The organism is Emticicia sp. C21, assembly GCF_003418935.1.
Lineage (GTDB): Bacteria > Bacteroidota > Bacteroidia > Cytophagales > Spirosomataceae > Emticicia.
In genome coordinates, this window is the sequence record NZ_QVMT01000008.1 from 230,686 (window position 1) to 272,579 (window position 41,894).

Annotated in this window: 42 protein-coding genes (1 of these 42 running past the window's edge); 15 read left to right on the top strand and 27 right to left on the bottom strand. The window is 37.7% G+C overall.

Features of this window, described 5'->3' with window-relative positions; translation table 11 throughout:
• The 3 genes in view from D0T08_RS18630 to D0T08_RS18640 are tightly spaced (each overlapping or abutting the next) and all read right to left on the bottom strand, a layout consistent with a single transcriptional unit that may run on beyond the window.
• Nucleotides 1-1,098 carry the 5' portion of an ABC transporter permease gene (locus D0T08_RS18630; protein ID WP_310586269.1) on the bottom strand. Its footprint begins 1,410 nt before the window's first position, so only the first 1,098 of its 2,508 coding nucleotides appear in the window; it begins with the start codon at nucleotides 1,096-1,098; its stop codon lies beyond the left edge, outside the window.
• Nucleotides 1,083-1,283 (bottom strand): permease prefix domain 2-containing transporter, encoded by a 201-nt coding sequence (locus D0T08_RS18635; RefSeq protein ID WP_116984190.1) that lies wholly within the window; start codon nucleotides 1,281-1,283, stop codon nucleotides 1,083-1,085. Before D0T08_RS18635 ends, D0T08_RS18630 begins: the two co-directional genes overlap by 16 nt.
• Nucleotides 1,280-1,618, bottom strand: a complete 339-nt coding sequence (locus D0T08_RS18640) for a PadR family transcriptional regulator (RefSeq protein WP_116984191.1) — start codon at nucleotides 1,616-1,618, stop codon at nucleotides 1,280-1,282. Before D0T08_RS18640 ends, D0T08_RS18635 begins: the two co-directional genes overlap by 4 nt.
• Before the next feature lie 257 nt (nucleotides 1,619-1,875).
• On the opposite strand from D0T08_RS18640, the gene D0T08_RS18645 reads away from it, so the two are divergent.
• A complete protein-coding gene (locus D0T08_RS18645; RefSeq protein ID WP_116984192.1) occupies nucleotides 1,876-2,358 on the top strand; it encodes a GyrI-like domain-containing protein in 483 nt (160 codons plus the stop codon).
• Between the two features lie 25 nt (nucleotides 2,359-2,383).
• Here the strand turns inward: D0T08_RS18645 and D0T08_RS18650 are convergent, their stop codons facing one another.
• From D0T08_RS18650 to D0T08_RS18670, 5 genes are all read right to left on the bottom strand, one after another.
• Nucleotides 2,384-2,734 (bottom strand): hypothetical protein, encoded by a 351-nt coding sequence (locus D0T08_RS18650; RefSeq protein ID WP_116984193.1) that lies wholly within the window; start codon nucleotides 2,732-2,734, stop codon nucleotides 2,384-2,386.
• Nucleotides 2,735-2,830: 96 nt separating this feature from the next.
• Nucleotides 2,831-3,763, bottom strand: a complete 933-nt coding sequence (locus tag D0T08_RS18655; protein WP_116984194.1) for an AraC family transcriptional regulator — start codon at nucleotides 3,761-3,763, stop codon at nucleotides 2,831-2,833.
• A 73-nt stretch (nucleotides 3,764-3,836) separates the two neighbouring features.
• Complete coding sequence (locus D0T08_RS18660) at nucleotides 3,837-4,601, bottom strand: methyltransferase domain-containing protein (protein ID WP_116984195.1); 765 nt, start codon at nucleotides 4,599-4,601, stop codon at nucleotides 3,837-3,839.
• A gap of 152 nt (nucleotides 4,602-4,753) precedes the next feature.
• Entirely contained in the window at nucleotides 4,754-5,182 is a 429-nt protein-coding gene (locus D0T08_RS18665) for a hypothetical protein (protein WP_116984196.1), read from the bottom strand.
• Nucleotides 5,183-5,327: 145 nt separating this feature from the next.
• Entirely contained in the window at nucleotides 5,328-6,023 is a 696-nt protein-coding gene (locus D0T08_RS18670) for a LytTR family DNA-binding domain-containing protein (protein WP_116984197.1), read from the bottom strand.
• A gap of 379 nt (nucleotides 6,024-6,402) precedes the next feature.
• Between D0T08_RS18670 and D0T08_RS18675 the strand changes: the two genes are divergently transcribed.
• Together D0T08_RS18675 and D0T08_RS18680 are read left to right on the top strand one after the other, a co-directional pair.
• Nucleotides 6,403-10,155, top strand: a complete 3,753-nt coding sequence (locus D0T08_RS18675; RefSeq protein ID WP_116984198.1) for a CheR family methyltransferase — start codon at nucleotides 6,403-6,405, stop codon at nucleotides 10,153-10,155.
• 26 nt (nucleotides 10,156-10,181) lie between these two features.
• Nucleotides 10,182-10,574, top strand: coding sequence for a hypothetical protein (locus tag D0T08_RS18680; protein WP_116984199.1), 393 nt, complete (start codon nucleotides 10,182-10,184; stop codon nucleotides 10,572-10,574).
• Between the two features lie 7 nt (nucleotides 10,575-10,581).
• Here the strand turns inward: D0T08_RS18680 and D0T08_RS18685 are convergent, their stop codons facing one another.
• Together D0T08_RS18685 and D0T08_RS18690 are read right to left on the bottom strand one after the other, a co-directional pair.
• Entirely contained in the window at nucleotides 10,582-10,866 is a 285-nt protein-coding gene (locus D0T08_RS18685; protein ID WP_116984200.1) for an osmoprotectant transporter permease, read from the bottom strand.
• 222 nt (nucleotides 10,867-11,088) lie between these two features.
• The gene (locus tag D0T08_RS18690) at nucleotides 11,089-12,207 is read right to left on the bottom strand and encodes a hypothetical protein (RefSeq protein WP_116984201.1); all 1,119 of its coding nucleotides are present in this window, start codon (nucleotides 12,205-12,207) and stop codon (nucleotides 11,089-11,091) included.
• Between the two features lie 272 nt (nucleotides 12,208-12,479).
• Here D0T08_RS18690 and D0T08_RS18695 point away from each other — a divergent pair, with 272 nt between their 5' ends.
• Complete coding sequence (locus tag D0T08_RS18695) at nucleotides 12,480-12,878, top strand: hypothetical protein (protein WP_116984202.1); 399 nt, start codon at nucleotides 12,480-12,482, stop codon at nucleotides 12,876-12,878.
• Between the two features lie 83 nt (nucleotides 12,879-12,961).
• On the opposite strand, the gene D0T08_RS18700 is transcribed toward D0T08_RS18695, so the two are convergent.
• The 10 genes from D0T08_RS18700 to D0T08_RS18745 all read right to left on the bottom strand — a co-directional run bounded on the left by D0T08_RS18700 (nucleotide 12,962) and on the right by D0T08_RS18745 (nucleotide 22,522).
• Nucleotides 12,962-13,489, bottom strand: coding sequence for a ferritin-like domain-containing protein (locus D0T08_RS18700; protein ID WP_116984203.1), 528 nt, complete (start codon nucleotides 13,487-13,489; stop codon nucleotides 12,962-12,964).
• A gap of 104 nt (nucleotides 13,490-13,593) precedes the next feature.
• Complete coding sequence (locus D0T08_RS18705) at nucleotides 13,594-14,235, bottom strand: hypothetical protein (protein ID WP_158561305.1); 642 nt, start codon at nucleotides 14,233-14,235, stop codon at nucleotides 13,594-13,596.
• 128 nt (nucleotides 14,236-14,363) lie between these two features.
• The gene (locus D0T08_RS18710; RefSeq protein ID WP_116984205.1) at nucleotides 14,364-15,500 is read right to left on the bottom strand and encodes a DUF4932 domain-containing protein; all 1,137 of its coding nucleotides are present in this window, start codon (nucleotides 15,498-15,500) and stop codon (nucleotides 14,364-14,366) included.
• A 358-nt stretch (nucleotides 15,501-15,858) separates the two neighbouring features.
• Nucleotides 15,859-18,219 (bottom strand): TonB-dependent receptor, encoded by a 2,361-nt coding sequence (locus D0T08_RS18715; protein WP_116984206.1) that lies wholly within the window; start codon nucleotides 18,217-18,219, stop codon nucleotides 15,859-15,861.
• Nucleotides 18,220-18,578: 359 nt separating this feature from the next.
• Nucleotides 18,579-18,944 carry a hypothetical protein gene (locus tag D0T08_RS18720; RefSeq protein ID WP_147322813.1) on the bottom strand — a complete coding sequence of 122 codons (366 nt, stop codon included), beginning with the start codon at nucleotides 18,942-18,944 and terminating at the stop codon, nucleotides 18,579-18,581.
• Nucleotides 18,945-19,560: 616 nt separating this feature from the next.
• Nucleotides 19,561-19,776: a hypothetical protein gene (locus D0T08_RS18725; RefSeq protein ID WP_147322814.1), complete on the bottom strand. Its 216-nt coding sequence runs from the start codon at nucleotides 19,774-19,776 to the stop codon at nucleotides 19,561-19,563.
• 91 nt (nucleotides 19,777-19,867) lie between these two features.
• A complete protein-coding gene (locus tag D0T08_RS18730; RefSeq protein ID WP_116984209.1) occupies nucleotides 19,868-20,722 on the bottom strand; it encodes an isocitrate lyase/phosphoenolpyruvate mutase family protein in 855 nt (284 codons plus the stop codon).
• Nucleotides 20,723-20,725: 3 nt separating this feature from the next.
• Nucleotides 20,726-21,103 carry a nuclear transport factor 2 family protein gene (locus D0T08_RS18735; RefSeq protein WP_116984210.1) on the bottom strand — a complete coding sequence of 126 codons (378 nt, stop codon included), beginning with the start codon at nucleotides 21,101-21,103 and terminating at the stop codon, nucleotides 20,726-20,728.
• Between the two features lie 82 nt (nucleotides 21,104-21,185).
• Nucleotides 21,186-21,635 carry a GNAT family N-acetyltransferase gene (locus D0T08_RS18740; protein WP_116984211.1) on the bottom strand — a complete coding sequence of 150 codons (450 nt, stop codon included), beginning with the start codon at nucleotides 21,633-21,635 and terminating at the stop codon, nucleotides 21,186-21,188.
• A complete protein-coding gene (locus D0T08_RS18745; RefSeq protein ID WP_116984212.1) occupies nucleotides 21,620-22,522 on the bottom strand; it encodes a LysR family transcriptional regulator in 903 nt (300 codons plus the stop codon). The genes D0T08_RS18740 and D0T08_RS18745 overlap by 16 nt, the downstream gene beginning before the upstream one ends.
• Nucleotides 22,523-22,674: 152 nt before the next feature.
• Here D0T08_RS18745 and D0T08_RS18750 point away from each other — a divergent pair, with 152 nt between their 5' ends.
• Nucleotides 22,675-23,070 carry a rhodanese-like domain-containing protein gene (locus D0T08_RS18750; RefSeq protein WP_116984213.1) on the top strand — a complete coding sequence of 132 codons (396 nt, stop codon included), beginning with the start codon at nucleotides 22,675-22,677 and terminating at the stop codon, nucleotides 23,068-23,070.
• Nucleotides 23,071-23,110: 40 nt separating this feature from the next.
• On the opposite strand, the gene D0T08_RS18755 is transcribed toward D0T08_RS18750, so the two are convergent.
• The gene (locus tag D0T08_RS18755; RefSeq protein ID WP_116984214.1) at nucleotides 23,111-23,953 is read right to left on the bottom strand and encodes a methyltransferase domain-containing protein; all 843 of its coding nucleotides are present in this window, start codon (nucleotides 23,951-23,953) and stop codon (nucleotides 23,111-23,113) included.
• Nucleotides 23,954-24,146: 193 nt separating this feature from the next.
• Nucleotides 24,147-26,228: a helix-hairpin-helix domain-containing protein gene (locus D0T08_RS18760; RefSeq protein WP_158561306.1), complete on the bottom strand. Its 2,082-nt coding sequence runs from the start codon at nucleotides 26,226-26,228 to the stop codon at nucleotides 24,147-24,149.
• A 184-nt stretch (nucleotides 26,229-26,412) separates the two neighbouring features.
• Here D0T08_RS18760 and D0T08_RS18765 point away from each other — a divergent pair, with 184 nt between their 5' ends.
• From D0T08_RS18765 to D0T08_RS18780, 4 genes are all read left to right on the top strand, one after another.
• Nucleotides 26,413-28,215 carry an alpha-amylase family glycosyl hydrolase gene (locus tag D0T08_RS18765; protein ID WP_116984216.1) on the top strand — a complete coding sequence of 601 codons (1,803 nt, stop codon included), beginning with the start codon at nucleotides 26,413-26,415 and terminating at the stop codon, nucleotides 28,213-28,215.
• Nucleotides 28,216-28,273: 58 nt separating this feature from the next.
• Nucleotides 28,274-29,989: a hypothetical protein gene (locus D0T08_RS18770; protein ID WP_116984217.1), complete on the top strand. Its 1,716-nt coding sequence runs from the start codon at nucleotides 28,274-28,276 to the stop codon at nucleotides 29,987-29,989.
• Nucleotides 29,990-30,099: 110 nt separating this feature from the next.
• Nucleotides 30,100-30,684, top strand: coding sequence for a Crp/Fnr family transcriptional regulator (locus tag D0T08_RS18775; protein ID WP_158561307.1), 585 nt, complete (start codon nucleotides 30,100-30,102; stop codon nucleotides 30,682-30,684).
• A 61-nt stretch (nucleotides 30,685-30,745) separates the two neighbouring features.
• The gene (locus D0T08_RS18780) at nucleotides 30,746-31,261 is read left to right on the top strand and encodes a DinB family protein (protein ID WP_116984219.1); all 516 of its coding nucleotides are present in this window, start codon (nucleotides 30,746-30,748) and stop codon (nucleotides 31,259-31,261) included.
• A 14-nt stretch (nucleotides 31,262-31,275) separates the two neighbouring features.
• Here the strand turns inward: D0T08_RS18780 and D0T08_RS18785 are convergent, their stop codons facing one another.
• Nucleotides 31,276-32,355 (bottom strand): hypothetical protein, encoded by a 1,080-nt coding sequence (locus D0T08_RS18785; protein ID WP_116984220.1) that lies wholly within the window; start codon nucleotides 32,353-32,355, stop codon nucleotides 31,276-31,278.
• 304 nt (nucleotides 32,356-32,659) lie between these two features.
• On the opposite strand from D0T08_RS18785, the gene D0T08_RS18790 reads away from it, so the two are divergent.
• Together D0T08_RS18790 and D0T08_RS18795 are read left to right on the top strand one after the other, a co-directional pair.
• Nucleotides 32,660-33,289, top strand: a complete 630-nt coding sequence (locus D0T08_RS18790; protein ID WP_147322815.1) for a hypothetical protein — start codon at nucleotides 32,660-32,662, stop codon at nucleotides 33,287-33,289.
• Nucleotides 33,290-33,375: 86 nt separating this feature from the next.
• Entirely contained in the window at nucleotides 33,376-33,894 is a 519-nt protein-coding gene (locus D0T08_RS18795) for a DUF4385 domain-containing protein (RefSeq protein WP_116984222.1), read from the top strand.
• Nucleotides 33,895-33,966: 72 nt separating this feature from the next.
• Here D0T08_RS18795 and D0T08_RS18800 read toward each other — a convergent pair whose 3' ends face one another.
• The 3 genes from D0T08_RS18800 to D0T08_RS18810 all read right to left on the bottom strand — a co-directional run bounded on the left by D0T08_RS18800 (nucleotide 33,967) and on the right by D0T08_RS18810 (nucleotide 38,356).
• Complete coding sequence (locus D0T08_RS18800) at nucleotides 33,967-36,438, bottom strand: ribonucleoside-diphosphate reductase subunit alpha (protein WP_116984223.1); 2,472 nt, start codon at nucleotides 36,436-36,438, stop codon at nucleotides 33,967-33,969.
• A gap of 514 nt (nucleotides 36,439-36,952) precedes the next feature.
• Complete coding sequence (locus tag D0T08_RS18805) at nucleotides 36,953-37,624, bottom strand: thiamine diphosphokinase (RefSeq protein ID WP_116984224.1); 672 nt, start codon at nucleotides 37,622-37,624, stop codon at nucleotides 36,953-36,955.
• A 132-nt stretch (nucleotides 37,625-37,756) separates the two neighbouring features.
• Nucleotides 37,757-38,356, bottom strand: a complete 600-nt coding sequence (locus D0T08_RS18810) for a transposase (RefSeq protein ID WP_116984225.1) — start codon at nucleotides 38,354-38,356, stop codon at nucleotides 37,757-37,759.
• Nucleotides 38,357-38,476: 120 nt separating this feature from the next.
• Here D0T08_RS18810 and ispE point away from each other — a divergent pair, with 120 nt between their 5' ends.
• From ispE to recO, 3 genes are read left to right on the top strand one after another with little or no spacing between them, the layout of a single operon-like run.
• Nucleotides 38,477-39,295, top strand: coding sequence for a 4-(cytidine 5'-diphospho)-2-C-methyl-D-erythritol kinase (ispE, locus tag D0T08_RS18815; protein WP_116984226.1), 819 nt, complete (start codon nucleotides 38,477-38,479; stop codon nucleotides 39,293-39,295).
• An 18-nt stretch (nucleotides 39,296-39,313) separates the two neighbouring features.
• Nucleotides 39,314-39,922 carry a cytochrome c oxidase subunit 3 gene (locus tag D0T08_RS18820; RefSeq protein WP_116984227.1) on the top strand — a complete coding sequence of 203 codons (609 nt, stop codon included), beginning with the start codon at nucleotides 39,314-39,316 and terminating at the stop codon, nucleotides 39,920-39,922.
• Nucleotides 39,891-40,580 (top strand): DNA repair protein RecO, encoded by a 690-nt coding sequence (recO, locus tag D0T08_RS18825; RefSeq protein WP_116984228.1) that lies wholly within the window; start codon nucleotides 39,891-39,893, stop codon nucleotides 40,578-40,580. The genes D0T08_RS18820 and recO overlap by 32 nt, the downstream gene beginning before the upstream one ends.
• Before the next feature lie 280 nt (nucleotides 40,581-40,860).
• On the opposite strand, the gene D0T08_RS18830 is transcribed toward recO, so the two are convergent.
• The gene (locus D0T08_RS18830) at nucleotides 40,861-41,163 is read right to left on the bottom strand and encodes a hypothetical protein (protein WP_116984229.1); all 303 of its coding nucleotides are present in this window, start codon (nucleotides 41,161-41,163) and stop codon (nucleotides 40,861-40,863) included.
• A 378-nt stretch (nucleotides 41,164-41,541) separates the two neighbouring features.
• Here D0T08_RS18830 and D0T08_RS18835 point away from each other — a divergent pair, with 378 nt between their 5' ends.
• Nucleotides 41,542-41,772 (top strand): hypothetical protein, encoded by a 231-nt coding sequence (locus D0T08_RS18835; RefSeq protein ID WP_116984230.1) that lies wholly within the window; start codon nucleotides 41,542-41,544, stop codon nucleotides 41,770-41,772.
• Nucleotides 41,773-41,894 lie beyond the last annotated feature (122 nt).

Consider the following 41,894-nt stretch of genomic DNA (forward strand, 5'->3'; position numbering starts at 1 on the left):
ACCAATTTCTTTCGCTCTTTTAAGCGAACGGGCCACGGTAAGGTTAACAAAGTTGATGCAGGCAATCAGAAGTATAAAAATGGCTATTCCGGATAATATATAAGAAAACATCGGGTTACTCCCATCTACCAGCCCATTTTCGGGAGGTAGTTCTTCATCCAGATGCATAGCTGTATAAGGCTGAAGTTTGTATACATTTTTACTGTGATAATCATACTTCTGCTCCATATCAGTGATAATGTCCTTAGCATCGGCCATATATACCCGATTCATTTTGTTTTCAACGGTTCTGATACTGGTATTTGGCTTAATCAGCACAAATGTGTTGAGCGAAGAACTAAACCATTTTTGCTTATTCTGCATTACTTCATTTTCTACCACCATAGGCACCAGAGCATCGAACTTGATACTAGAGTTCTCAGGGCATTTTTTTGTAACCCCTGTAACTATATAAGGCGTAAACTGGCTACTTTTACCATATGTATCTTTCAGAAAAATAACTCTTCCTAAAGCATTGGTGGTATTAAACTGTCGTTCGGCCATCTCTTCTGAAATAACAATCGATTGCGGATTTATTAAAGCTGTTTTAGGCTCACCGCCTATCATGGGAAATGAAAAGATCGAAAAGAAATCGCGGTCTACTTTGTATACTCCCAGGCTCTTTATATTGTCTTTTTCTTTAATATCATTCTGGTTATATTGAAACCGAGCAAAATGCTGAATTTCCGGCACACCCTCTGCAAATTTTGGCCCTTGCAAATACCCGGTATTACTTTGTTTACCAACCGTTTCGCCATTGGGATGATGAATGTCTATCACAATCCTATATATATTCGGATTATTAGTATGAAACCGGTCGTAGCTTACTTCGTCTTTGGTATAAAGCATAATCAGCATGGCAGCGGCTAAACCCATACTTAAACCTAATATGTTGATACCTGAATATACCTTATTGTGAGCAATGGTTCTAAAAGCAATTTTGAAATAGTTTTGTAGCATAGCTGAACTTAAGATTGAGGGTTTATAATAGCTTTCTTTTCTTTGTCTTTTACGTACAAAGGGTGGTAAAACCGATAATACATTTAACAGGTATAGCATGCCCGGAATTTGCCCGAGCGTTGATAACGATAAGCATGCAACTCTTCCAGATCACCTGTTACTTCTTCTAATGTCTCTTCAGGATGAAACCACAATAACAGGCGGTATATCCATTGGGGTGGTGAGCTACCTCTTTGGATATCAGGTTTCATAGGGTCTATATTGTCCGATTCTGGCTTTTTCATAATCCACTTAAACGAAGAGTATGAGGTGGTATCATTTGCCAGAGCCCCTGACGTAATTCGTTCACTTCCTGCAAGGTTCTGCTACCCAAGGCTGTAACTTTAAACAGTCGTTTTCGACGCCCTCCTCTTTCGTTCGTAGCACCACCTAGCTCTGAACTTACAAAGCCCTTTTCCTCTAATCTTATTAGGGTATTGTGTACCGTACCAAAGGCCACTACCCGCCCAGTATGTTCTTCAAGGGCCTGGTTGACCGATACCCCATAAGCTTCTTTATCTAAAATGGCTACCATGAGTAAAACCATTTCTTCAAATTCGCCCAGATTTGCTCTATGCATAGGTTTAAATGATTAGTTTCTATTTTGTCGTACAAATATAATGCCACTAGATAAAAACGGCCTTTCAGGCCATTCTGAGGCATATTTGATTAAAAGTGTCCGTCCGCAAGCGGACAAATTCTGTCCGCTTGCGGACGGACAAGCTTAAGTTTTCTATAAAAGAAAATAATGTTATTTCCTTAATGAATGTAGTTTTTAATGGTTTTTACATTTAAGAGAAAATGGCTTAATTTGTTTAATAAATTCAATGAATTTTTATGCTACAACCAAGAATAGAAACACTACAAGAAAAGAAACTGATAGGCAGGCACCTGACCATGTCTTTTAACGACAATAAAACTGGTGAATTATGGCGAAGTTTTATGCCACATCGTAGCGCCATAACCAATGCTGTCAGCACTGACCTTTATTCCATGCAACTATATACATCGGATTTCTTTAAGCAGTTTAATCCACATACAACTTTCGAAAAATGGGCAGCTGTTGAGGTAGAAGGTTTTGATAGCATTCAAGAGGGAATGGAACCATTTACACTCACAGGTGGCTTATATGCAGTTTTCCTGCATAGGGGCTCAAGTACTGATAACAGCACATTTCAATATATTTTCAGCACATGGCTACCCAATTCTGAATATCTGCTTGACGACCGCCCACATTTTGAATTGTTAGGAGCAAAATATAAAAATTCCGACACAGATTCGGAAGAAGAGATATGGATACCAATACGATTGAAGGATTAAATCATTGTTCTGATATCCCGAAAGTTTACTTCTTCAAAGGATAACCCAGATAAATCATCACCAAAGGCATTAATAAGAAAGGAATTTCTATCAGAGCCGTTTTAAGATTACCTGTTTTTAGCGATAAAGCCATAATTAAAACAATCAGCATGGCATTCAAAACATTACCAATAAAAAAGGTTTGAGGGAATAATACCAAAGCACCAACTGCCAGACTGAGGATGCTGATAGTTAGAATAACAGGTTTACTGATGCCGAGGGCAGCGACCATTTCGTTGGTTTCAGATTTCATTGAGAGTCCATCCCAACCGTGTTTGAAACTCAGGAAGGCTGTTATCAGAATAAGTATGCCGCTAATGATTTTTAAGAGAGTCATGTTGCAAGAGTTTATTAAAGTTTCTATTAAACAAAGGTCATACAGAAAACCATCTCATTGCTTACAAACATCAATCCATTATTTGCAAGAATCAAATCATGCACGAAAGCCCAGGGGTGTAACAGAGGTTTGTTTTTTGAAAAAGTTAGAAAAATGGGCTACTTCTTCAAAGCCTAGCGAATAGGCAATCTCTGATATATTCCAGTCAGTTTGCTTTAATAATATCTTAGCTTCTCTAATAATCCTACCACTAATCAGGTCGGTTGTGGTTTTACCTGTATTTTCCTTTAATACCTTATTTAGATGATTTACATGTACAGCCAGCCTGTCAGCATAATCCTTAGCAGTCCTGAGGCTTAGTTTTTGTTGCGGCGATTCTATCGGAAACTGGCGTTCCAGTAATTCGATAAATAAAGAGGAAACACGAGCAGCAGCATTATGACTGGTATAAAGCGCCGAGAGAGGTTGTAATTTTTGCCCGTAATGAATTAATTCCAACACATAATTCCGTATTAAATCATATTTATAGACATAGTCAGACGATAATTCTTTGTGCATTTTTTTGAAGATATAATTAATATCTTCAACCTCATCTTCCGATAACTGAAAGACCGGATAGCCGCCTGATTTAAAAATAGGCAGGTCGTCTAATACTACCCCGCTTTTATTCTTAATTAAAAACTCATCGGTAAACACACAAAAATGGCCCGATTGATTCGTATCTTTCGGCACATAATGGTAAGGTATTTTGGGTGAAGCAAATAATAGGGCATTCTTTTCAATATCTATCACTTTATCGGCATACTCGGCCTTGTTTCTGCCTCTGATTAAGCTTATTTTATAATAGGCTCGTCGGTTATAAGGCATTACCGGTTTTTCCCTGATTTGCTTGGTGATTTCTTCAATGTTGAATACATTAAAATGCCCGATTTCACGGCTATAATCTTTGGGCAAAAGCGAAATCACGTCACCATCATCATTCTTATAGCTCGTTTGTTTATAAAACTCTTCTATTGAAACGGTCTCCATACGCTTGTTGTAAAATTCAAATATATTTTCAACAAAGATACAATACCAATCTATAAAAGCTTACTGCTAGAGGTTAAAATTTCGCCTCCATAATGATTCTCTTAAATGGATAAAATGCAGGAGATTTAGGGAATCTGTTTTTCAGACGTTCTTTATAAACAGCAATGAATTGTTCTTTCGTTTCTCCACTCAGTCTTTCGGTATAAGGAATCAAAGCCGTTCCAGAAACCCAATCGTATAGTGCATCAGAATCTTTTAGCACCAACGGGTAAATCTTCTCAAAAATAGTCATTTGCTGGCTACCGTTCTCAAAAAGTATCTGGGCATATCTCTCCATATCCAATACAGGTGTGTTTCGATTCCAGTTTTGCAAAGCCGAAGCGAAAGGTTCTTCTGTAGCCAGTTTGTCTAGGATAAGATTTGATAAATTCTGTTTCTGGTCGGGGAGTTGAATCACCAGTTGGCCACCGGGTTTTACCATAGCAATAATCTTCGGCAATAGTTCTTCATGATTATATACCCATTGAATAGCGGCATTCGAAAAAACCAAATCGTATTTAGTGATCTCATTTACCTGATCCTCAATACTTCTCAATTCAAATTGTATCTGTTCGTTTTCGAAAGCCTTAGAATCATTGAGCATTTCCTTTGAGGAATCAATTCCTAGTACTCTTGATTCCGGCAATGCATCTGCCAGTTTTCTGGTTAATTCCCCTGTTCCACAGCCTAAATCGATCACATTAATTCCCTGTCTGATTGTAATCAGATTCAGACAATCATAAAATGGAGCAAATCTTTCTGATTTGAATTTATTGTAGGTGTCAGGATTCCATGACATATTTTTGAAGTTTAATAAGGTTGCTAATTATACTACAAATTAAAACCCGAAAAGATTTATTATTTCTTCTGTTTAACAGATGGTGAACACAAAATAAGAGCCATGAAAATTTTCACGGCTCTTATACACCAGAATTCACTATATGAATAATCCTATTGTCCCGAATTTGCGGGAGAAATAGGCATAGTTACAGAACAGGTCTGCCCGCCAAAGTTAATCAGGAAGGATGCATTACGCACGGTATCTGCCGTACTAGGAGTACCCGTAACTGCATAAGTTAAATTCCCACCCCCTGACATCAAACTACCTGAATTTAAGGTCGCTGTTAAACCGGTTGTTCCGGTTGAAGAAATACCGGTACCGGTTGTGTAGGCCATTCCGTTACCTCCGGTATAAGGTACTGTAAAAGTACCTGTGTAAGCAGTTCCTCTTACGGCATTAGTTGAAAAAACAGCACTTGGGCAAGTAAGACCTGAAATTGTCGGGTTCATTATAGCTGGCTCATTGTCATCTTCACAAGCTTGAAATGCTAAGCCAAAAATCATGGCTAAACCCAAAATAAATAATCGATTCGTTTTCATGATAAAAAGAGGATTTTAATTGTATGGTTAATCTTTTCCGTTGAGGTATATTTACCTTTCTGGTATTATAGCTTAAAGAGGGATACCAAAAGACCATAGAACTGGTCAAATTGTGGCGAATATCGGATTTGTTGTGGCGAGTAACTTATGATATACCAAAAAGCTGAAAAAAAGCATTTTCGTACCTATTACCAATAGGTACCTCCTGTTCCCCAATATTGATGACTTTGTTTCTCACCGAATCGATTTTCCTGACAGGTATAATGAAAGAACGATGTACCTGAACAAATTCATCAGCCGGAAGTTTAGCTAAGATGGCTTTCATCGTTGAGCGCACTATCAGAGGCTTCTGGTTATCCAGGTATATTTTCAGATAATTGTCTAAACCCTCTATCAGCAGTATATCCTCAATGGCTACTTTTACCAAACTGTAATCTATCCGAAAGCACAGTTGTGACTGCCCGGTATTTTGAGTAGCATGCTGCCCCTTCATCAGGTCTTTTACTTTTTTTAACGCCAGTTGAAAGCGTTGAAAGCTAAAGGGTTTGAGCAGGTAATCTATCGCATTAAGTTCATAACTTTCTGCTGCAAATTCATTAGAGCTGCTAATAAATACTACCCTGCAAGGCTGTGCAAGAGATTGAAAGAACTCAATTCCATTTATTTCAGGCAAGGTAAAATCTGAAAACAGTAAGTCAACAGGATATTTCTCTAAATAAACTCTGGCCTCTTCAACGCTCGAAAAAACTTTCTTTAAATCAATAAATTCTATTGCTTTGCAAAATTCAGCTATGCGTTCTAAAGAAGAAAAATCATTATCTAATGCTATGGCTCGAATCATAACAAAGTCCTTTTTTAGTTGTATTTTTCAGCATAAGGCGTAGTGTATTTGGAGATAAGGTGAAAACGTTACTTTTAAAAAACGTAAAAATCGGCTCAATGATTTTATATAAACTGAAAAATTCAGGCCCTGACCATTTGCTAAAACCGTGAGGAATAAACTCTATAGGGTTATACACCAGATGCTCTCATTTATATGAAATAAGTCATATAAAATTGACAGTTTAATTAAAAAAGCAATAGTTTATCAATTCGAGACGGTAATTTTAAACATAATTAAAAAAAAAACTATAACTTTGGTTTCTCCTAAACATGAAAGTTTTACTGACACTATTCAGCATATAACCTTACCCACTTGACTTGACTAACCCTTGTCCATCATGAGTAAAAAACGTTCTGCACCTTCCACAAAAGTCCCACAAGATTTCACAATAGTTGGTTTGGGGGCTTCTGCCGGAGGAGTTGAAGCTTTTCAAAAATTTGTTACTGCAATACCTAAAAATTCTGGCATGGCGTATGTCATGGTTTTGCATTTACACCCTGACCATGAGAGTCTTCTGCCAGAAATCTTATCTAAATCTACCGAGTTACCTGTATTGGAAATCAGTGACGAAGTAAATATTAAACCTGATCACATCTACACTATTCCTCAGAATAAGATACTGATTACTGTGGATGGTATATTGAGGTTATTACCAAGAGAAGGTGATGCTCCCTTTGTTTATTCAATTGATATCTTCTTCCGTTCACTGGGAGAAATCCATCAGAACAATGCCGTTGGTATCATACTTTCGGGTACAGGTAAAGATGGTACCTTGGGTCTGCAGGCCATTAAAAAAAATGGAGGTATCACTTTCGCCCAGGAGCCTGATACAGCTAGTTTCCCTGATATGCCGAAAAATGCTATTGAAGCCGGAATAGTAGATTTTTTGTTGCCTGTAGAAAATATGCCGGAACAATTGATGAAACTCCAGCAGTTAGTAGATAAGAACTATCCTGATGAAGATGATAAGGAAATTCCAAGGAGCTATGAAGAAGTGTTGAAACAAATCATCTTCTTTATCCGCCAACATAAGGGCATTGATTTCAGCTATTATAAAGAATCTACGCTACGCAGACGTATTGCCCGACGTATGGGTTTATGCCGCTGTGAGGATGTAACAGAATATTATGAGTTGCTGAAAAACAACAAAGAAGAACTGGAGCAACTCTTAAAGGATTTCCTGATACCAGTTACCTCTTTCTTCCGTGACCCGAAAACTTTTCAGTCTTTAACAGAGAGGGTCTTTCCTCATTTACTTGAAAACAAATTAAGTCAGAGTACTGTACGGGTATGGGTGGCAGGATGTTCATCGGGTGAAGAAGCTTATTCAATTGCTATCAGTCTGCATGAGTTTCTTTCACATAGAGCGCCTGACATCAGAATTCAGGTTTTTGCCACAGATATCTCAGAAAGTAATATTGCTAAAGCCCGCTCGGGTGTCTATAATGTTCTGGACGTGCAGGCTATTCCGCCTCATTTATTAGAGACATATTTTGTTAAAATTGATAATAACACCTATCAGATCAATAAGTCTATCAGAAATAGTTGTGTTTTTGCCGTGCATAACTTCCTGAAAGACCCTCCGTTTTCAAAAATAGATCTGGTTTCATGTAGGAATGTGCTCATTTATATGACTACATTTTTACAGAAAAAAGCCCTTACCACTTTTCATTATGCACTTAAGGAAAAAGGGGTATTGTGGTTGGGCAAGTCTGAAACAGCCAATGTCGTGTCAGATTTGTTTACACTCATCAGCAATCATGATAAGTTCTTTAGCAGAAAATATACAACCAGTCACTTTACACAAGATTCTCATGATAGTATGGAAGAAACCAGAAATTACAAAACCGATACTATCCATACACCCATGATAAGTCAAACTGATTTTCAGAAAAATGCTGATGAGATATTATTAAATCATTATACACCGCCATGTGTGATTGTCAGCGACCAGAATGATATTATTCATTTCAGGGGTGACACCTCTTTGTTTTTCATGCCATCGCCCGGTAAGGCGAGCCTGAATGTGCTGAAAATGGTACGTAAGGAGCTGGCTTTTGATTTACGCAATCTCTTGCACAAGGCACATATAGAAAAAGAGACTGTTATCAAAGAAAATATACTCGTCAAGCAAGGAGGCGAATCTTATCTGGTTTCTATAGAGGTTATTCCCTTGATGCAATCGGTAGCATTACATTTTCTGATTGTGTTTAATAAACGAGCTATATTACCTGTAGAGCCAGAAACTTATAAACGAGGCCCAAGCAAAGCGAAAAAGAGTCTAGCAGAATTGCACATTGAGCAACTTGAAAAAGAATTGGCGCAGATACGTCAGGATATTCTGAATATAACTGAAAGTCAGGAAGCTGCCAATGAAGAGTTACAAAATGCCAATGAGGAGCTATTAAGTAGTAGTGAAGAATTACAAACGCTGAATGAAGAGTTAGAAACCTCTAAAGAGGAGTTACAGTCAGGTAATGAAGAACTGATTAGTATGAATCAGGAATTGATTAACCGTCAGGAGCACCTGAGCCGCACGCAGGCACAACTGGAGGATCTGAATAAAAAACTGATTATTCAGAACAGAGCCTTTGAGGGAGCACAGGTAAGCTCTAAAATGGGAAGTATGACCTGGAATCTGCAAACGGATGAGTTTACGTATTCTGATAACCTCTTCCGTATTTTTGGGTATAAGCCTAAGGAGTTTGCTCCTACTATGAAAAAACTGAAAGGTTTTGTCCATCCAGACGACCTGCCGGATTTAGAGAAAATTAGCAAGAAACTTTTAGTAAAGAAAAAAATCAGCGAATTGTCGTTCCGGGCTTATGCCAAAGACGGCTCACTTAAATATATTAAGGGTACAGGTAGTATTCTGAGTTTAGGCTCAGAGAATATGCTGGTAGCCAGTTTGCAGGATGTAACAGAAGATGTTTTATTAAACAGAAATCTTCAACTGCGTGAGGCACAATTGTCAGAGTCGCAGCGAATAGGTAAAATTGGAAGCTGGGAGATTGATTTTACGACAAATACCGTTCAATGGTCTGATGAAACCTATCGCTTGTACGGCTATAAGCCGAAAGAAATTGTGATAACTTATGATACTTTGGGAAATGTTCACCCCGATGATATTGAAAAACTAAAAAATACCATTGAACAATCAAGGAAAACCGGAGAGTCATTTGAAACTGAATACCGCCGTTACGACAAGCAGGGCGATTTACGCTATATTTACTCTAAGGGTAATGTAAGGAAAGATAGAAAAGGGACTATAACAGGTATGTTCTGTATAAGTATTGATTTAACAGAACTCAGAGTAAAAGAAGAGAAACTGCGTGAGACCTTTCAACAACTCGAAAGCAAGAATTTGGAATTAGAGCACAGTAATGCCGAACTGGCTTCGTTCAGCTATATAGCTTCGCACGATTTAGGTGACCCGCTTTATAAGATTGAGGCATTTACCGAGCGCATTTTATTGAAAGAAGAGTTGTCTGATACGGCCAAAGATTATTTCTCACGGATCATCAGGTCAACGCAGCGTATGAAAAGCTTGCTGGCTGATTTGTTGAATTTTTCAAGGATGACAACTGATGAGGCTATCTTTGCCAAAACAGATTTGAATACGCTATTGGAGGATGCCAAGCAAAGCCTGAGTGAACGAATTGAAGAGAAGAATGCGGTTATACAATCAGATAATTTACCAACGTTAACCATTATTCCAACACAATTTTATCAGTTATTCAGTAACATTATTTCTAATTCAATTAAATACAGTAAGAAAGATGTAGCCCCGATTATCACGATTAAAGCCACGTTGATGCCTGGTGAAGACATCAATGACCCGAGGGCTATGAATAACAAAAAATACTGGAAACTGAGTTTTACTGATAATGGAATAGGCTTTGAACAACAATATGAGCATAAGATATTTGAACTTTTCCAACGATTGCATGGCAAGACAGAGTATTCTGGAACAGGAATCGGTCTGACTATTTGTCGGAAGGTGGTTCAGAATCATGAGGGGCTCATTGAGGTTTTTGGTAGACCAAATATTGGTGCTACTTTTCATGTGTATATACCGGAAAGAGAGTAAGACCTAAGTAGATAAAGGACTTAGCCATGTATAAAAACTATCTGTATGCCATAGTAGCCGGTATAGCTATCGGGCTATTCACTATTTACGTGTTACCGCCTGAATTTGAGCTTTTTCTTTGGCCTATGATGATTGTAGCCATTGGGTATTTTGGAGCAAAAGTCAATACTAAAAGTTATTTCTGGACAGGATTCTGGTATGCCCTTACCGTTGGCATAAGCATTACATTAACCCATCTTTCTTTAACCTCTGATTACCTTTCGAGCCACCCGGCAGAAAAGCACCAGATTACGAATTATGACCCCGGCTTAGCACCACAGTTGGTCTTGCTTATGGCCGCACCGATTTACTGGCTTATTCTGGGTGGTTTGTCAGGGCTTATGACTATTCTATGGACGAAAGTAAATAAAGCTAATTAAGCGGCGCTCAATTCCATTTTTCGCCGGAGGCTATCACAACGACAAAGAAAAGCAAAAACAACAAAGCAGGCACAGCCAAAGCTCCCGACAGAATTTTTGCTACATTCAGGTTACCGGCTGCCTTTAGGGCAAGCGAGCCAAATAGCACTCCTGCCAATACTATTAGTAATACAAGCCATAGACCCATATTAAAAGAAGAAACAGAACCATCAGCTAATCCTACAAAAAAGAAATAGAGGGCTATCAACGCTACTATAGCATCTATGCCCCAGAAAACCCAGAATAATATCATTTCAGTTAGTTATTTAAGCGCATAAAGAAATTTTTAGAGCAAATATGGCAGTAACAGACCTTAATCAATAATTTAACTAAGCCAATAGCAGGATATTTCTATTGGATGGCACAAAGAAAACCCTGAAATGTTCTCGACAAAGCATTTCAGGGACTCTAAATCTTAAGACACTTGTTTCATTTGATATTTTTGTAGCACGTAAGTATATACGTTTCAATAAACCTACTCTTTACAATTTCCAATTTCTTTGAGTTTTACTACAACCCGGTTAAAAGTTACTTTTACCCGGGTGCGGGTTCCGGCTTCATCTCCGTCGGTATCACCTACAAAAGCAAACCTTTTAATGAGTTCCCCACTTCCTTTTTCAAAGAAATCTTCCGCGTGACCGCTGTCTATATAGCTGGCGCTTGTTTCTTTATCACTTACTATACCAATAATTCTTCTGTTTGATGGGGCCGTATAAATATTAAAAATACCTGAGCCCTCGGCAGTAGTCCAATCGCTTTTGGTTTCCCGGGCACGCATCTGAACCCTGGCTTTTATGGTATTACCCTCTACAAAGATATTCACCCTTGCGCTCACATTCGGGCCATTAGCATTATATTCTCTATCGCCCCGGGTACGTGGTGGCGTATAGGTAATTATATCAGGAGCAAAAGACCTTTCTTCTTCCTTACAATCGGGTACAACAGGTTGGGTAACAGCAATAGAAGACATCTGTCCATCTTTATATTCCAGTACAAGCCGGCTGCTGTTTTCATTAAGCATCACTCCATTGCTTCCTAAATTCAATACCATATGATAGTGCGATAGTCGGTTAATGGCATTAGTTACCTCAATTTTCTGATTACTATTGGTTATAAGAAATAACTTTAAAGGCTGATTATCAAAATCATAGCCTGAAATATCAACCTTGTTTCTTCGGTTAGGCGTCAGGTTCATATCTATGGCCGTTGGTACTACCTGACAGATGGCAGGTGTGCGCTCAGGTATAGGTTGCTTCAATAACTCTGCTTTTATACGTTGCAGCGCTTGTATGACTCTTGCACCCAAAAAATCAACATTACACCGAATCTCAGAGCCCGCAGCGGCAATGGTTCTATTAGCCAGATTCTGCACTTCTGTGCGTATGGTACTCTGGGCTTCGTCTGTCAATTTATCACTTAATTCCTGCAGGGTAGACTGCCATGATTCTGACTGATGGCTGATTTCGCTTATAGCATCGTCTATCATGGCAGCTGTATTATTAGTAAGGTCCTGGGCTGTATCCTGAATGGTACGTTTCAGCCCACAACCTACTATGAAGCATACGAGAACTGAGGCAACTACTATCTTTTTCATGGCTATCCGGTTTAAGTTTCATGGATTCAGTAGCAGTTTGAGTTACAAAAATAAAGTAAACCACTTGATGGTAATAGAGGGAAAACCCGCATTTTCTAAGGGGGAAACACGGTATTTTTAGCATTTGAAGAATAATTACCTGATAAAAAGGACTTTCCGAATAATCGCAAAAGCCAAAAAGCCATATAAATGTCCGTTTTGTAGAAATAATTCCCCAAAAAATCATGGAATATGCTTTTCGGTAGACAGAAGTATCTTAAACCTCTCATTCTATGGCACTTTACACACAAATCATCTGGCTTTTTGTATTGGCAATTCCTATCTCCTGTGTTGCATGGACAGTTACCCACGAAGAGATTTTCAGAGAACCGAGAGAATACTGCCAAAAGCAAAGTCAAAAAGCCAAAAGAATTTTTCAACGGAAATTCTTCTACGTTTTCACGTGCGAATACTGTTTTAGTTTTTATGTGAGCATTCTTTTCATTATCATCACTGATTATCAGTTATTGTTTACTGATTGGCGAGGTTATGTTATCGCCGTTTTTTCATTGGTTTGGGTAGCCAATATCTATATGAGTCTCTTTTTTAATATCAGAATCGGCATTAAAAAAGAGGGATTGGAAGCTAAAGTAAAAGAGAAAGAATTGGACGAAATCAATAAAGGGGAATGATTTTTAGCAAAAAAAGACATAAAAAAAGAAAGACCTTGCTCATGAGCAAGGTCTTTCTTTTTCAGCTTAATTTCAATTCTATTTTATTCAAGCACTACCTCCATATTGATATAGGCATCGGCTAAATCTGTCAGTTTATTATCTGCCTGGATCTCTTCATTTAAAGTTATTTGCAGCAACTCTGCCGCCTGATTATACTTTAAAATACTGGCAATTGTTTTTAGTGTACCGTAAGAAGCAATCTCATAATGCTCAACTTTCTGTGTGGCAAAAATGAGCCCGCAATCTCTTACAACACTGTTTTCTTCTGTTGATTTGATGATTTCGTTACATTCATCTAATAAGCCCACCATAGCCGGGCTTTTCTTCGTTTTTGCTGGTTCATGTATAATACTGAATACTTTTTCAAGGCGGTTTACATGTTCTTGTGTTTCAGTATAGTGAGTTTCAAAAGCTACTTGTAGGTCTTCTGATGTAGCGGCTATGGCAAATTTGGGTAAAGATTGTATGAGTTTTTTTTCGGCCCAATAAATATCTCTAAGACCATCTACAAATAGTTTCCTCAGTTTCTCTCCAGTACGTTTAACAATTTGTGTGATGTGGTTTTTCATGGCAACTTATATTAAAGTTTAATGGATGTAATAATCCCCATAAAAAACCTATACCAGTATATGGCATGCAAGGTGTCTCTTAAAATAATGCATTTAGTGATTTTTTAGAAATAGGGAGACACTACTTTCCCGAGCAATGATTTTATCACTTTATCATTAAAAGCAGCTCCATTTATATTTCTGCTTTTATAATAGTCTATCTTTCTTTCATCCTTGTTTAACACTATACAATAAAGAGAAGTATTTGCCTTGACGGCATAAGTAGAAGGAACACCACCTAATATAATGGTAGGTATGGGTCCTCTCATAAGCACACTTGCCACTGTGCTCACTGTTTTTTCACCTGGCGTTAAAGTTTGTATGCCATTTTTCTGACCTACTCCCAACGTGACTATAATATTCTTACGACCCAATCTATCCAAGAATAGAGAAACTGTATCGCTTAAACCTTTTTTCCCAATCCTACCCTCGTTTTCAAATTGATTAATAAGCCTGACAAGGTGTTTATTAACAGATTTTCTGTCCAAAATTGTAGAGTCTTCTATTCTAATCAGTACTATATTTTCAGGTATTACAGAATGAATATTTTCATCTAACAATTTTCTGGAATGCTGGCTCAAACTTAAATCTAATGTTCTTTCGCTGGAATTAGTAAAAATCTGGTGTGGCAAGTTGTAATAATAAAGCGTATCTTTCTTTTGTGAAAATGCTTGATAAAAACTTAGAATAATAATAATTGAAAGCATTTTTTTAGTCATGAATCATAGTCACTTAATGAATAAATTGAATGAGTTCCAAAAATATTCAAACCCTTTCTGATTATCAATTTTTTTATTATTTAAAATTAGAAGAAATATTTTCAATAATAGTTTGCCTATTCGTTCTTCTCAATCTCTTTCATAGCTGCCAACACGGCTTCATCATAAGTTTTGTACTGACCGCTATCATATTTACTTAATTCAATAAGAATAGTAGGTATATACTTAAATTGCCTTTCCTGCAGGTAGTAACTCAGTAGCTTTTTAGCTCCTGGGGCGTCTCCTATTTTCTCGGCAATCATGATTTCACCTGCCCTCGTAAAATGCTCATACAAAGATGCCCGCCAGGTATTGTATCCCTGATTTGACATAGCTAATCTCATGGGTTCTAACAGGTGTTGCGTATCTGTTATCAATTTTTCAGGCAATTTATCTATACTAGGGTTTACAAACGAATGGCCGAATTCGTGTACACTTAATTCCCGCAGACGCTGTTTATCAGTAAAACCCATTTGCAAATCATTGGTATTTAAGAAACTCTGGAAATCAAGCGCGCCAAATACATTAAAGATGCGTGTCTTTTCACCAGAGGAATATCGCACGCCGAAGCCCATACCTTTGGGAATAGTGAGGCTTGGCACTAAAGTATAGCTATCAAAGCCATATTTGTAGAAATTCTCCATCGCACTAATAAAGTCAGTTTCCGGTAGCCCTTGCGTTACTTCTTCAATGGCTTTATCGTAATACTTTTTTGAATCAATCAGATATTGGTTGAAGTCTATTTGTGTATAAAAGGTATTTAGTCCATCCAGAAAAATTTTGGCATTCTCTTTTGCCTCTTTGAGGTTTTTGGTTTTTGAGAAATTGATAAAATAAGATTCAGGAATGGCATCGGTGAGTTTTGCATTCGGAAAATCTTCTATCTGTACCAGAAGAGCAATCAGGTAATCTAACCATAGGTGGTCGGCTACTGTAAAGCCCGCGAGTAAGCTTTCATTAGCAGCAAACTTCTTATATTTTTCATAGATGAAGTATCCGTAATTATGCCAGTCTTTTTTAGCCATTTTCCTACCCCTCACATCTATTGTTTTGTTTTCAATATCTACTCCCTCAAACCCGATAAAGTAGGCTAATCCTAATAGTTCAACATTCTTATTTATCTGAATTTTTAGTTTTTTATTGGGTGGAGGGTTAAGGGCAAAGAGACTATTTGCTAAAAGAGTAAGGAGAATGATTGTAATAGATTTTTTCATAATCAGATTTGGTTATTATATGTTGGAAGTTAATATATAAAACAGTGAAATGGCAATATGATTGTGTTATGCTATTATGGAGATACAAAATTCCTGTATTTTTCAAATCAGATAACAACCATGACTTGCACATCCCTATTAAAGACATTTATAAAGGACTTTTCCCTTATGTATGTTTTGCTGTTACTGATATTTTTTATTCTCGTTCTTAACTGCTACTATCAGTATATTCTATAAAACTTCTCCATAGTTAAAAAGTTATGGGGTTTTAGTTCATAAAAAAGCAGAAAATACTGAGCAAGCTACTCAATATCTTCTGCTTTAAAGTTATTCAAGAATTAATGCCTTTTTTAGCAATCTAGAATTTGATCAATGTCTGTAATCTGAAATTGCGAGGTACTCCGGCATCAAACATCCATTCTTTAAATTCAGGATACCACCAGCCATTAGCCGCATATCTGGTATTACTAAGGTTATATACATTAAGACCTATACTGAATTTCTCGGTCTGATAAGAAATAGCAGCATCATAGAGCGTGTAAGCAGGTAAAAACTTGTTACCCTCCATGGCGTTCCAACCGGGTTGCACACCACTTCGCTGACCTGTGTGTTGTAAACCACCTCCAAACGAAAGGCCCTTTAAAGTACCCTCTGTAAACTGATATTTCAACCATACATTTGCCAGATTTCTGGCAGTGCCACCATTATATAAACCAATAACTGTAGAATCAGCATCTTTCGTGATACGGGCATCGCAATAAGAATAATTAGCAGTTATGCTGATATTTTTATTGAGTTTACCCATCACATCAAAGTCAAAACCTCTGCTGCGTATCTGTCCTGTTTTTATATAAAATCCGTCATGCAAAAGGTCGGCGGTGCCTACATTATTCTTTTTGATGTCGTAACGTGATGCGTTAATAATCAATTGATTGTCAAACAATGAAATCTTTGCGCCAATTTCATTATTCGAACCAGTAAGAGCCGGTAATCGGCCGCCACCAAAAATAGCACCTCGCTGACTAACAAAGCTTTCGTCGTGCAAAGCATAGAAAGATACATTTTTATTCAGAAGATACGTGATACCTAAACGAGGAGTGAACTTCTTGTCAACCACTTCATAAGCAGGATCATTAGCGCTATTCCAATCCTGACCTGTGGTCAGGTCAGTAAATCTTCCAGCAAGCGTCAGGATTAATTTATCGAATAATTTTAGATGATCCTGCACATATACAGCCATCCAGCGGTTAGTAGCACGCCATACGTAAGGATCGGTGAGATAGCTCAAGCTATCTTTACTCAGGTAATACGTGGGATTATTAATAACTAAAGGGAATCTTGTAAGGTCGCCCCAGGTACCTCCCGAAGTACTACCCTCGCTGCCATCACCGAAATCAAGGCCTGCTAATATACTATGTTCTGCTTTTGCGCCTGTATTAAACTTACCGTCCAGAAACAACTGCATATTGGTTAATTGCCCAAACCAGTTACTCATCGAATTGGCGCGGTATAAGGTATCTTTGGTAGGCGAAATTCCCGCCAGATTTAAAGTAGTACCATCCCAGTTAGTAGTCATATAGGCTGCTTGCGCATTGAGCGTCCATTTTGGGGCTAGTTTATGCACCAAATGCACTCTTGTATAAACATCTTCTCCCCAGAATTTATCATGGTTAGGGTCATTAATAGCCAGATTCTGCGGTAAAGCCCACATATCGCCATTGATTGAGATAGATGAATGGGTATTTTCCTGTGCCTGTGCTTTTACATAATTGTGTTCGAGTGTAATACTGGTTTTATCGTTCAATTCATATTTTAAAACAGGTGCAATAAATTGACGTTTGAAAGCACCAAACTGATAAAATTCATTGTTTTGCTGTATACCTGCATTAAATCTGCAACTCAGTTTACCATCACGAGAGAGGTCGCCTCCTAAATCTACATTCGTGCGCATCAGATTATAGCTACCCATACCAAAACCTACCTGAACTATTCTTTCGTGCGTGGCTTGTTTCGTAACAGTATTTACCAGACCACCAGGTTCTGAGTTTGCCAACATAAATCCTGCGGGTCCTTTCACAAATTCTATTTTCTCAATCATAGCGGCATCTTCCTGGGCATTCCACCAGATAGGCCCGCCTACACCGTTTCTATAAGTGCCATAGGTAGCATTTGTTCCTCTGATTTGCAACGTCATGTCCAGATTTCCGCCATAACTTTTGGTAATACCGCTTGATATACGAGCAATTTCCCCCTTGGAAAGCATGCCCATATCTAATAGGGTCTGTTTAGTAGCAATATTGATGCTTTGCGGAATTTCTCTTAAATCGGCTTTTAACCTTAAAGATTCTGAGGGTTTTGATACTACATATTTATCAGCCCTATCAGCAGTTACAGCTACTTCATCTAATAGCTTATTGTTTTCTTCTACTGTGATATCTCCCAGTTCAAGTATCTGGTTGGCAAGGATTTCAACCTGTTTTTCTACCTGATTATAGGCACTGCCTCTTATAATTAAAGTGTATTTCCCTGGCTTAGTAGATAAGGTAAAATGCCCTGATTCATCAGTAGCATTGCCGACCCTTGTATTTTTCAATAAAACAGAGATAAAGGGTACGGCTTCGCCTTTATTTGATAAGATTTTTCCGCTAATTGTTCCCTTTTGTCCCAAGGCAATTAAAGAAAATAATAAGCAGAGAGTAGTTAGATAGAGGTATTTCATTTATTATTTTTATTTAGACTAATTATAAATAATGCAAAGCAAATACCTAAATTATTCCTATACAAGCATTTAGCATATTTTTAACAAATTATTTGCTCCGATTTTATAAGTTTTATACTTATGGAAGATTTTATAGGAGATTATTTATAATAAAAAAAGCCAATAGCTGGTTAGAACTATTGGCTTCTATCATACTTTATAGTTGTAAATAACAATTATTGAAGATACCTTGAATTAATAAGACTAAAAAGCACTTATAATAACCTGATATTTATTATATACTCATTATCCTAAACAACCGTAACATAACCAAATCTATCGTATATTTAAACTTTGTCTTTTTCATAGCTAAAATCACATTATCTAGCCCTCATGGCATCAGTATCAGTAAATACATATTCTACGCCTCCGCAACTTTTATTGAGTAAACTACTCTGGTATCTTGAATAAGCCTTTGGATTAAAGAAACTGCGGGAATCCTGTTTGCAATTAATATCCCCATTCAGAATCTCACATTGTTTTACATCTATAATTCTCTTGCCATTTGATAGTAAAACAACAATAGAATCACCGTCCTGTGGAAAACTTCCCAACGGAAGTTCGTCTGTCCAGAAACTAAAATCAACGCTATTCTCACCTTTTACCTCTACCATTTTTACCTTACCTGCGGCGCGCTTACCCCAACCAAACTGAACAGGTTCGCTCGATTTATTAGTAAAGCTCACATAATACAAGCACGTTTTTGGACCCATGCAGGCGTTTAAGATAAAAGCACTACTTATTAAAAAAATTACAGCCTTCGTTTTCATATTAGCACCGTTAAGTAATTCTAACTATTAAACTATACCAGATACCATTTGTTCTTAAAAACAGGTAATCATTTTAAGATTCTACTGAATATTTATTATATTTATTGTAAAAACATACCTGGTAGAAAATTACCAGAAAAGAGGGTCAATTTGTAGCAGAATGTCAACAGCCAACAGGTTTGCGGGGAAGAACAAACACACGTATACTAGTAATTTTTGATAAGCAAAAGATATTGGGGAAAAGATAGGTCATTCACATTTCTTCCTGGAAAAAACTTATACTAAGTCATATCTTAGAGGTTTTGGTATAATTTTTTATAAGCTATATATGAGCGTATTTATTTATTCCTATATAGGTTCAATAAAAACAAAAACGCGATAAAGATTATCGCGTAATTAAACTAAAAAAATCATGGAGCCAATCTTAGAAAATAATATCAAACATAGATTTTATATCCTACGTACCGAAGACCACGTATTTTATTATTCAATGATGATAAGTACCGAATCGCGTTTTTGTTGGTATCAATTACTAAAGCCTGTTGTCTGAGCCACTGCCTGTGGTTCCGGCGTCAGTATCTGATTTTAAACCTCTTAAACGGCGTACACTACCAGGATCATTTATACTAGATTCAGACTTGCGGTTACCTGCATACTCTTTACTTTGTGTTCCCGAAAAATCATCATTTGTGGCATTAGAATACTTATCCTTAGTATCCTTTTTCGTTTTCTTTTGTGTAGTTTCCATAACTTTAATCAATTGTGTTGATAAATATTGTTCTGGTTTATAGCTAAAAAACTCTATGCCACGCACCAAAGCAAACAATCGATAAAAACTACTAATCAAGACGTTTATTTACTAATCCTTTCACATAATCGCTTGTTACATCGTTATTGACAATCTCGTCAAGGCCCTCGTAATCTTTCAATTTCAAAGCCATATCTTTCATGGTTTTAAGAGCTAATTTTAAATAATTTGGCCCTAGGCTTACTCTGGCTATGCCGATTTCTTCAAGGGTTTTCAGCGATGGAATACCAGGGAATGTCAACACATTAATCGGGAAATCAATAGCAGCCACTAATCGCTTTAAATCTTCCTCTTTTTTCATCAGAATCGGGTAAAAACAATCAGCACCGGCCTCCTTATATGCTAAACCTCTTTTAATTATCTCTTCAAACTTTGCCTCTTCATTCGGAAAAAGGTTTCCATGAATTATCACATCGGTTCGGGCATTCACAAAAAGCGGAATATCTCTTTCTTGGCCTACTTGTTTAATGATTCTGATTCTATTGCATTGTTCTTCAATCGAATTAAGTCCATGAGAACTAATATTTGTATCTTCAATATTGATACCTACTATTCCGGTATCTACTAATAGCCCTATATTCTCACGTAATTGCTGGTCTGTGGCGGCATAGGCACATTCCACATCAGCAGTTACCGGAATGTCTACGTTACTGGCTATCTGTTTCAAACGTATTAGTACTTCACTAAATGGTATCTGCTCTCCATCATTATATCCATTAGAAAATGCCACAGAGGCACTAGCGGTGGCTATGGCAGGGAATTGCAGACTTTCTAATAGCAATGCTCCCAAAGTATCCCAGATATTTGGTAAAATCAATAGTTTACCTGTATGGTGCAGGGCATAGAGTTTCAATGCCTTTTCTTTTTGTGTAGGTTTTGTTGTCATGGTTTAGCTTATATCAGTAATTGCAATGATTTTTAAGTTATTAAAAGTAAAAACAGATTTTCCTTTCAGATCGAGGGCATCGCCTTTTTTTAGTCCATTAGGTAAGTCAATGGCTAGAATGACATGATAATCAATCTCAATTTCTGTCTGATTATGTTTATGCTGAAAGCTTTTAATCAATTGTTGTCTATCTGAGAAAAAGGCTTTGGCTTTTTCTGCCTGGTCTCTGAATGCCGATAGGCCCTGAATGCTCATATTTACTTCGCCACCAGAGATATTTTCAAACTGAACGTTTTCATCTAAATCTCTTAACATGCCCTCAACATCAAAGTTGTTATAAGATTTAATATAATGTTGTATGAGCTGCTCTTGTTGCTGCATTTTATAGTTTTCTAATTATTGGTGGTTTTGCACAAGTAATGCTTAAAGATAAAAAAATTGCCATAGACAAAGCTTAATTTTTTCATAAATCCCAAGTAAACCGAACCTTATTCTTTCCAACTCCACCCATACGCTCATAAAACCTGATAGCCCTTGTATTAAAATCAGGGGTTTGCCATTGGATATTCACACAGTTGTTTTGTTGGGCAATTACTTTGAGTTTTTGCATAATTTCTTCACCAATACCCAAGCCTCTGCACCCGGGTTCTAAATAAAGGCAGTCAAGATACAAAAAAGTACCTACGTCCCAGGTCGAATAATCGAAAGTATAAGAGGCATACCCTACCAATTGCTGATTACTTTCTACTACCCAGCAAAATAGCTTTGGGGTTTCTGCGAAAAGGACTTTGCTCAGTTGCTCCTCTTTGCCGATTGGGTTATAGTCAGCGTGTTCATATTCAGCATGTTTGTGGCATAATTCTACTAAGGCTGGCAGGTCTTGCGCTTGTATGGCTCTTATCTGGTATTCCATTGGAGATTAATTTCGGTCTGCAAAAACTCTATAAAATGATGGAAATATTGGGGGTAGGTTCTGTTATTCATAATAGCTACGTAATGTTTCCGTTTCAAGCCATGCTTCCCGATCTTAATCGCTTTCAAACCCGTATCTTTCAGATAAGGTCTCAATGCCCAGTTAGCCATTGACATCACTCCCATATCAGCCTTTACCATTTCTATAGAAGCTTCTGTGAGTGGCAATGGCGTAATTTTCTTCGGACTTATATTGGCAGGTGCTAACAAAAATTGATGTACTGTAACAGTTTCTAATGGTAATGAATGGATAAGCAGGTGTTCATTTGTAAAGTCTTCGGCTACTACAAATTTCTTATTAGCCCAGGCATGGTTTTCAGAAACTACCATCATCATTTCGTCCTGAAAAAGCTCCAGATATTTAATAGTATTATCTTTAATTCGGTCGCTTACAATAGCAATATCCAGTACGTTGGCTAATAGTTTTTGCAGTGGATAATGCGTAGCTTCCATCACAATTTTTAAATCAATATTGGGGTAAAGTTTCTGGAACTGTTTTATTACGGAGGGCAACCAGTGATAGCCCGAATAGCATTCAGTACTGATTCTGATTTCACCTATTTCGCCAAATACCAGTTGTTTGATTTCTTTTTCAGTATCCGACAATTTATTAATGATTTCTTTGGCAGTCTGGTAGAGTTTTTCTCCGGCTTGCGTCAGAACCAGTTTTTTGTTGGTACGCAAAAAAATCTTTGTGCCTAACTGATATTCAGCCTCTTTAAGTTGATGGCTCAATGCCGATTGGGTCAGATGGAGTTTATCTATAGCCCTGGTAATGCTACCCTCCTCTACAATGGCTTTAATAAGCCGTAAATGTCTGATTTCCATAACCTGATTGATCAATAGAGCAAATTAACACAATTTGTCCATTAGATTTATATGAAAAGAATTGATGATTTGCATCAATTCTTTTCATTTTTCTTGCTTTAGGCTGTATCGTAGTTTTGCTACAATCAATCAAGAAAACAAAACATAACAAAATGAATGCACAAATCAAACATTACGAAGATAAACTAGCGTACGAAATGGACCCGTCAGATTTATTTGACGCCCTGAATAAAGGAGAAAAAGTAATAGCACTGGATACCCGAAAACCCTTTGGTTATGAAGCCGAGCATATACCAACAGCCATCAACATTCCTCATAGGGAAATGAACGAAACCACCACTCAACACCTGGATCGTGACGTTATTTATGTGACCTATTGCGACGGCATCGGCTGCAATGCTTCTACCAAAGGCGCATTGAATATGGCTCGTCTAGGCTTCAATGTAAGAGAACTCATGGGTGGTATTGAATGGTGGAAATTTGATGGGTATGCGACTGAGGGCACTAAAGCCCATACAACAGGACAAAAGGTTGAATGTGCTTGTTGATGAGTGTAGCTGCACATTTTGGCGTGCAGCTACAAATGCCTCATTTTGGTTGTCCTACCAATATCTGTAAATCAATGTTGATATTGTCCATTTGTCTGATGTTCTCTACTGTCAATTGATTTCCCCAGGCTAAGGGTGTCATTTGCAATACTTCTGCTCTTTCTTCATCAATCAAATGTTTTTTGTCAGACACTTGCATTTGTTTACACAACATCATATGCTCTTCAAAAAGGTTAATGACTTTTGTATCAGAATAAGGTTGTTTATTCTGCAATGTGCCTAATTCTTCCAGATAACGCGCATTCGGTATGGTCTTAATAATCATGCCATCAGGTTTCAATACCCTTTTGAATTCATGATAATTAGCGGGGGAAAGCGTATTCAGAATTATATCTATAGACTGGTCTTTGAAAGGCAGGTGAGTCAGATCATTTACTAGCCACGTTGTTTGGCTGTCTTGTTTACTGGCATAGTGGATACCCTCTTTGGTAATATCAATCCCGAAGCTGTTGACCTGCCTTTTATCCCACCTCAGCGAAAGGAGTATATTGGTAAATAAAGCCCCGTCGCCACAACCCACATCAAGAATCGTTAACGAAGTTTTGCGTTCTAATTCTTCCATTAATAGTCTTACAATTACTGACTCCAAGGCCTGAAAAAAGCCATTTTCTATCAGATGGCTACGTGCCTGAAACAGGTTTTTATGATAGTGACTCTTAACTGCTTTATGAAAAAGGTTAATATAATTATGACGGTCTACATCAAATGTATGTTTGTTTTTGCATACCAGTTGTGTAGTATGCCCTTCAAAATCCTTATTACAAATGGGGCACTGTAACAAAGACGTGTTGCTATCTACAACACTCAGAATATGTTGATTCATTGTTTTTCTTCAAATAAAAAATTCAGACAATAGAAAGGGAGCGTTCGCTTATAAGCGAGCGTAAGAAGCTTGAAGAAGCCTGACTCTTACGAGTAGATTTGAAGAAGATTGGTGGACATATTCCGCCGTATTGAGATGTTTACTATGAGTTTTGACGCAAATTAAGTAAAATTCTTTTATGATGCATTAAATCTTAAAACTTATACCTCACCTGCATGTCAATATCCGACTTATGATTGCCCTCAATCAGGTCATTCCCGCTACCAATACTATCCTGATTTTTCATTTGGGTACGGGCGTAGCGTAGCCATAAATCCAGATGTTTATTAAGTGCATATCTGCCAATCAGATATACCCTTGTGCCTTTGCCATAATAGGCAGGAAAAGAGACGGCATAAAGCACAGTATTCTCAAAGGCATAAATCCGGGAATCATAATCATCAGTAGAAAAATAAGCAATCCGGCCTTTTAGATAAAGCTTTCTAATAGAGCCCTCCACATCCTGCATAATTGCATAGCCAACTGATTTGGTTCGTCCTTCGTATTGAAAGGTATTTACCTGAATCCGGCTTTGCAGTTTAAAGGTACGATTGACAGTATAATCAAAATTAGCCAGAGTATTTTCCCGAAGAGTAGTTACCACTGTACTGGTCGGATTGGTATTATCAGGCAGGTTTTTACCTTTATGTTCAGCATGATATTGGGCATATAATAAGGCTTTCTTATTAATCTGATAAGAGGCTCTTAATAAGTAATCAAATCCACGGGATGGAGCATCGACCAGATATTTGAGCCAGGGGAAACTGAATCTATCATAAAAGCCGCTGAAAGTAAGGTTTTTGTTAGGCGAATATTTCAAGCCCCAATAAATGCCCTGTTCATTAATATTTCTGCTTCCCTCAGCCAGAGCATTGCCATAGAAGCTATGAAAATTCTTATCATAATGTCGCAAGTGCATCGCCCATTCTATTTGTTTAGTTAGGGCAGCTACCCAACCAGCTGTCAACCCTACCCCACCGCTACTGCTTCGGGCAGCTTCGCCAAAGAAATTGAAGTTCTGCCAGGTATAGCTAAAATTAGTACCGGCTACTGTATTCTGCTTACCAGTAAATTCAAATTTATTGTACAATCTGGGTCTTCGCATCAGTATCGCATCAAATTGAGTATGTAATATTGTAGCTCCAACATACCCATTATTGAAGTGGAAGGTGGCATTACCACCTATATTCTGTTCTGTCAACTGGTTTTTACGGGCCAATTCCATTTCAGTTCTATGATAGCCAGAGTTCAGAATAGAACTGAAATATTCTTCCTGCTCACTATCTGCTTCATCAATACTCGCATCTCGTTTAGTATAAGAATAAAAGGCTGTGAAATCAATTTTCTTAAGTTGATACGTAGCTGCAGCACCTCTGAAATACCCTCCCTCTAATAGTGAACTATAAGGCCGGATACCCATATTGCTCCGTCTGATAGTGGTAACGGCCTCGCTGCCCTTACCTAAAAAGAATCCCGCACCTAAAACCAAGCCCTGTCCGAATTGTACCTGATAATCTCCTAACACAAGGTTTTTCAGATTACTCTTATTCTGTAATTGCAGGTGAAAGCTATAAAAATCAAGATAATTTTTCTCACCTGCATCTTTTTCGGCTGTTAAGCCTATCTGGAAATTTCTTGCGCTACTCAATCGATAACGCGCATATAATTGTTGTGGAGACCCAAGATATTTATTCTCTATATAACCTTTGCTTTTTTCTAAGGTCTGACTACTCCTTAAAATCAGATAATGGTCGCTGGCATTAGCTATATTATTAGCAAATGTCTTCGTACTAAACTTTTGCCTGACCTCAACAAAGGGTAATAATTGATGAATTGTAGGCAAATCGAAGCCAGCTACAGCCTGCAACTCATAAATACTCAGCAAATCGCCATACTGCGCCCGATGAGCTAGCAGGTTTTTAATCTGTGAAACCGAAAGGACGTATAAAGCAGAGAGTTCTTCGTAAGTAGCTGTATTTAGATCAATTGGATTCTGATATAGCTGATAGAGATTTTCGTATAGGTCTTCGTAATTGATGTTTTCCTGCTGCAAAGGGAAAATTCTTTGAATAAACTCATCCAGATTGATTTCGGGTCTTGGTCGGGTTTGAGCAAAACTCAGATACGTTAGAAAAAACAGCCCGCTTACTAAGAAAAAAACTCTTCCTTTCGGTCTTATGAAAGAGAATAGCCATTTATAAAAATCAAAAGCGGAAAAGGGCTCTTTTTTAGTCACGTTTGATATGCCAGGTTACTTAGTTGTTTAATAAATGGGGAATATTTCATACATCCAAAATTAATGAATTCTTAAAAATAAGCAATGATTGAGCGGATTCATGTAGACTTTTTTTCCCAGGAATCCTGATTCGCTGATGGCATAGATTTTTAATATAAAGATAGACATAAACATCTGCTATAATATGAGAAATGTAGAAAAACAGACCGAAATTTACATCAATGGCATGGGAGCTACCCCCCATCAACACGGAGTTTTTTTTAGAGTATGGGCACCACATGCAGACTATGTATCGGTAGTTGGTGACTTTAATGACTGGAATGAGGGCGCGAACCCATTGATTGCCAGCGAGGGTGGTTGTTGGGGTGTAAATATTGAAAATGCTAAAGAGGGCGACCAATACAAATTTTTTATTAAAAATGGTGATTTAAATCTTTACAAAAATGATCCCTACGCCCGACAAGTAACCAATTCGGTTGGTAACTCTGTCGTATATAATCCCAAAGCCTATGATTGGGAAAATGTTACTTTTCAGATGCCATCGTGGAATGAACTGGTAATATATGAAATGCATATAGGCACTTTTAATCGTTCTAAACCTGATGAGGTAGGGACTTTTCATGATGCTATCAAGAAATTGCCTTACTTAAAAGGTTTAGGTATTAATGCAGTCGAAATTATGCCTCCATTTGAATTTGCGGGAGGTCTTTCGTGGGGTTATAACCCTGCTCACCCGTATGCGATTGAAAGCGGATACGGTGGCCCGGTGGCATTCAAAGATTTTATTAAAGCTGCTCATAAATTAGGTATAGCCGTTATATTAGACGTAGTTTATAACCATTTTGGCCCATCTGATCTTGATTTGTGGCAGTTTGACGGCTGGAGCGAAAACGGCAAAGGAGGTATATATTTTTATAACGACTGGCGCTCAACAACGCCTTGGGGAGATACCCGCCCTGACTATGAACGTCCGGAAGTAGGTCGCTACATTAAAGACAATGCCATGATGTGGCTGGAAGACTATAAGGTAGACGGTCTGCGCATGGATATGGTGCCATACATCAGAAATGTACATGCCGACGGTAACCCTGCCAATGATTTGCAGGAGGGTTTAAATATGATTCGATGGATCAATGGCGAAATCAAAGAACGTTTCCCAAATGCTTTGGTGGTGGCAGAAGATATGCACGGTCATAACTTCATTACCGACAGTGTACAGGGTGGTGGGCTTGGCTACGGCTCTCAATGGGATGCCGATTTTGTACATCCACTTCGTAACGTACTTACACAGGCCTCTGACGAATACGTAGATATGAATCTGATTTCTGGAGCCTTATTTAAACGATACAGCGACGATGCCATGCGTCGTGTGGTATTCACCGAATCTCACGATGAAGTAGCTAATGGCAAAGCAAGAGTAGCCGAAGAAGTAGAACCGGGTAATGCCACAGGCTGGTATGCACGCAAAAAAGCCACTTTAGGGGCTGTTATGGTGCTAACTTCACCGGGAATACCTATGATTTTCCAGGGCCAGACCATTCAGGAAGATAGCTGGTTTCAGGACACTGATCCGCTGGACTGGGGGCGTTTGAAAAAACTTTCAGGTATCTCAAATATGTATAAAGACATGATTCATCTGCGCAGAAATCTGACAGGTGTTTCAGCCGGACTGATGGGTCAACATACTGAATTGCTGGCACTTGACCATGAAAGGAAACTGATTGCTTTCCAAAGATGGCATCAGGGAGGGCCTAAAGATACAACTGTAGTGATAATGAATTTCTCGCATGAAGCCATTCTCAACTATCCTGTCAGATTCCCATCTGAGGGCAAATGGTTGGTGCGCTTTAACGGAGATGCTAAAATATACGAAAAAGACTTTACCCATACCGAATGTGCAGAAGTTGATACAATCACTGACAACGAAACAATTATGGGCGAAATATCTGTAGGGCCCTACAGCGCTCTGGTACTTTCACAAGACTAAAAAATTCGTGTGCCATACCTGTTGGGTATGGCACATTTCTATAAACTGCACAACCACCATGAAAATCAGACATCGATGGCAAAAAATTACAATCGGTATAATAAGCAGTATCTTAATTCTTCTTATTATACTGACCATCGTTGGTTTCTTCTTTCTAAAACCCATTGTAACCAGCCGTATCGAAAAAGGTGTGCAAAAAGCCACCAATCACTTATATCGTATTTCTTTTTCAGATATTACTTATAATCCAACCTTAGGCAATATTGTCATTTCTGATGTCAATTTCCTGCCAGATACACTTATTTACCAAAGATTACATGATGTAAAAAAAGCTCCTGACGATTTACTCAAAATTCATGTACCCACTGTAAAGTTTACTGGTGTGTATCCATTATCTGTTATTTTTACCAAGATTCTGGATATGGGTACAGTAAACATTGATAAGCCTACAATTACTGTTTTGCATAAAAGTCAGCCTTATAACAAGACCATCGATTCAGTTGAAAGAAAGACTCCTTACCAACTTATTTCAAAGTTTGTTAAATCATTGCAGATTGATCGGGTTTTATTAAATGATGTTGATTTTACTTACGAAAACCTGGAGTTTAAGAAGCCCAAAAAGAATGTTATTCAGAATCTGAATATTGAAATTACCAATGTATTACTTGACTCATTGTCTGATAAATCGAAGCAGAAAATCTATTATGCCGATGACTATACTTTCATGATTAAAAATATTGCCTTGCCAGACAAGAATCAGCTGAATGATAATCTTTTCAGAAATATCGTTTTCTCGTTGAGAAACAGACAGTTAAAAGTAGATGAATACCATCTTAAGCCACGAGCCGATGTGATGAATTTTGCCAAAATGTCTGGTGGACGAGACAGGGCAGAAGTATTATTTCAGAATATTATCATCAAAGACATTCAACCTGAAATGCTCTTCCCTGATAATAAACTTTATGCCCATACAATGAATGTTGGCGGAGGCTTCGTAAAAGTTTTTAATGATAAACGTTACCCACGCATGAAGCGTAATAAAGTAGGTGAATATCCGCATCAGCTACTCAAAAAAATCGACTTAAAACTTAACATCAATACCATCAATATAAGCAATGTACGAGTGACTTATTCTGAATTTGACCCTGAAGCTAAACTCACAGGCTTTATCAGTTTTGACAGAATTACCGGTAAAATATTCAATGCTACTAATGATAGCCTGCCCCTGCTGAAAAACCCTATCTGTAAAGCACAATTTCATACCTATTTTATGAATAAGGGGAATTTGGATGTGTATTTTGCTTTTAATACTCCATCGCCAAAAGGTGACTTTACTGTAGAAGGGCAATTAGGTAATTTTGAAGGAACTTCTATTAATAAGATTACGATTGCACTGGCTAAAGTAAGTTTACAGTCGCTGCAGGTAAATAAATATGTATTTAAACTAAAAGGCGACGATAATCGGGTAACAGGAACAGGAACACTCTATTACGAAAACCTTAAAGCTACGCTTTTGAAAGTAGTTGACAAAAATCTGGAAGAGCAAAAAGAGAAGCCTAGAAAAAGATTATTCGGGATATTCAAGCGTAAACCGCTTCCTACTTTTATAGTCAATAATCTGATATTGAAAGACTCTAACCCACGCAAGAGTGGTAAGCTTGTAACAGGTAATGTGAATCTTACACGCGTACCTGAAAAATCGTTCTGGGGCACTGTCTGGGGAGGTTTAGGCCAGTCGCTATTTCAATGTGTTACAGGTGCGGTTAAAGATTAAGGCACTGCTTGTATGCTTATCTAATAAAGTAGACCGAGTACTTTAGCCTTTGTATATACCAGGCAGATTTTTTAGCTTTGGCTCTTAAAAAGCAACAAACCTGCCATTGTGTGGAAAAGCTCAAGAAACAACTCCAATCATTATTTGATATTAGTGCAGATGAGGCAGATATTTTTCTGGCTGAGTTCAGGAAGAAAGAGCTAAAGAAAAATGAAATCTTTATTGCCGAAGGAGAAGTATGCCATGTAGTGGGTTTGATAGAAAAAGGGCTCATGGTATGCGCGTATAACAAAGATGGCGAAGAGATAATTGATGAATTTGGTTTTGAAAATGGCTTTATTACCAATTACTACAGCTTCCTTACACACTTGCCTTCACAGAAAGAAATCCGGACGCTTGAACCTTGCGTCGCGCATATCATTACCAGAGAAAGCCTGGAGAAATTGGGTAGTCAACACGCATTTATTCAGAAAATGAACCGGATGATGAATGAGAAATTATTCCTACGCGCACATGACAAAATCAAATCTTTATTACTTGAGTCTGCTCAGGAACGCTACGAAAAAATGATTGCTCAAAGACCCGATCTCGCCCAACGTATCCCACAATATATGCTTGCTTCTTATCTGCATGTAAAACCTGAAACTATCAGCCGTATCAGAAAAAAAATCAGTGGTAATCCTTTATTGACCTAGGTCAACGAATATTCTTCTATAGTTTGATAAGTTTGCACATAACAAACAAATCAACCATACTATGAATCAGATTGAATTGCTGGTGAAGCAAACCGAAAGCGCCTATGATTGGGTAAACAAACTTGTATCTTCTATCCCGGAAGAGAATTGGGATATTATTCCAGAAGTGGTGGAATCAAGTGTAAGCTGGCAGGTAGGACATCTGATTGTGAGTTATTATTATCATACCATTATGGTAACAGTAGGGCATCAGATAGATATTCTACAACAGATGCCGATGAAAGATTATTCCCAGCTATTTCATAATACCTCTGCTCAACAATCAGTCGGCAAAACAAAACCTGAAGATTTGAAAAAACATTTAAAACTGATGGAGCAGAAATCAATCAGTATCATACAAGCTTTGAGCCTTGATGACCTTGAAAAGCCTTTAGTTCCTACACCCATGCCCCACCCTATCGCCAAGACCAAATTCGAAGCCATCGACTGGAACATCAAACACACCATGTGGCATTGCGGACAATTGGGTATTCTGAAAAGGGTTGTGCACGAGCGATACGATTTTGGATTGAGGTAGTTAAACCGCCTCTCCTACCTAGCCTTTCTACCAGAATTAAATAATAAGTACGTTAGGCTGAATTGAAAGTTAACTCTCTGATACCTTATTACATCTACTATCTCTGCTACATCTTTATACAGAATGGAAGTGTCTTCTTTGTTCTCTTTAGGTTTCACTTTTATACGTGCCGAGAGCAGTAGGTTATTCCATTTAATTCCTCCTTCGCCCATTAGATATAAATTCAACCGGTCGCCTGTAAAGATATCTTTATCAGGATAAGAAATTAAATATTTAACAATAATACCAGCTCCTACAAAGGGTTTGATCGCCTTTTGATTAACAAATTGGCGTCTATAAAGCGGAACAAAGTTCAGATAATTAATACTCTTTGAAAAATTACTTGCCTTATCCCTGACATTTTCTTTATTGAAGAAAACCTCAAATCCAAGAATATTCCGATTCAGATTTCTTTTGGGAGAAAAAGAAGCGCTTACGCCAAACAACATATTGGGTACAGTCGTCTTTGTTTCAAAATAACTATAATCAAAATAATCTTTATGTGAGAAAAAATTTCCGTCTGTGGCAGCACCTACCATCACACCTAAAGTAAAAACACTTTTATCTTCTTTTTTCTTCACATAACAGGTATAAGTACAGCCAATACACTCGCTAAATTCAATAAACTTATCCGTTAATGGCATAATCTCATACGTCAGATTATTAGTAGGTATTTTTTTACCACATTGATTAAAGAGCATTTCTAACTGCTTCTGATACAGTTTATTATTAAACTCAAATAATTTCTCTCCTCTTTGCTGCAAAAACTTATGATTAGTTAGTTCAATTATCTTTTGACCATCTTTATAAAAGAAATGCTCTTTATCTGTAGCATCTTTCAAATAAAGCAGGCTATAATCTGCTTTCAATAAAACCAAAAATGCCTGTAAAGTATCTTTAACAATCATCTGATTACGGTCTTTTACTAATTTATTTGTTTCAAAGGGGGTAATATCCAAATCTGTTCTTCCAATTAAATAGCTCTCTTTGTCTGTTATGCCAAAAGAGCTTAGATCTTTAATGCCATACGACTGTTCACGATTATTAAAATCCATAAAAGTGATACTGGTTGGATTTATTACCCAATCCTAGTCATCAATCAAACCCTTGAGTGTATCAGTTTGATTTTTTAAGATAATATAGCCTTTGACATAGTTTTTTTGTGAGAATGCAGAGAAAGCAATACAAGCAAGAAGCAATACTTTTAAGAGTTTCATAGAGCGTGTTCAACGATTTTAATCTGTTTGTCAACAGCGAAGGTTAATATATACGTATTGGGTTCCTATTTAATAAAAAACTTGTTATACAAATACAGACCGGGCAATTATTCAACTATATTGTGTTAAAATAATCTGTTATATGTTTAGAATAGTAGTTCTATTGGGCTTCATTATGAGTTGCTGTCCTTATCAGCTAAAAGGTCAAACGCTAACTAATACAGCTAGACCGACTGCAACAGTAAAGCAAATATCTCTAAGAATGGATTCTGCCGAATTAGCAAAATACATACCCAAAGGATATATCCTATTGGATTCGGCCTCAGGAGATTTGAATCGTGATGAGTATAATGGCCTCATTTTGGTACTCAATAAACCTGATGAAAAGGAAACCTCAGATGTATCAGAACATCCAACTTTAAGGCCATTATTGCTATTAATCGGCCAGCCCTCTCATACCTATAAGGTTGTTGCCAGAAATGATAAAGCCGTGTATTGTGTTGATTGTGGCGGTATGATGGGCGACCCATTTACCCAAATTGTTATTAAGAATGGCTATTTTTCCATCGAACATTATGGCGGGAGTTCATGGCGATGGGGTTTGATTACCACCTTTAAATATTCAGCTACAGACAAGATCTGGTATTTGTATAAACAAGGCTCTACAAGTATGCATACATCAGACCCCGATAAAGTAAAAACGAAAATTACTACCACAAAAAACTTTGGTAAAATTCCCTTTAGTAAGTATGATATTTATAAAGAGGATTAATACAGAATTAAACTATCTCTTCCTGTACTTCCCCTAAAACAATCAACCGTATTCATGGTTATCATAGTCAAGAGAATCCTCAGACTATGAATAAATTCAACTACAATTTAGATTTCAAAACGACTAATTTCCGGAAAAACCCTGAACTCTATCGGATTGGTGTTGGAGAACAAGGGGTTCTACTGGTAGAGCCCTATAAATCAGAAATACTTCCCTTATGGCGATTCAAAACCGTAGAACTAGCCAGAGAATCAAGCAAAGCCATTTATGAACTATTCGAAAAATACCTGAAAGAAAAAGATTTTGTAGGGGCTGATATGGCTCGCAAATACTTGCAGATGGGTTTCACACGTGCAAGAAGATATGCCAATCATGCCAGTGGACAAAAATATGCACAAGAAAATATTAGAGAAGAACCTGTTGAATATCCTTATTCGAGCGGTAGTAAATTTAAGGATAATGAGATTTTGCCACAAGAAACCGATGCCTTAACTAATGAAAAAGCGCAAGCAGCGCAGATATTTAAAGAAGCGTGGTTTAAGGCTAAAGACAATGCAGAGTACAAGGCTTTAAAGAAGTGGTTTAGAGATAAATACTATAAATAACTATCAAAGCAAAAACCACCCTTTTGGGGTGGTTTTTTCGGTAAGATTAAGAAAGAAAGAAAGTCGGAATCCCTATGAGCCACACATCTCGCAACCCTCTGGGTCGTCGAGTGAGCATTGCATAGCGGCGTATTGATACTCGTCATCACTATTAAAAGTTGCGGCGGATGCTGCTTTTGCCGTTTGTTCCTCGGCATATTTAGCATAATCTAATGGTTTTTCCTCTACGGTTGTAACAGCCGGTACCACTTCCGCAATCGCTTGTCTGTCTACTGTGAATTTCACAGCATCAGTAGCGGCTTTGGTGCGTAGGTAATACATACCGGTTTTCAAACCTGCTTTCCATGCATAGAAGTGCATCGAAGTAAGTTTACCGAAATTAGCGTTTTCCATAAAGATATTTAAAGACTGACTCTGGCAGATGTAAGCGCCACGGTCAGCAGCCATATCAATAATAGTTTTTTGCTTGATTTCCCAGGCAGTTTTGTAAATATCTTTCAAATTCTGTGGGATTTCAGGAATAGCCTGTACCGAGCCATTGGCAGCAATCAACTTGTTTTTCATGGTATCGTTCCAGAGACCAATTTTTACTAAGTCTTTCAACAAATGTTTGTTTACTACTACAAACTCACCCGACAATACACGACGAGTATAGATATTTGAAGTATATGGTTCGAAACATTCGTTGTTGCCTAATATCTGGCTGGTTGATGCCGTTGGCATCGGAGCCACTAAAAGCGAGTTACGCACACCATTCTGCTTCACTTTCTCACGAAGCTCTTCCCAGTTCCAACGACCTGAATCAGGTGATACACCCCACATGTCGAACTGGAAGATACCTTGCGAAATCGGAGAGCCCTCCCATGTAGCATAAGGTCCTTCTTTTACTGCCATTTCCATCGATGCTTCCATTGCAGCGTAGTAGATAGTCTCAAAAATATCTTTGTTCAATCGACGGGCTTCATCAGATTCAAAAGGCATTCTTAATACTATTAATGCATCGGCTAATCCTTGCACACCTAAACCAATAGGGCGGTGACGAAGATTGCTTTTTTCTGCTTCAGGAACAGGATAGTAATTGACATCAATTACTTTATTCAAGTTACGGGTAATTACTTTCGTAACTTCATACAATTTCTGATGGTCAAATTTCAAAAAGCCTGTTTTTGCATCTTTTACAATATATTTTGGTAATGCAATAGAGGCCAGGTTACAAACAGCTACTTCATCTGGCGCTGTGTACTCAATGATTTCTGTACACAGGTTTGAAGATTTGATTGTACCTAGGTTCTTCTGATTTGATTTCTGGTTAGCCGCATCTTTGTATAACATGTAAGGGGTACCTGTTTCTACCTGCGACTCCATGATGGCAAACCAAAGGTCTTGAGCTTTGATTGTTTTACGAGCTTTACCTTCAGTCTCGTATTTTTGGTATAATCTTTCAAATTCTTCTCCATAACATTCTGACAAACCCGGAGCTTCGTTAGGGCAGAACAACGACCAGGTATCGTTAGCCTCAACGCGTTTCATGAATAAGTCAGAGATCCAGAGAGCGTAGAATAAATCGCGAGCACGTAGTTCTTCCTTTCCGTGGTTTTTCTTTAACTCTAAAAATTCAAAAATGTCAGCATGCCATGGTTCAATATAGATGGCAAATGAACCTTTGCGTTTACCGCCGCCCTGATCAACATAACGGGCAGTATCGTTGAAAACACGAAGCATCGGCACAATACCATTAGAAGTACCATTAGTACCTTTAATGTAAGAACCTGTTGCACGGACATTATGGATTGCCAATCCGATACCGCCAGCTGATTGTGAAATCTGAGCGGTTTGGCGCAAGGTATCATAAATACCTGTAATACTATCATCTTTCATCGTCAGCAAGAAGCACGACGAAAGCTGTGGTTTTGGTGTACCTGCATTAAATAATGTAGGTGTAGCATGTGTAAACCAACGTTCAGAAAGTAACTCATACGTTTCAAGAACGCGGTCAATGTCATCGCCATGAATACCTACAGCCACACGCATCAGCATGTGTTGCGGGCGTTCAACGATTTTACCATTTAATTTTAATAAGTACGATTTTTCTAAGGTTTTATAACCGAAGTAGTCGTAACCAAAGTCTCTGTCGTAAATAATAGCAGAATCAAGCGTGGCTGCATGTTTCTGAATTACTTTCCAGGTATCTTTAGCAATTAATGAAGCATTTTGAGCAGTTTTCGGATCCACATACTGATATAGCATTTTCATGGTCCCTGAAAAAGACTTCAAAGTGTTTTTGTGAAGATTGGAAATAGCAATCCTGGCTGCTAAAATAGCATAGTCAGGGTGCTTTGTCGTCATCGAAGCGGCAGTTTCCGCGGCAAGGTTATCTAACTCTGAGGTACTGACCCCGTCATAGATACCAGCTACGACTTTCATGGCTACTTCAACGGGTTGGACAAATGCCGGCTCCAGGCCGTAACATAATCGCTCGATACGAGCAGTAATTTTGTCGAATTTCACCGACTCGCGGCGTCCATCTCGTTTGATTACATACATAAGGCAGTCAGTAAGGGGTTTGGATTCGAAAAATATTTTTATGACCAAGCACGTTTGGTCTGGATAAACTTATAAAATACAGCAACATACATAATTTTTTCTAGGGTGACCGCCAGTCAATTTGGGTAATTTTTTTGGGTTATAAGCAGTCGTATTATTGCTATTTCTGATATTATACTCATACCCGAATACTGGCTTATATTCTTGATGAGTATGTAAAATTAACAAATTCTAAAGGCTTGAAAAAACCTGACTTCTATACCATTTTAGCGAAAGTAAAAAAGTCTAATATTAAGAAAATGTTAAGACCTAATAATCAATCAGTTAGTCTTGAGGAAGGTAGAAAAAATCAAATTAAAAAGTTATCCACAAAGTTGTGCACAACTTTTAATAGGTTTTCTTAGTAAAAATTTACGTAGTGTTAGTAAGGCTTTTGGTTAACAAATGTAAAATATTTAATTTTCAGAAAAGAGAAAAACTTCTGAAAAAGTTATCCACATTGAAAACGTCCTCCTTAATCATGACATTCCATCAACAAAAGGTCGCCTTCTTCATAAGAAATCCGGACTATTCCGTCTTCGGCGGCCTCATTGCTGCTTCCAGCCCGATAACCAAGTATAAGTGATTCATTATCAAGCTTATACAGCAAATTTTCTGTTTGTATACCTGTAACAGTACCAACTGGTATTAATGAGATGGGTGTACCTTTGGCAAACCACTTCTCAAAGACGTTTGGGGTAGATAATAAGGGGTATATTACTGAATAATCGTCTATTAAAACGATCTGAAGTTTACTTTTGTAACGAATTATGTTAGTCATATTTGTCATGGAATGGTCAGATCTCCGACCGGTTGCCCATACTACATTGGCAGCAGGGAAGCCACGACTTATCAACATTTCAAAGGCTTTATCCAGATCTGTTTTTTCCTGGTCTGGTGTATGAATAATCTCTATCGGATATTGGCTTTTTTCGATTTCTGTTAAGTTAATGTTACCATCAAAATCTCCTAAAAGCACATCAACCTTAATACCCAATTCAATTACCCTGTGAATAGCCTGATCTAAGACAACAACAAATGGGCTCCATTCCAACAATTGTCCCAATAAATCGAAACTGCATGCTTCACCATTGGCAATAATCAGTGCAGGTTCTTGTTTTTCTCTTACGATATGATGAGACGACATTCAACAAAACTAAATTTCACACTAAGGTAAATAGTAAACCTCAGAATGGGGATAGAAGTTCTCAAAAATACAGAATATTTTTCAATCAGCCAGCCTACGCTGGCTAACCTGTTAAGTATGAAGCGATAAGAATTATTTCATATCATCCAGTTTATCTAAATCAATATCATCAATGGTAGCTTTGATTTTAGCCATAGACACATTGCTACCTTTGACACTCACAACAAAGCGGTTGGCCAGCAGCACAGCCAATTCTCCGTCTTTGTTATCATTGTTATATTTTTCAAATGCCTTGTGGTCTTTATAGGTAGTTGTTTTTTCGTAGCCAGAGTCATTTTCCTTATCTACATCTACCATTGCCCAGGCAGCCATACCCATAATAGCTCCTGTACCTGCCACATCTACAATGCTTACTTCGATAGAGCTGTCGCCCTCGCCATATCTGGCATTAGCAGTAGCAACCTGGAATCCCATCGCACCTGTTTTCTCGCTTGATACTTCCTTACGTGGTAGTCCATCAGCATCGGCAGGCAGTAGCTCCTTTAATAATTTGGCGTCTATTACTTCTTTAGGGCCGTCGTTTGCCATTTTTTCGGCTTGGTTGGCGATATTTTCTATCGCATCGGCGGCAGTTTTAGGTTCTTCTTTTTCTTCATTCTCGTTTTTACCTCCGCAATTAGATAGTAAAAAAGTGGCAGCCAGTAGTAGGGCTAGTAGTTTGGTAGTTTTCATATTGTAGCTTTAGTTAAAGGGTAAATTTTCAAGAAATATATACACTTTTCTAAAAACAAAAAATAGCTTGCTGTAATTTTAATCCCGGTTACTACCTTTGAATTTTTATAATCAGAATAGATGCTTACTTTCCCGAACGCTAAAATAAATATAGGGCTGAATATTGTAGAAAAACGCCCTGATGGATTCCACAATATTGAGTCAGTTTTTTATCCCGTCAACTGGTGTGATGCTTTAGAAATTGTTCCTGCACAGCAGTTTCAGTTTCAGAGTTCAGGCTTACCCATTCCCGGTGATGAAAGCAATAATCTTTGTATTAAGGCTTATCATCTCCTACGCAATAGCCATCCTAAAATGGCCAATAAAGCCGCGCATTTTCATTTGCATAAGGTAATACCGATGGGGGCAGGCTTAGGCGGAGGTTCGTCCGATGGTGCTTTTGCATTAAAAATTCTCAACCAAATTTTTGACTTAGGTTTGAGTACGGTCGATTTGCAGAATTATGCCCGTCAGCTAGGTTCAGACTGCGCTTTTTTTATTGAAAATCGTCCGGTTTTTTGTTTCAATAAAGGCGATGAATTTGAAGAATTTTCATTAAATTTAAAAGGTAAATACATCGTACTTATCAACCCGGCTATTCATATTTCAACGGCTGAAGCTTATGGCGGAGTAAAACCCAAAAAAGCTGAAGTTTCTCTGAAAGAGGCATTAAAATTACCATTAAATAAATGGGATGGGCTTGTTAAAAACGATTTCGAAGAAAATTTGTTATGGAAATATCCGACCATTGCGGACATCAAAAAGATACTATACAAGCAAGGGGCACTCTATGCCTCCATGACAGGCTCGGGCTCTACCCTTTACGGTATTTTTGAAGCAGAAAAAGACATAAATACACAATTTCCTGACTTTGCCCTCTGGCAAGGTTATTTGAACTGATATAAGACTGCAAAGAACATGTTAAACCAATTAACAAAACGCCGTGAACCTCTCTCCTTCATGCTTTATCTGGGCATTATCGGGAGTAGTCTGCTGTTTTGTTTCATTGTTCTTGTATTTGCTACCAAAGAATTCAATAATCAGGAGATTACCTTTAAAATACCGGGTGTATTCTGGGCTAGCACTTTTATTATTCTGACAAGCAGTTCAACTCTACACTGGGCTAATAAGGCTTTCCGAGAAGAAAGATTCCGTAGTTATCGCCTTAATATCAGCCTGACTTTATTTTTTGGAATTGTTTTTATGCTTTTACAGGCCTGGGGTTGGCGCCAGATGATTCTGCAAGGAATCACCTTGAGTAATAATACGGCAGGCATGTTTATTTATATTTTATCAGGTCTGCATCTCGTGCATGCTTTAGGAGGTATTATTGCTCTGGCAGTAGCTAACAACGATGCCTTTAAGCGTATGGAGTATGTAGAGTCTTATGTTTATAGTGTGAATCCACCTAATCAGTTGAAGTTAAGGCTGATAAGCATATACTGGCATTTTATTGATGCTTTATGGCTACTTTTATTCATTTTTCTACTATATCATGCTTCACAAAACCCGGGGAATAGTCATTAATTATATTCGTTACCGAGAAACGTCTATTATTGCCAAAATTTATACCGAAAAATTTGGGGTGCAGTCATATATAGAAAATGGCGTAAGAAGCAGCAAGGGCAAAAACAGAATCGCACTTTTTCAGCCACTTACGCTACTAGATTTGGTTTTATACCACGACGATAAAAAAGAGATTCATCGCATCTCTGAAATCAAATCGGCATACCCGTTTAAAACTTTGCCTTACGATGTATATAAGTCGAGTATTGGGATATTTTTAGATGAGGTACTGAATAAAACATTGAAAGAAACCAGCGAAAATCCTGCCTTATTCGAGTTCCTATATCATTCTCTTATTTTCTTAGATGAAACCGAACAACATTTCGAAAACTTCCACCTGATTTTCTTGCTGAAATTTACTTTCTTCCTGGGTTTTTCACCACATGATGCCAACGAGATTCTTACGCAGTTCAGAGAAGCCAATATTTTTATTCCGTTTGATTCAGATTACAAAACCATAATGAATCATCTGATCGCAGCAGACTACCAGACACCCCTCCCCATGAGCAGAGGGGCAAGGAATCATTTATTAGAGGTAATTATTTTATTCTATCAACTACACGTAGAAGATTTTGGTGAGGTAAAATCATTGCAGGTGCTACGTGAGGTATTGAGTTGAATCAAATATTCTTTTGCCAACTTATATACTACTACTATAAATCTTGATGAAATTATTAATATATAATCCCTATGGGATACTAAGCACAGAATATCTTAATTTTTCTACAGATATATCGTCCCTACGTGACTAAAATCCTCATTCAAATATCCCATAGGGATAATATAACTGTAGTCAATAACAGAAGTTAAATCTTTTAAGTCCCGTAAGGACGATATATTTAAAGTTTTATTATATAAGCACTATTTCACCAAAAAATTGATTATAAAATTCAATTTCTCTATTTATTTCCCCATACAATAAATAAGTAAATGATAACAGCTACGTCAATCAGTGGAATGAGCCCTATTTTGAAAGATAGCGGATAATTACCTCCAAAGAACTTAATCCAGGCAATAATCTGTGTAATTAAGATTAAAACAGGTAATAACATCGTTGCCCATAAAAGCACCCAAAGAAATGAGTTTTTTTCGGAGCCAGGGGCATCAAACATCATCGGCGACATCATCGCCATCATACCGGCAGGAATCAGGGCCAGCACCCAAACACAATTAGAAATCACTGCAATAAGCTTCATATTCATACAATAAAACAGGTTAGTGGTTTACTTCATTATCGACCAAAAATGGTATTAAATTACAACTTGTCAAAATTTTCACCTGAAATGCATCAAAACAATGGAAAACAGGTTTAACCGTATTAAAAATCCTTTCCTGTTTTAGTTAACTTCCATTATAAAGAAGTTGTTCACGATTATTCCTTTCCTTTAAAAAATGTGTTGTTAAGGCTACGCCTGCATCAAATAATGAAAGCTGGAATGGGCGGCTACTGCAACGAGAATAACACAACAGTATGATTATACCAAAGCCCTGCTTAAATACTTTGAAAACACAATCCTAAGTCGGAAATTTAAGAGAGCGTCTAGTTTGGACGCATAACAATCTAGATTACAACTATTGACATGGAGGATGAGAAAAAGAAAATAAAGACAGGTAGCAGAGGCATCACCGACTATTTTAAAAGAGCGATTGGCTATACCTACCAGCAGGTAGTTTCGAAGTCAACCAAAGTTCCAACCCCGAAAACGGAACCGGAAAAGGTGACCAATATGGTGGGAACCTTTTTGAACGACAGCAGTGATGGTTTCCAGGCAACAACCACAAAAATAGAACCGGAAAAGGTTCCCTCTTGATGCACTGCCCCCAAAAAGTTAGACACATCTTGAGGGTATTTGTATGAGAAAGAGAAACAAATATACTTATGAGTTTAAGCTTCACTGTGTAGAAGCAGTTTTAAAAGAATATCGTTCCATTA

What these genes read in the sequence shown, in the direction of transcription:
- D0T08_RS18830 (WP_116984229.1), bottom strand. Translation starts at nt 41,163, where the DNA reads ATGAATATGAAGCTTATTGCAGTGATTTCTAATTGTGTTTGGGTGCTG.
- D0T08_RS18705 (WP_158561305.1), bottom strand. Translation starts at nt 14,235, where the DNA reads ATGCTTTCAATTATTATTATTCTAAGTTTTTATCAAGCATTTTCACAA.
- D0T08_RS18735 (WP_116984210.1), bottom strand. Translation starts at nt 21,103, where the DNA reads ATGCAGCAACAAGAGCAGCTCATACAACATTATATTAAATCTTATAAC.
- D0T08_RS18690 (WP_116984201.1), bottom strand. Translation starts at nt 12,207, where the DNA reads ATGAAAAAGATAGTAGTTGCCTCAGTTCTCGTATGCTTCATAGTAGGT.
- D0T08_RS18810 (WP_116984225.1), bottom strand. Translation starts at nt 38,356, where the DNA reads ATGAAAACTACCAAACTACTAGCCCTACTACTGGCTGCCACTTTTTTA.
- D0T08_RS18750 (WP_116984213.1), top strand. Translation starts at nt 22,675, where the DNA reads ATGAATGCACAAATCAAACATTACGAAGATAAACTAGCGTACGAAATG.
- D0T08_RS18685 (WP_116984200.1), bottom strand. Translation starts at nt 10,866, where the DNA reads ATGATATTATTCTGGGTTTTCTGGGGCATAGATGCTATAGTAGCGTTG.
- D0T08_RS18800 (WP_116984223.1), bottom strand. Translation starts at nt 36,438, where the DNA reads ATGTATGTAATCAAACGAGATGGACGCCGCGAGTCGGTGAAATTCGAC.
- D0T08_RS18785 (WP_116984220.1), bottom strand. Translation starts at nt 32,355, where the DNA reads ATGGATTTTAATAATCGTGAACAGTCGTATGGCATTAAAGATCTAAGC.
- D0T08_RS18710 (WP_116984205.1), bottom strand. Translation starts at nt 15,500, where the DNA reads ATGAAAAAATCTATTACAATCATTCTCCTTACTCTTTTAGCAAATAGT.
- D0T08_RS18695 (WP_116984202.1), top strand. Translation starts at nt 12,480, where the DNA reads ATGGCACTTTACACACAAATCATCTGGCTTTTTGTATTGGCAATTCCT.
- D0T08_RS18820 (WP_116984227.1), top strand. Translation starts at nt 39,314, where the DNA reads ATGTTAAACCAATTAACAAAACGCCGTGAACCTCTCTCCTTCATGCTT.
- D0T08_RS18670 (WP_116984197.1), bottom strand. Translation starts at nt 6,023, where the DNA reads ATGATTCGAGCCATAGCATTAGATAATGATTTTTCTTCTTTAGAACGC.
- D0T08_RS18700 (WP_116984203.1), bottom strand. Translation starts at nt 13,489, where the DNA reads ATGAAAAACCACATCACACAAATTGTTAAACGTACTGGAGAGAAACTG.
- ispE (WP_116984226.1), top strand. Translation starts at nt 38,477, where the DNA reads ATGCTTACTTTCCCGAACGCTAAAATAAATATAGGGCTGAATATTGTA.
- recO (WP_116984228.1), top strand. Translation starts at nt 39,891, where the DNA reads ATGCTTCACAAAACCCGGGGAATAGTCATTAATTATATTCGTTACCGA.
- D0T08_RS18755 (WP_116984214.1), bottom strand. Translation starts at nt 23,953, where the DNA reads ATGAATCAACATATTCTGAGTGTTGTAGATAGCAACACGTCTTTGTTA.
- D0T08_RS18780 (WP_116984219.1), top strand. Translation starts at nt 30,746, where the DNA reads ATGAATCAGATTGAATTGCTGGTGAAGCAAACCGAAAGCGCCTATGAT.
- D0T08_RS18730 (WP_116984209.1), bottom strand. Translation starts at nt 20,722, where the DNA reads ATGACAACAAAACCTACACAAAAAGAAAAGGCATTGAAACTCTATGCC.
- D0T08_RS18660 (WP_116984195.1), bottom strand. Translation starts at nt 4,601, where the DNA reads ATGTCATGGAATCCTGACACCTACAATAAATTCAAATCAGAAAGATTT.
- D0T08_RS18770 (WP_116984217.1), top strand. Translation starts at nt 28,274, where the DNA reads ATGAAAATCAGACATCGATGGCAAAAAATTACAATCGGTATAATAAGC.
- D0T08_RS18795 (WP_116984222.1), top strand. Translation starts at nt 33,376, where the DNA reads ATGAATAAATTCAACTACAATTTAGATTTCAAAACGACTAATTTCCGG.
- D0T08_RS18740 (WP_116984211.1), bottom strand. Translation starts at nt 21,635, where the DNA reads ATGGAATACCAGATAAGAGCCATACAAGCGCAAGACCTGCCAGCCTTA.
- D0T08_RS18675 (WP_116984198.1), top strand. Translation starts at nt 6,403, where the DNA reads ATGAGTAAAAAACGTTCTGCACCTTCCACAAAAGTCCCACAAGATTTC.
- D0T08_RS18835 (WP_116984230.1), top strand. Translation starts at nt 41,542, where the DNA reads ATGGAGGATGAGAAAAAGAAAATAAAGACAGGTAGCAGAGGCATCACC.
- D0T08_RS18645 (WP_116984192.1), top strand. Translation starts at nt 1,876, where the DNA reads ATGCTACAACCAAGAATAGAAACACTACAAGAAAAGAAACTGATAGGC.
- D0T08_RS18725 (WP_147322814.1), bottom strand. Translation starts at nt 19,776, where the DNA reads ATGGAAACTACACAAAAGAAAACGAAAAAGGATACTAAGGATAAGTAT.
- D0T08_RS18790 (WP_147322815.1), top strand. Translation starts at nt 32,660, where the DNA reads ATGTTTAGAATAGTAGTTCTATTGGGCTTCATTATGAGTTGCTGTCCT.
- D0T08_RS18635 (WP_116984190.1), bottom strand. Translation starts at nt 1,283, where the DNA reads ATGAAAAAGCCAGAATCGGACAATATAGACCCTATGAAACCTGATATC.
- D0T08_RS18650 (WP_116984193.1), bottom strand. Translation starts at nt 2,734, where the DNA reads ATGACTCTCTTAAAAATCATTAGCGGCATACTTATTCTGATAACAGCC.
- D0T08_RS18655 (WP_116984194.1), bottom strand. Translation starts at nt 3,763, where the DNA reads ATGGAGACCGTTTCAATAGAAGAGTTTTATAAACAAACGAGCTATAAG.
- D0T08_RS18805 (WP_116984224.1), bottom strand. Translation starts at nt 37,624, where the DNA reads ATGTCGTCTCATCATATCGTAAGAGAAAAACAAGAACCTGCACTGATT.
- D0T08_RS18680 (WP_116984199.1), top strand. Translation starts at nt 10,182, where the DNA reads ATGTATAAAAACTATCTGTATGCCATAGTAGCCGGTATAGCTATCGGG.
- D0T08_RS18665 (WP_116984196.1), bottom strand. Translation starts at nt 5,182, where the DNA reads ATGAAAACGAATCGATTATTTATTTTGGGTTTAGCCATGATTTTTGGC.
- D0T08_RS18715 (WP_116984206.1), bottom strand. Translation starts at nt 18,219, where the DNA reads ATGAAATACCTCTATCTAACTACTCTCTGCTTATTATTTTCTTTAATT.
- D0T08_RS18765 (WP_116984216.1), top strand. Translation starts at nt 26,413, where the DNA reads ATGAGAAATGTAGAAAAACAGACCGAAATTTACATCAATGGCATGGGA.
- D0T08_RS18745 (WP_116984212.1), bottom strand. Translation starts at nt 22,522, where the DNA reads ATGGAAATCAGACATTTACGGCTTATTAAAGCCATTGTAGAGGAGGGT.
- D0T08_RS18640 (WP_116984191.1), bottom strand. Translation starts at nt 1,618, where the DNA reads ATGCATAGAGCAAATCTGGGCGAATTTGAAGAAATGGTTTTACTCATG.